The 56,130-nt window shown below is 63.0% G+C and carries 56 protein-coding genes, 1 tRNA gene and 4 pseudogenes (1 of these 61 only partly in view); 26 read left to right on the top strand and 35 right to left on the bottom strand.

Annotated features, from left to right (window positions below; all coding sequences use genetic code 11):
* Window positions 1-2, top strand: a 2-nt sliver of a protein-coding gene (locus ACHIRB_RS17335) for a LuxR C-terminal-related transcriptional regulator (protein WP_395124177.1). The gene continues 2,176 nt to the left of window position 1, outside the view; only 2 of the gene's 2,178 nt are visible here; its start codon lies off the left edge, out of view; the stop codon is cut by the window's left edge — 2 of its three bases fall inside, at window positions 1-2.
* Window positions 3-201: 199 nt separating this feature from the next.
* On the opposite strand, the gene ACHIRB_RS17330 is transcribed toward ACHIRB_RS17335, so the two are convergent.
* The 3 genes from ACHIRB_RS17330 to ACHIRB_RS17320 form a co-directional block, all read right to left on the bottom strand.
* Window positions 202-855 (bottom strand): M50 family metallopeptidase, encoded by a 654-nt coding sequence (locus ACHIRB_RS17330; protein WP_395124175.1) that lies wholly within the window; start codon window positions 853-855, stop codon window positions 202-204.
* A gap of 62 nt (window positions 856-917) precedes the next feature.
* Window positions 918-1,022: a methionine/alanine import family NSS transporter small subunit gene (locus ACHIRB_RS17325; RefSeq protein ID WP_199704733.1), complete on the bottom strand. Its 105-nt coding sequence runs from the start codon at window positions 1,020-1,022 to the stop codon at window positions 918-920.
* A complete protein-coding gene (locus ACHIRB_RS17320; protein WP_395124174.1) occupies window positions 1,019-2,587 on the bottom strand; it encodes a sodium-dependent transporter in 1,569 nt (522 codons plus the stop codon). Before ACHIRB_RS17320 ends, ACHIRB_RS17325 begins: the two co-directional genes overlap by 4 nt.
* A gap of 70 nt (window positions 2,588-2,657) precedes the next feature.
* Here ACHIRB_RS17320 and ACHIRB_RS17315 point away from each other — a divergent pair, with 70 nt between their 5' ends.
* Complete coding sequence (locus tag ACHIRB_RS17315) at window positions 2,658-3,305, top strand: DUF998 domain-containing protein (RefSeq protein ID WP_395114016.1); 648 nt, start codon at window positions 2,658-2,660, stop codon at window positions 3,303-3,305.
* Here ACHIRB_RS17315 and ACHIRB_RS17310 read toward each other — a convergent pair.
* The 7 genes from ACHIRB_RS17310 to ACHIRB_RS17280 form a co-directional block, all read right to left on the bottom strand.
* Window positions 3,271-3,438, bottom strand: coding sequence for a hypothetical protein (locus ACHIRB_RS17310; protein WP_395114015.1), 168 nt, complete (start codon window positions 3,436-3,438; stop codon window positions 3,271-3,273). The genes ACHIRB_RS17315 and ACHIRB_RS17310 overlap by 35 nt on opposite strands.
* A gap of 11 nt (window positions 3,439-3,449) precedes the next feature.
* The gene (gene lppU, locus ACHIRB_RS17305) at window positions 3,450-4,025 is read right to left on the bottom strand and encodes an LppU family putative lipoprotein (RefSeq protein WP_395124173.1); all 576 of its coding nucleotides are present in this window, start codon (window positions 4,023-4,025) and stop codon (window positions 3,450-3,452) included.
* Between the two features lie 91 nt (window positions 4,026-4,116).
* Entirely contained in the window at window positions 4,117-5,001 is an 885-nt protein-coding gene (locus ACHIRB_RS17300; protein ID WP_395124172.1) for a DUF8017 domain-containing protein, read from the bottom strand.
* A gap of 23 nt (window positions 5,002-5,024) precedes the next feature.
* Entirely contained in the window at window positions 5,025-6,209 is a 1,185-nt protein-coding gene (locus ACHIRB_RS17295) for a winged helix DNA-binding domain-containing protein (protein ID WP_395124171.1), read from the bottom strand.
* A gap of 31 nt (window positions 6,210-6,240) precedes the next feature.
* Entirely contained in the window at window positions 6,241-6,726 is a 486-nt protein-coding gene (locus tag ACHIRB_RS17290) for a hypothetical protein (RefSeq protein WP_395114011.1), read from the bottom strand.
* A gap of 258 nt (window positions 6,727-6,984) precedes the next feature.
* A complete protein-coding gene (locus ACHIRB_RS17285; RefSeq protein WP_395114010.1) occupies window positions 6,985-7,470 on the bottom strand; it encodes a hypothetical protein in 486 nt (161 codons plus the stop codon).
* 271 nt (window positions 7,471-7,741) lie between these two features.
* Window positions 7,742-7,930: a hypothetical protein gene (locus ACHIRB_RS17280; RefSeq protein ID WP_465254671.1), complete on the bottom strand. Its 189-nt coding sequence runs from the start codon at window positions 7,928-7,930 to the stop codon at window positions 7,742-7,744.
* Between the two features lie 98 nt (window positions 7,931-8,028).
* On the opposite strand from ACHIRB_RS17280, the gene ACHIRB_RS17275 reads away from it, so the two are divergent.
* Window positions 8,029-11,028 (top strand): Tn3 family transposase, encoded by a 3,000-nt coding sequence (locus ACHIRB_RS17275; protein ID WP_395124169.1) that lies wholly within the window; start codon window positions 8,029-8,031, stop codon window positions 11,026-11,028.
* A gap of 76 nt (window positions 11,029-11,104) precedes the next feature.
* Here the strand turns inward: ACHIRB_RS17275 and ACHIRB_RS17270 are convergent, their stop codons facing one another.
* Genes ACHIRB_RS17270 through ACHIRB_RS17260 form a run of 3 tightly spaced genes read right to left on the bottom strand, consistent with a single transcriptional unit; the run spans window position 11,105 to window position 16,631 of the window.
* Window positions 11,105-14,239 carry a type I restriction endonuclease subunit R gene (locus ACHIRB_RS17270; RefSeq protein WP_395124168.1) on the bottom strand — a complete coding sequence of 1,045 codons (3,135 nt, stop codon included), beginning with the start codon at window positions 14,237-14,239 and terminating at the stop codon, window positions 11,105-11,107.
* Window positions 14,239-14,889 carry a restriction endonuclease subunit S gene (locus tag ACHIRB_RS17265; protein ID WP_395127732.1) on the bottom strand — a complete coding sequence of 217 codons (651 nt, stop codon included), beginning with the start codon at window positions 14,887-14,889 and terminating at the stop codon, window positions 14,239-14,241. Before ACHIRB_RS17265 ends, ACHIRB_RS17270 begins: the two co-directional genes overlap by 1 nt.
* 44 nt (window positions 14,890-14,933) lie before the next feature.
* Window positions 14,934-16,631 carry a type I restriction-modification system subunit M gene (locus ACHIRB_RS17260; protein ID WP_395124166.1) on the bottom strand — a complete coding sequence of 566 codons (1,698 nt, stop codon included), beginning with the start codon at window positions 16,629-16,631 and terminating at the stop codon, window positions 14,934-14,936.
* Window positions 16,632-17,024: 393 nt separating this feature from the next.
* Here ACHIRB_RS17260 and ACHIRB_RS17255 point away from each other — a divergent pair, with 393 nt between their 5' ends.
* The 4 genes from ACHIRB_RS17255 (at window position 17,025) to ACHIRB_RS17240 (ending at window position 20,437) form a co-directional block, all read left to right on the top strand.
* Window positions 17,025-19,154 carry a DUF262 domain-containing protein gene (locus ACHIRB_RS17255; protein ID WP_395124165.1) on the top strand — a complete coding sequence of 710 codons (2,130 nt, stop codon included), beginning with the start codon at window positions 17,025-17,027 and terminating at the stop codon, window positions 19,152-19,154.
* Window positions 19,155-19,305: 151 nt separating this feature from the next.
* Window positions 19,306-19,905, top strand: coding sequence for a recombinase family protein (locus ACHIRB_RS17250; protein ID WP_395124164.1), 600 nt, complete (start codon window positions 19,306-19,308; stop codon window positions 19,903-19,905).
* Window positions 19,902-20,186, top strand: a complete 285-nt coding sequence (locus ACHIRB_RS17245) for a DUF6247 family protein (RefSeq protein WP_395124163.1) — start codon at window positions 19,902-19,904, stop codon at window positions 20,184-20,186. The genes ACHIRB_RS17250 and ACHIRB_RS17245 overlap by 4 nt, the downstream gene beginning before the upstream one ends.
* Window positions 20,183-20,437 (top strand): hypothetical protein, encoded by a 255-nt coding sequence (locus ACHIRB_RS17240; protein ID WP_395124162.1) that lies wholly within the window; start codon window positions 20,183-20,185, stop codon window positions 20,435-20,437. The genes ACHIRB_RS17245 and ACHIRB_RS17240 overlap by 4 nt, the downstream gene beginning before the upstream one ends.
* A 116-nt stretch (window positions 20,438-20,553) precedes the next feature.
* On the opposite strand, the gene ACHIRB_RS17235 is transcribed toward ACHIRB_RS17240, so the two are convergent.
* Window positions 20,554-21,147, bottom strand: coding sequence for an alpha/beta hydrolase (locus ACHIRB_RS17235; RefSeq protein WP_395124161.1), 594 nt, complete (start codon window positions 21,145-21,147; stop codon window positions 20,554-20,556).
* Between the two features lie 82 nt (window positions 21,148-21,229).
* Between ACHIRB_RS17235 and ACHIRB_RS17230 the strand changes: the two genes are divergently transcribed.
* Window positions 21,230-21,790 carry a DUF4282 domain-containing protein gene (locus tag ACHIRB_RS17230; RefSeq protein WP_395124160.1) on the top strand — a complete coding sequence of 187 codons (561 nt, stop codon included), beginning with the start codon at window positions 21,230-21,232 and terminating at the stop codon, window positions 21,788-21,790.
* Window position 21,791: 1 nt separating this feature from the next.
* Here the strand turns inward: ACHIRB_RS17230 and ACHIRB_RS17225 are convergent, their stop codons facing one another.
* Window positions 21,792-22,037 carry a MarR family winged helix-turn-helix transcriptional regulator gene (locus ACHIRB_RS17225; protein WP_395124159.1) on the bottom strand — a complete coding sequence of 82 codons (246 nt, stop codon included), beginning with the start codon at window positions 22,035-22,037 and terminating at the stop codon, window positions 21,792-21,794.
* On the opposite strand from ACHIRB_RS17225, the pseudogene ACHIRB_RS17220 reads away from it, so the two are divergent.
* Window positions 22,037-22,675: pseudogene (locus ACHIRB_RS17220) on the top strand (DUF72 domain-containing protein); the annotation flags it as partial. The gene ACHIRB_RS17225 and the pseudogene ACHIRB_RS17220 overlap by 1 nt on opposite strands.
* Here the strand turns inward: ACHIRB_RS17220 and ACHIRB_RS17215 are convergent.
* The gene (locus tag ACHIRB_RS17215; RefSeq protein ID WP_395114004.1) at window positions 22,655-23,242 is read right to left on the bottom strand and encodes a dTDP-4-dehydrorhamnose 3,5-epimerase family protein; all 588 of its coding nucleotides are present in this window, start codon (window positions 23,240-23,242) and stop codon (window positions 22,655-22,657) included. The pseudogene ACHIRB_RS17220 and the gene ACHIRB_RS17215 sit on opposite strands and share 21 nt — an antisense overlap.
* A gap of 6 nt (window positions 23,243-23,248) precedes the next feature.
* Complete coding sequence (rfbA, locus tag ACHIRB_RS17210; RefSeq protein WP_395114003.1) at window positions 23,249-24,124, bottom strand: glucose-1-phosphate thymidylyltransferase RfbA; 876 nt, start codon at window positions 24,122-24,124, stop codon at window positions 23,249-23,251.
* 88 nt (window positions 24,125-24,212) lie between these two features.
* Here rfbA and rfbB point away from each other — a divergent pair, with 88 nt between their 5' ends.
* Window positions 24,213-25,235 (top strand): dTDP-glucose 4,6-dehydratase, encoded by a 1,023-nt coding sequence (gene rfbB / locus ACHIRB_RS17205; protein ID WP_395124158.1) that lies wholly within the window; start codon window positions 24,213-24,215, stop codon window positions 25,233-25,235.
* A 66-nt stretch (window positions 25,236-25,301) separates the two neighbouring features.
* Here rfbB and ACHIRB_RS17200 read toward each other — a convergent pair whose 3' ends face one another.
* Window positions 25,302-27,452 (bottom strand): MMPL family transporter, encoded by a 2,151-nt coding sequence (locus ACHIRB_RS17200; protein ID WP_395124157.1) that lies wholly within the window; start codon window positions 27,450-27,452, stop codon window positions 25,302-25,304.
* A 129-nt stretch (window positions 27,453-27,581) separates the two neighbouring features.
* Between ACHIRB_RS17200 and ACHIRB_RS17195 the strand changes: the two genes are divergently transcribed.
* Window positions 27,582-28,175 carry a TetR/AcrR family transcriptional regulator gene (locus tag ACHIRB_RS17195; RefSeq protein WP_395124156.1) on the top strand — a complete coding sequence of 198 codons (594 nt, stop codon included), beginning with the start codon at window positions 27,582-27,584 and terminating at the stop codon, window positions 28,173-28,175.
* Window positions 28,176-28,358: 183 nt separating this feature from the next.
* A pseudogene (locus tag ACHIRB_RS17190) lies at window positions 28,359-28,406 on the top strand (hypothetical protein); the annotation flags it as partial.
* On the opposite strand, the pseudogene ACHIRB_RS17185 reads toward ACHIRB_RS17190, so the two are convergent.
* Together ACHIRB_RS17185 and ACHIRB_RS17180 are read right to left on the bottom strand one after the other, a co-directional pair.
* Window positions 28,389-29,543: pseudogene (locus ACHIRB_RS17185) on the bottom strand (DUF2142 domain-containing protein); the annotation flags it as partial. The pseudogenes ACHIRB_RS17190 and ACHIRB_RS17185 sit on opposite strands and share 18 nt — an antisense overlap.
* A 119-nt stretch (window positions 29,544-29,662) precedes the next feature.
* Window positions 29,663-30,613, bottom strand: a complete 951-nt coding sequence (locus ACHIRB_RS17180; RefSeq protein WP_395113999.1) for a glycosyltransferase — start codon at window positions 30,611-30,613, stop codon at window positions 29,663-29,665.
* A 91-nt stretch (window positions 30,614-30,704) separates the two neighbouring features.
* Between ACHIRB_RS17180 and ACHIRB_RS17175 the strand changes: the two genes are divergently transcribed.
* The 3 genes from ACHIRB_RS17175 to ACHIRB_RS17165 all read left to right on the top strand — a co-directional run bounded on the left by ACHIRB_RS17175 (window position 30,705) and on the right by ACHIRB_RS17165 (window position 34,671).
* Window positions 30,705-31,196, top strand: a complete 492-nt coding sequence (locus ACHIRB_RS17175) for a GtrA family protein (protein ID WP_395113998.1) — start codon at window positions 30,705-30,707, stop codon at window positions 31,194-31,196.
* A 105-nt stretch (window positions 31,197-31,301) separates the two neighbouring features.
* Window positions 31,302-33,200 (top strand): glycosyltransferase, encoded by a 1,899-nt coding sequence (locus tag ACHIRB_RS17170; RefSeq protein WP_395113997.1) that lies wholly within the window; start codon window positions 31,302-31,304, stop codon window positions 33,198-33,200.
* The gene (locus ACHIRB_RS17165) at window positions 33,175-34,671 is read left to right on the top strand and encodes a glycosyltransferase family 39 protein (RefSeq protein ID WP_395124155.1); all 1,497 of its coding nucleotides are present in this window, start codon (window positions 33,175-33,177) and stop codon (window positions 34,669-34,671) included. Before ACHIRB_RS17170 ends, ACHIRB_RS17165 begins: the two co-directional genes overlap by 26 nt.
* Before the next feature lie 13 nt (window positions 34,672-34,684).
* Here the strand turns inward: ACHIRB_RS17165 and ACHIRB_RS17160 are convergent, their stop codons facing one another.
* Window positions 34,685-35,272: a TetR/AcrR family transcriptional regulator gene (locus ACHIRB_RS17160; protein WP_395113995.1), complete on the bottom strand. Its 588-nt coding sequence runs from the start codon at window positions 35,270-35,272 to the stop codon at window positions 34,685-34,687.
* A gap of 21 nt (window positions 35,273-35,293) precedes the next feature.
* On the opposite strand from ACHIRB_RS17160, the gene ACHIRB_RS17155 reads away from it, so the two are divergent.
* A complete protein-coding gene (locus tag ACHIRB_RS17155; RefSeq protein ID WP_395113994.1) occupies window positions 35,294-35,659 on the top strand; it encodes a hypothetical protein in 366 nt (121 codons plus the stop codon).
* On the top strand, window positions 35,656-36,165 hold the full coding sequence (locus ACHIRB_RS17150; protein WP_395113993.1) for a hypothetical protein: 510 nt from the start codon (window positions 35,656-35,658) through the stop codon (window positions 36,163-36,165). The genes ACHIRB_RS17155 and ACHIRB_RS17150 overlap by 4 nt, the downstream gene beginning before the upstream one ends.
* Window positions 36,166-36,170: 5 nt before the next feature.
* Here the strand turns inward: ACHIRB_RS17150 and ACHIRB_RS17145 are convergent, their stop codons facing one another.
* The 9 genes from ACHIRB_RS17145 to ACHIRB_RS17105 form a co-directional block, all read right to left on the bottom strand.
* Window positions 36,171-38,321, bottom strand: coding sequence for a putative bifunctional diguanylate cyclase/phosphodiesterase (locus tag ACHIRB_RS17145; protein WP_395124154.1), 2,151 nt, complete (start codon window positions 38,319-38,321; stop codon window positions 36,171-36,173).
* Between the two features lie 89 nt (window positions 38,322-38,410).
* Complete coding sequence (locus ACHIRB_RS17140; protein WP_395113989.1) at window positions 38,411-39,268, bottom strand: SDR family oxidoreductase; 858 nt, start codon at window positions 39,266-39,268, stop codon at window positions 38,411-38,413.
* Window positions 39,269-39,320: 52 nt separating this feature from the next.
* Window positions 39,321-40,361 carry a ribosome small subunit-dependent GTPase A gene (rsgA, locus tag ACHIRB_RS17135; protein ID WP_395113988.1) on the bottom strand — a complete coding sequence of 347 codons (1,041 nt, stop codon included), beginning with the start codon at window positions 40,359-40,361 and terminating at the stop codon, window positions 39,321-39,323.
* Window positions 40,362-40,619: 258 nt separating this feature from the next.
* Window positions 40,620-41,615 (bottom strand): PIN domain-containing protein, encoded by a 996-nt coding sequence (locus ACHIRB_RS17130; RefSeq protein ID WP_395113987.1) that lies wholly within the window; start codon window positions 41,613-41,615, stop codon window positions 40,620-40,622.
* A 3-nt stretch (window positions 41,616-41,618) separates the two neighbouring features.
* Window positions 41,619-42,077: a helix-turn-helix domain-containing protein gene (locus tag ACHIRB_RS17125; protein ID WP_395113986.1), complete on the bottom strand. Its 459-nt coding sequence runs from the start codon at window positions 42,075-42,077 to the stop codon at window positions 41,619-41,621.
* 165 nt (window positions 42,078-42,242) lie between these two features.
* Entirely contained in the window at window positions 42,243-43,151 is a 909-nt protein-coding gene (gene glfT1 / locus ACHIRB_RS17120) for a galactofuranosyltransferase GlfT1 (RefSeq protein ID WP_395113985.1), read from the bottom strand.
* Complete coding sequence (gene wzt / locus ACHIRB_RS17115) at window positions 43,148-43,960, bottom strand: galactan export ABC transporter ATP-binding subunit Wzt/RfbE (RefSeq protein WP_199704761.1); 813 nt, start codon at window positions 43,958-43,960, stop codon at window positions 43,148-43,150. The genes glfT1 and wzt overlap by 4 nt, the downstream gene beginning before the upstream one ends.
* Window positions 43,961-43,970: 10 nt before the next feature.
* The gene (gene wzm, locus ACHIRB_RS17110) at window positions 43,971-44,837 is read right to left on the bottom strand and encodes a galactan export ABC transporter permease subunit Wzm/RfbD (RefSeq protein WP_465254670.1); all 867 of its coding nucleotides are present in this window, start codon (window positions 44,835-44,837) and stop codon (window positions 43,971-43,973) included.
* A 31-nt stretch (window positions 44,838-44,868) separates the two neighbouring features.
* Window positions 44,869-45,441, bottom strand: coding sequence for a bacterial proteasome activator family protein (locus tag ACHIRB_RS17105; protein ID WP_395113983.1), 573 nt, complete (start codon window positions 45,439-45,441; stop codon window positions 44,869-44,871).
* A gap of 156 nt (window positions 45,442-45,597) precedes the next feature.
* Here ACHIRB_RS17105 and ACHIRB_RS17100 point away from each other — a divergent pair, with 156 nt between their 5' ends.
* Complete coding sequence (locus ACHIRB_RS17100) at window positions 45,598-46,797, top strand: cysteine desulfurase-like protein (protein WP_395113982.1); 1,200 nt, start codon at window positions 45,598-45,600, stop codon at window positions 46,795-46,797.
* Here the strand turns inward: ACHIRB_RS17100 and ACHIRB_RS17095 are convergent, their stop codons facing one another.
* Window positions 46,798-47,778, bottom strand: a complete 981-nt coding sequence (locus tag ACHIRB_RS17095; protein ID WP_395113981.1) for an NAD(P)H-quinone oxidoreductase — start codon at window positions 47,776-47,778, stop codon at window positions 46,798-46,800.
* A 62-nt stretch (window positions 47,779-47,840) separates the two neighbouring features.
* Here ACHIRB_RS17095 and ACHIRB_RS17090 point away from each other — a divergent pair, with 62 nt between their 5' ends.
* Window positions 47,841-48,335 (top strand): MarR family winged helix-turn-helix transcriptional regulator, encoded by a 495-nt coding sequence (locus tag ACHIRB_RS17090; protein ID WP_395124153.1) that lies wholly within the window; start codon window positions 47,841-47,843, stop codon window positions 48,333-48,335.
* A 34-nt stretch (window positions 48,336-48,369) separates the two neighbouring features.
* A tRNA-Ser gene (locus ACHIRB_RS17085) sits at window positions 48,370-48,457 on the top strand.
* Window positions 48,458-48,529: 72 nt separating this feature from the next.
* Here the strand turns inward: ACHIRB_RS17085 and ACHIRB_RS17080 are convergent.
* Together ACHIRB_RS17080 and ACHIRB_RS17075 are read right to left on the bottom strand one after the other, a co-directional pair.
* Window positions 48,530-49,663 carry a tyrosine-type recombinase/integrase gene (locus tag ACHIRB_RS17080; RefSeq protein WP_395124152.1) on the bottom strand — a complete coding sequence of 378 codons (1,134 nt, stop codon included), beginning with the start codon at window positions 49,661-49,663 and terminating at the stop codon, window positions 48,530-48,532.
* Window positions 49,650-50,327, bottom strand: coding sequence for a helix-turn-helix domain-containing protein (locus ACHIRB_RS17075; protein ID WP_395124151.1), 678 nt, complete (start codon window positions 50,325-50,327; stop codon window positions 49,650-49,652). The genes ACHIRB_RS17080 and ACHIRB_RS17075 overlap by 14 nt, the downstream gene beginning before the upstream one ends.
* Before the next feature lie 85 nt (window positions 50,328-50,412).
* Between ACHIRB_RS17075 and ACHIRB_RS17070 the strand changes: the two genes are divergently transcribed.
* The 3 genes from ACHIRB_RS17070 (at window position 50,413) to ACHIRB_RS17060 (ending at window position 51,930) form a co-directional block, all read left to right on the top strand.
* Window positions 50,413-50,649, top strand: coding sequence for a DNA-binding protein (locus ACHIRB_RS17070; protein ID WP_395124150.1), 237 nt, complete (start codon window positions 50,413-50,415; stop codon window positions 50,647-50,649).
* Between the two features lie 517 nt (window positions 50,650-51,166).
* Window positions 51,167-51,394 (top strand): helix-turn-helix transcriptional regulator, encoded by a 228-nt coding sequence (locus ACHIRB_RS17065; RefSeq protein WP_395124149.1) that lies wholly within the window; start codon window positions 51,167-51,169, stop codon window positions 51,392-51,394.
* A 233-nt stretch (window positions 51,395-51,627) separates the two neighbouring features.
* Entirely contained in the window at window positions 51,628-51,930 is a 303-nt protein-coding gene (locus ACHIRB_RS17060) for an HNH endonuclease (protein WP_395124198.1), read from the top strand.
* 38 nt (window positions 51,931-51,968) lie between these two features.
* On the opposite strand, the gene ACHIRB_RS17055 is transcribed toward ACHIRB_RS17060, so the two are convergent.
* Window positions 51,969-52,202, bottom strand: a complete 234-nt coding sequence (locus ACHIRB_RS17055; RefSeq protein ID WP_395124148.1) for a helix-turn-helix domain-containing protein — start codon at window positions 52,200-52,202, stop codon at window positions 51,969-51,971.
* A gap of 659 nt (window positions 52,203-52,861) precedes the next feature.
* Between ACHIRB_RS17055 and ACHIRB_RS17050 the strand changes: the two genes are divergently transcribed.
* Entirely contained in the window at window positions 52,862-53,266 is a 405-nt protein-coding gene (locus tag ACHIRB_RS17050) for a DUF732 domain-containing protein (protein WP_395124147.1), read from the top strand.
* A 68-nt stretch (window positions 53,267-53,334) separates the two neighbouring features.
* On the opposite strand, the gene ACHIRB_RS17045 is transcribed toward ACHIRB_RS17050, so the two are convergent.
* The gene (locus ACHIRB_RS17045) at window positions 53,335-53,532 is read right to left on the bottom strand and encodes a DUF2510 domain-containing protein (protein WP_395124197.1); all 198 of its coding nucleotides are present in this window, start codon (window positions 53,530-53,532) and stop codon (window positions 53,335-53,337) included.
* A gap of 611 nt (window positions 53,533-54,143) precedes the next feature.
* Here ACHIRB_RS17045 and istA point away from each other — a divergent pair.
* Together istA and ACHIRB_RS17035 are read left to right on the top strand one after the other, a co-directional pair.
* Window positions 54,144-55,682, top strand: coding sequence for an IS21 family transposase (gene istA, locus ACHIRB_RS17040; RefSeq protein ID WP_395124146.1), 1,539 nt, complete (start codon window positions 54,144-54,146; stop codon window positions 55,680-55,682).
* 60 nt (window positions 55,683-55,742) lie between these two features.
* Window positions 55,743-56,072: pseudogene (locus ACHIRB_RS17035) on the top strand (ATP-binding protein); the annotation flags it as partial.
* Between the last annotated feature and the right edge of the window lie 58 nt (window positions 56,073-56,130).

Below are 56,130 nucleotides of genomic sequence, written 5' to 3'. Positions count from 1 at the left end.
GACATTGCCTCCGCTCCGCTCCGGGTGTTCGCGGCCCTTTCAGGCACAGCGTTCCCTCCTCGACTCGCTGCGCTCGCTCGTCAGTCCACGCCGTGCCGGGCCGCTCACGCGCTCGCTCGTCAGTCCACGCCGTGCCTGGCCGCTCACGCGCTCGCTCGTCAGTCCACGCCGTGCCGGGCCGCTCACGACCACCGAACCCCGCTATAGCCCCTGCATCTCCCACACGGCCAATCCGCAGAACGCCGTGACGCCGAACATCCCGAGAATCCAAAAGATTCGTGGAATGTGAGTGAGCCAACGGAGCTGATCGATATCCGTGCGGCCGGATCGATTTCGCGAGACCTCGACGAGCGTGCGGAAATTGCCGAGAACCAGCACCCACGCGCCGATCAAGAATAAGTGCTGACGTAGCTCGACGGGACTGTGCCGATCGAGATAGACCAGAATCACGCCGGCGAGGATGAGCATTGCGGCACCGAACAGGTTCCGGATGTAGAGCAGCATCGCGGCCACCACCGCGAGCGTCGCCCAGCCCAGGACTGCCAGTTGGCCGCCGGTCAGCAGAATTGCCGCAAGAACACCGACGAGGGGCGGTGCCAGATATCCCGCGGCAGTAGTCGCAATCATGCCTGGACCGCGCGGCTTTCCGCGCGACACCGTCAATCCCGACGTATCGGTGTGCAGTCGAATTCCCACCAGTTTGCGTCCGGTCAGGAGCGCCACGATCGCGTGCCCAGCCTCGTGAACCAGTGTCACGAGGTGCCGATTGAGCGACCACAAGGGAGGAAAGAGCACGAGCAGACCCGCGACGAAAATTGGCGCGTAGGCGCCGAGCTCGTCCCAGATGCGGTTCACCGGACCCAGTATCCGGATCCGACGCGGGCAATCCGCAGACCGGGACCTACGTCACACCTGGCTCAGTCCTGTCCGGGATGCCGCAGCAGGTTCAAGATCGCGAGTGCAAGTCCTCCCCACACCGTCACCATGGCAACGATCATCATGACTACTGCTGCGGTGCTCACGACTCGGCCTCCTTGTCACTGTTCGTTTCGTCGTCATAGCTGGGTTCCTCGATGGGCGTGTGGCGACTCCAGGGCAAGAACGACAAGCCGATCGCCACGACGATAAGGGCGACCACCATTCCCCAGCCGAAGATGTTGATGAAGGTCGACGGATATCCTTCATACGGCGCTTCGAGTTCGGACATGAAGTCTCGGAACAGGATGAAGGCCAATGCGGCAGGTGCCACACCGCCAACGAGGAACTGCCACCATCGTCCGAGGCGGATCGTTCCAAACTTGTTCATATGCGCCATCAGCACCGGGAGCTTGCGGAACACGAGAGTCAACGCAACCATGCTCGCGACAGCGGCCGCCAGGATTCCGAAGCTGTTGACGAAGTGGTCCATGGTGTCGAGCACATAGACACCCGTGGTCGTCGAGAACAGACCGATCGACAGCACCGCTGCGGGCAGTCCCACCCAGAGAGCAGCCGAAACGCGCGAGAGTCCGATCTTTTCCCGCACAGCGGACACAACCACCTCGAGCACGCTCACCAACGAGGTGAGTCCAGCCACTACCAGAGACGCAAAGAACAACACTCCAAGGAGGCCACCTCCCGGGGCTTCCGAGACGATCGTCGGGAAGGCCACGAATGCGAGCCCGAGTCCGGAAGTGGCAACCTCGTCGACCGGCACCGCAGCAGCAGTGGCCATGAAGCCGAGCGCTGCAAAGACTCCGATTCCGGCTAGCAGCTCGAAGCCCGAGTTGGAGAAGCCGACCACGGCTCCCGAGCCAGTCATATCGGTGCGACGTCTGACGTACGACGCATAGGTGATCATGATGCCGAAGCCGACCGACAGTGAGAAGAAGATCTGTCCGAACGCCGCTACCCATACGCCCGTTTCGGTCAACGCCGACCAGTTCGGACTGAACAGTGCATCGAGTCCGACACCCGCACCATCAAGGAACAGCGCCCGCACGACGAGCGCTGCGAAGACCAGCAGAAGCAGTGGCATGAAGATGATCGCCATCCGCCCGATGCCCTTCTGGACGCCGAGAACCATGATTCCCACGACGACAATCCACAGCAGCAGGAGCGGCCAGAACACCCCCGGCACCAGGTCCAGCGATGCCCCCGGTGTATCTGCAGCCTGCAGGAATTCACCGAAGAAGAAAGCGTTCGGATCGTCTCCCCACCGCTCTTCGATCGAGAAGAAGGTGTAACGGATCGCCCACGCGATGATCGCCGCGTAATAGATCGCGATCACTGCACAGATTCCGGTCATCCACCAGCCGATGGGTTCGGCGCCGCGAGCGATCCGCCGAAAAGACAACGGCGCCGATCCGCGGTAACGATGACCGACGGCGTAGTCGAGGAACAGGAACGGAATTCCGGCCGTCAGCAACGCAACGAGGTAGGGGATGATGAACGCCCCACCGCCGTTTTCGTACGCGACGTAGGGAAACCGCCAGATATTGCCGAGACCGACTGCCGAGCCGATGGCAGCGAGTATGAAGACTCGTCGCGTGCCGAACGAGTCCCGACCGTGTTTCGTCCCCGACTTGTCAACCGCCTGTGTGGACATACTTCGAGTCTGGCATCAAACTGATGCGGCCGGTGACGGTTCGTGTGATCGCGCCAGCGACAATGACCCCATGACCTTGTCTGTGCGAGAACGTATAGGTGCCGCAGCGTGGGTCCTCATCGCCGGCTACTTCGTCGCGGAAGCTGTCGTTCTCGCCGCTATGCCAACCGCCTACAACGCTGCCACAGGTTCCATCAGCAGTCTCGGGGAAATCCACTGCACAGGCGACATCTGTTCTCCGCTAAACGATCTGATGAATTGGTCGTTCGTTGTCACCGGAATTCTGGTCGCGGTCGGAGCGTTCGGCCTCAACACCCTGCTACCAGCGAGCACACTACGTAACTTCGTTCTCGCACTACTGGCCGTCACCGCAATAAGTTGCACCGCAACAGGTTTCGTCACGATCGACACCAACGAATCGCTGCATCAACTCGTCGCGATACCGACCTTCATCGCACGAAACGCTGCACTCGCTCTTCTGATCCTGCCCATCTACCGACGCTGGCCGACCATCGGCGTCCTCACCGCAACAGCCTGCGTGACCGGCACCCTCGGCATGCTGGCGATCCTCACCACCGACCTACCCTTCGGAGTCGTCGAGCGAATCGCCTTGTATCCGTTCAGTCTGTGGGCGGTTGTGGTCGGCGTTGCCGCATTCGTTAGGTCGACCAGCGCCCGACCCGTTACTCCGGTGCGACAGCCAACGGCACCAGAATGAGAGCAAGCACCCATGCTTGCGGCGACGTCACGTGCAACAGGATCAAGGCGGAGAAGATCGCGCTGATCAGTGCGAGAGCAGGCCAGCTCACCCGGTAGCGGTGGGCGGCGATCGAAAGTTGATTGCGCGACATGATGTTTGCTCCTACAGCCGCTCAGCGCAGACGACGGTCTTGCGAACCGGGTACGCGAAGCCTTGTCCTGCACCGCATTCGGCGGGATCGTCGGATCCGCTGATAATCCGGAGAAGCCGCACGTCACCCGGAGCTACTGCGGCACAGTCGACCTTGCCGACGATGTCACCAGCCGTCGAATAGCATTGTCCGACAACCCAGTCGACGTCCATGCACAGCGCACTGGTCTCGACTCCGCCACGCGTCGAGGCGTACCACTGATCGATATCGGCAGCACATTCGTCGTGCTTGGCGACTGTGGCCACAACCTTGAACCCGGCAGCGGGCGTGCCGCAGGGCGCAATCGCGATCACCGGGGCCGTATCGGATCCGGCGAGGCTCACACAGTCGCCCACTTCGGCGGTGAAGACGGGCTCGTCGGCCTTGGGGGTAGAGGTCCGTGTCGGCTTCGGTGCGTCAGGCGCCTTCTCGGATGCGGGTTCAGCGACCGCCCGTGGGGTGATGTTCGAACCGCAGCCGCTGAGCAGCGCTGCACCGACGGCGACACCCAACAGCAGGGCAGCGGCATTGCGACGTGTTTTCGGCATCTGAGCAATCTCCTACGGACGATCCGACCTGGTGTAACAACTGTCGGTTCGAACCGCGTCAGGAGCTAGACACCCTGGGGGTCGAAGGCGCTCACCCCGTCGGTTTGCGAATGCTGGAGAAGATCGTCTTCGCATCGTCGGCGGTCAGTTCGCCCGGTACTCCGCGATCGGCGACGATCACCATCAGGTCGGTGTCGGGCCCGTTCGGCACGGCGAATGTGAACACCGAGAATCTCGGCGGCGCACACGACTCGGTCGAGGTCAGTGATCCGGAGGTCTCGATGAAGACACCCGTGGACTGTCCGTCGCGAGATTGGAACGGAACTGCGGGCGACGACTTGATGTCGGGTGAGTTGTAGCCACTCGACGCTCTGCGGCCGACTTCAATCGCCGCAGCGGTCGGGTCAGGTTGGCCTGCTGTGATGAGAACCGACTTGGCTTTCACCCAGTTGCCGCAGTAGCCGTCGTCGTAGTCGGCAACGCCCTTGCCGATGACACCGTTGGTGCCACCGATCGTGCCTTGCGAGGCGACATCCCAGTCGGCGGGGACGTCGTAGGCAACCCCGCGGCTCGGAACGAACACGGACTGATAGCCGTCGATCACCGGAGCAGGTGCGGGCAGATCACCCTTGTGTGTGGTCTTCGGCGCAGCGCGAGTTGTGGCGGTCGCCGACTCCGCGGATACCTCGCCAGCGGTTGGCGTGCCGCTGTCCGAACTGCCGCGGGTGACGATCACCAGCACGAGGACCGCGGTCAGCAAGGCGACGACGGCAACTCCGGCCGCGATGAGCGCCGTGTTCCTCCGAGGCGGTGGGGGTGGAGGGAAGTACTGCGCTCGCGGAGGCATGCCGTTCGGGTACACGGTTGTCGGGTTGGTCGGAGGGCCCATGGGAGGTTCGTGAACCCAATCCGGCGGCGGACCCCACGCGTTCTCGGGCGTGCTCGACGATCTATCGTCCGCTGTGTCGCCGCTCATCGAAGCCCCCAAAATCGCCGTCGCTAGGCATGACCGCCGACGCTCACCGTACCGATTGTGAGTGTTGTCCGAGCTTCGAGCACCGCGCCGACGCGTTCGACCTGCTGTTCCAGTCGAGTGACTTGTCGCTTGGTCAACGTGTCGAGGGGCTCAACCGTCACAGCGAGTGTGTTGCCAGACCTCTTGTGATGCCACACGCCGCGGACTCGACCGTCGATCAGCAAGGTCGGAAAGTTGCCCGCCTGCCCGCGCGAGAGGGCCCGTGCGGCGGCCGCGCCGGGAAACACTCGCTCGCGCGGTCTACTGCCGATCACGTAGGAGTCGAAGTACGGGAGCAGGTGCAACTCGCCTCCGCCCGCTTCGGGAAAGGTGGTGTCCGCGGCGGAGGTCCACATGGCGACGCCGTCGATATCGATGGGTTCGAGTTCGTCGCGGACACTTCCGAAGAGCTCGGCCGCCCAAAGACGGGGAGCCGCGAGCCAGTGCGCGAAATCTGCAGGCGTGGCGGGGCCGTAGGAAAACAGATAGTGCTGCAACAGTTTTCGAGTGGCGGTGTGCTCGTCCATCGCTACAAGATCCGGCACGAGTCTGCGCGTACTCGAGTAGGTGACCTTGCGTCCACGATTGGCCCCGAAACACAGCACGCCGCGTTGTGCCGCCTCCCCGAGCGATTGCCGCCAACGCGGCCACCACCCGCCGAAGGCGGGCATAACCAGATCGCCTGCCCATGAACCGGTGCGCGCAACAACAGCGGCATCGAGCTCGTCGACCGTCAGGTCGTCGGTCGCTAGTGCGTCGGCGATTGCGGTGATGACGGCGAGGCTCTCCTCGCGCGACATGCGCATCGACTCCGGTACCGCTGCGACGAGGCGTGGGACGCCCGACATGGCAGCAATCCACATGGACAGGTCTTCGGTAGCCAGAAGATGGACGGTGCCGCGCGGCCCGAAGGTCTTGATCAGCTGTGGCGAGCAGGATGGATCGCCTGTTGTGAGAGCGCGTCGCACATCGGAGCGGGTGCCCGACTGCATCCGGAGTCCGACCGCCAACTCCCCTGCCGAAAGCACCTGCGCATGAGCACCACACATTGCTCGTGCCGCTGCGGCAGGGTCGTCGGTCGTCGGATTCAGCAACCGCTGCCGATCGAGCCGTCGGGTGAACACCTGCGACCACACGGTGTCGTCCGCCTTCCATCCGCTCGCCTTCACGACACCGATTCGACCATGGAGTCGGGAAGGTTTACGACGCCAACGCCGATTCCGCACCGTGCCAGCGCGGTGATGCGACCGCCCGCAACGCGGCCGACACGGCAACGACGGGCGGCAGCGTGATCCGTGACATCGGTGCAGTGAACCAGCGAACTGGGCCGGTCAGCAGATAGGTCGGCGGCAACGGAATGCGAGCGCCGGATGTGTGCACGATCAAGCCGTGGTCGCGGATCGTGGCCATCGCGTTGTGCGACACACCTGTCGTCGCGGCGAGAACGATGTGGCGCCGCGGGACAGTTGGCAGTTCGATGACCGGCCCGGCGAGCAGGTGGACCCGAAGGAACTTGTGGATATCCAGCGCGAGGTCGGCGGGCAACTCGATGCCGCACAGCGTCGGACCGGTCACGAGTTCGAGTCCGATCGCAGAGGATCGGACGGTCCAGCCGCATGCGCTGTACTCGACGGCCAGGGCGTCGAGGATGTTCGTGACCGTCGGGGTGGTGTGTGCGTCTCGCATGGTGCCTCCAGGGTGGGAACGTGTCCTCCGAATGGTGGAGTTTGCGAGGCATTCGGTCTGTCGCCGAGGTGACATGAGGAGTGTGTCCGAGCCGACACAACGAATTGGTAACTTTTCAGCTACCTCGACGGCCTGAGCGGCGAGGTCCTGCTGCCGCAGAAATGTGGTTTACGACACAAAACTGCCTCCCGCTGTAATCAGCGAGAGGCAGTGAGGGTCCAGCAGTAGTTGGGATCTCTCGATCGCGGGTCGGATAGCTCAGCAGGCGACGCGGGCGTTGCGGCGAGCCCAGCGGCTCGACTTCACCGAGCGGACAGCAGCTGCGACCGCAACGAGCGGCGGAACCCAGCGCGATTCCTCGGGGGATACGGCCCAGCGGGCAGAACCGGCGATCATCTGGGTGGGCGGCAACGCGATGGTGTCGCCGTCCATGTAGACGATGGCACCCAGTTCACGCAGCGCTGCGATGGCCAGTGCGGCCTTCGCTACGCCTGTGACGAGGTGGATCTGCCGGGTCTCGGACCCTGGAAGTTCGATAACGGGACCGAGGAGCATGTTCGCCTGCATGAATGCGTGAACGCCGTCGGTGTACTCGGCTGGGATCTCGATGCCGCAAACGTTGGCATCGGTGATGAGCGAGATTCCGTTGGCGGTCGTCGTTACCATCCATCCACGCTTGGTGTACTCGTCTGCAGATGCAGCCAGGGCGCTTGGGGAGACGGATGTTCCGGCGGTGGTGCGCACTCTTTTCTCCTTCGTGAAACTTGCTTGCTCGGTGCTTCAGAAGGGGTATCGGAGGCCGCGCACAAAAAGTTACTGAGAATTTCGTGAGAGGGGCCCAAAAACTTCTCGGCGAGCCCGCGGGGGCTCTAAAGCGGGCTTTTCTGGGCTTTCGAACCCCTCGGAATCGGCGAAAAGGGCGATCGCATGCTTCTCGCAGCTGGTCTGCGCAGCCGAAATGTCCCTCTGCGCGAGTCGGAGCAACTATCCGGCAACTGTAAAAGGTGTCCCAAATCTAGTTATCTTCGAGCCCGTCTGCCCACGCAGAGATCGTCTCGACCCACTCGGTGCCTGCCTCGGGAATCAGGCTGTTGTGGCCGACGCCGTCGATGATGTGGAGCTGCTTCGGCTCGGGTGCCGCGGCGAACAACAGATGCGCGTGCGACACGGGCACGATTTCGTCGAGTGTTCCGTGCACCATCAAGACCTCCCAGTAGTAATCGCGGAAAAACCAACGCTAAGCGCCGCCCTGATGGTTCGGTGGGTGGTGATGGGACTCGGGCGAGTGTCTGGCGGTGATCGGTGGCGACGAGGACGTACTCGGACGCGGAGTTGGAGCAGCTGCGTGGCTTCCCGGATTCGATCGGACCGGACGAGCTGATCCGGTACTTCACGCTCACCGCTGGCGATGTCGCGTTCGTGAACTCGCATCGCACTCCGCCGAACCGAATCGGTGTCGCGGTCCAGCTGTGTTCGCTCCCGTGGCTCGGGTTCGTTCCCGATCGGGTGGACCGGGTGCCGGACGCGGGGGCGCGGCGGCTGGCGGAACGACTCGGGATTCCGGTCGCAGCCCTGGCGGAGTACGGCGGCCGCGAACAAACACGCACCGACCACCTGCGAGAGGTCGCCGAGTTTCTAGGCTGGCGTTCCGCTGGCGATCTCGACTTCAAGGAGCTGGACCAGTTTCTGTTGGCCCGGGCGATCGAGCATGATTCGCCGGGTTTGCTGTTCCGGCTCGCTTCCGAGCATCTGCGCAGTTCCCGTGTGATTCGGCCGGGTCCGGTCTGGCTGACCGAGCGGGTCGCCGCCGCCAGACAGGCAGCGCAGATCGAGACCTACACCCGGCTGGAGCACCTACTCACGCCGCGGCGCAGGAGTGGACTCGACGGTCTGCTCGACGTCGACACCGAACTCGGTTCGACGCGGCTGCATTGGCTGTCGAACGGTGCCACCACGGCATCACCGGAGGCCATCAAATCCGAGATCGCCAAACTCCGGTTTCTGCGGGACCTGGGTGTCGACCACCTGGACGTGTCGGTGCTGCCGGTCGAACGACGGCGGTACCTGGCCGGTATCGGACGACGGTCCACTGCCCAGATGCTGAGCCGACGAGATCCCGAACGGCGGTATCCGATCCTGCTGACCCTGATCGCGCAGTCCGGAGTCGAAGTGCTCGACGAGGTGGTGCAGTTGTTCGATCAGGCCGTGTCGGGTCGGGAGTCGCACGCACGCAACAAGCTTGCCGACCGGCTCGCCGAACGCGCCGTCGCGGCCGAAGATCGCCTGGCCCTGCTGGACGCGATGCTCCCGGTTCTGCTGGACTCCACGGTTCCGGACGCCGAGGTCGGTACGATTCTGCGCGGACTCGGGATGCAGCGTATGAGGGCTGCGCACTCTGGTGCGCCGACCCGGCTTCCACGCGACCGTGGACATCTTGCTGTGCTCGACGATTCGTTCTCGTATCTGCGCCGGTTCGTGCCAGATGTGTTGGATGCCATCGACTTCCGTGGGACCGACGCAGCCGCCGATCTGATCACGGCTACCGCCCAGTTGAGAGGGCTGTACGTCGCCGGTGCCCGCAATGTGCCACCGAACGCGCCGGTGTCGTTCGTTCCGGCACGGTGGCGCGGGTACCTCGACGATGCCGTGGCGGCGCAGGACGCGACGGCCTACCGGCACTACTGGGAGCTGTGCGTGTTGTACGGCCTTCGTGACGGTCTGCGCAGCGGCGACGTGTTCGTGCCGGGATCGCGGCGCTACGCCGACCCAACCTCCTACTTGATCAGCGGCGACCAGTGGCAACTTCAACGCCAGGAATACTGCCGTCTCGTCGGCAAGACACCCGACGGCCGGGACGCGATCGAGCACGCCCGCCACGAACTCCGCGACGCGGTCGCGGCCTTGGAAGAAGTCCTCGCCGCCGGGGACGGCGCGGTCCGCCTCGACGACAAGGGTGAGCTGGTGATCGGTCCGTTGACCGCGGAAACGGTGCCCGACGAGGCCGACGCACTGCGCGACGACCTGGTCGCGATGCTGCCGCGAATCCCGTTGGCATCGTTGCTGATCGAGGTGGACCGCCGGACAGGTTTCACCGATCTGCTGGTGCACGCAGGTGGCAAGCAAGCCCGTTCACCCGAGCTGAAACGCAATCTGATCGCGTGCCTGATCGGGTTCGCGACCAACATGGGGCTCACCGCGATGGCGCACGCCTCGGGGATCTCCTACGACGTGCTGGCGTGGACCTCGGAATGGTATCTGCGTGAACCGACCCTGCGGGCCGGCAACGCCGTCATCGTCGACTACCACCACGGTCTGCCGATGAGCCAGCGGTTCGGGTCGGGAACCCTGTCGTCGTCGGATGGGCAGCGGTTCCCGATGCGCGGCAAGTCGCTGACCGCCCGGCACCTGTCGCGGTACTTCGTCGACGAAGGCATCTCGACCTACACCCACGTCTCCGACCAGCACTCCACCTACGGCACGAAGATCATCGTCGCGACGGACCGCGAAGCCCACTATGTGCTGGACGAAATACTCGGCAATGCAACCGATCTGCCGATCACAGAACACGCCGTCGACACCGGCGGCGTCACCCTGGTCAACTTCGCGCTGTTCGATCTGGTCGGGTTGACACTGTCCCCGCGCATCCGCAACCTCGGCCGGATCGTGCCCTACCGGCTCGGGCCACGCCGCGACTATCTCGCCGACTACCCTCACGCCGGGCCGTTGCTGACCGCCATCGCCGGCGACGAACTGATCGTCGCGGAGTGGGACAACATGCTGCGTCTGGCCGCGTCGTTCAAGTACGGGCACACGACCCCGTCGCTGCTGGTCGGCAAGCTGTCGGCCAGTTCACGCCAGAACCGCCTCGCCGCCGCGTTGAAAGAGTGGGGAGCGATCCGCCGCACGATCTTTGCCTGTCGGTACCTATCGGACGAAACCTATCGCCGCAAGATCGGGCGACAGCTGAACAAGGGCGAATCGATGCACGCGCTCCGTCGCGACCTGCACTTCGCCGGACTCGGAAAGATGACGAGGCACCACCACGAGCAACAGACCGAGCAAGCGTGGTGTCTCACGGTGGTCACCAACGCGATCATCTGCTGGATGACCGAATACCTCGGCCTCGCCGTGGATGCGCGCGGTGCTGCCGGACAACCGATCGACGACGCGGTACTCGCGCACATTTCACCAGCCCACAGCGAACCCGTGCACTTCTTCGGATCGATCCCGATCGATGTCGACAAGGAACTCGCTCAACTGGACGCCACCGGTTACCGGCCGCTGCGGAACCTCGACACATGACCCGCTCTTCGTGTCCGTTGAGAGAACCACAAACGGACACCCGTTACGAGAGGAGCCGGACGATCTCTGACTGCCGTTACCCGCGGGTCCGCTGATCGATCGCGGCCTCGTAGAAGGCGTCCGCGAGGGCGGTCATGACGGCGCTGATCCCGGGTCCGTCGCTGAAGAAATAGTCGGCCATGGTGTTGTGCGCGTCCTGGTTGTCGATGACCGCCTCGGTGACCGCGGTCTGGAAGTCCTGCGATTCGATGAACTGCTTCTTCGAGTTCACCGTGGTCTGTGTGACCAGGTCCGGGTAGGCGAGGAGCCGCTGAACCAGGCCTTGGACGAACTCCCGGACCTGGGACTGGGTGAACGCGTCGGCACCGAAGAGGTCGTTCATCTTGTCGATGACGACCTGGAGTGCGACGTACTTCGGGTCCTTCCGAGTGCCGGTGCCGGCGCCGCTGATGCCCTTGAGCTGACCGTCGCCGGTGAGTGAGATGTCGACCGCGGCCGCCTTGTTGTGTTTGACCCCAACCAGGACCACGTCGGAGAGGTCGACCTCGGCGGCCCAGGAGGAATCGGCGATGACCTTGTCCAGCAGCCGCAGGAAGATCGACAGCATCTCCATGTAAGGGTCGCCGTAGTCGACGATCTGGCTCATGAAGTCGTAGAGCCGGACGTAGGTGGAGACGTCCTTACGGAACAGGTCGAGGGTGTTGAGGCTGACTTTGTCGTCCGACTCGATCGCCGCCGCGTAGCGACGGGCGAAGTCGTTCTTGGCCGGGCTGATCGCGGCCGACAGCGCGTTGTTGCCTTTGCGGGTGACCCACAGTTCGGCGACGTACCGCACCTGCTCGGGGGTATAGATCCCGGCCTGGGCGAGCTTGGTGGCGAGGTGGACGACGACGTATGGGTCGGTCTCGGTCTCTAGGGTGGCACCGGTGAAGTACGGCTCGAACGCGGCGCGAATGTCTTCGGGTTTGTTTACGAAGTCGACGACGAATGTCGTACGTTTCTGCTCCCCGCTTGCGGTGCGGTGGGTGCGGTTGAGGCGCGACAGCGTCTGCACGGTGGTGACGCCTGAAAGCTTTTTGTCGACGTACATCGCCGACAGCAGAGGCTGGTCGAACCCGGTCTGGAATTTGTTGGCGACCAGCATGACCTTGTACGTCGCACCCTTGAATGCGGCAGCCAGATCGGAGCCGGAACCAGGGTTCAGGTTGGCCTCAGTGAACTCGTCGTCCTTGCTCGGCTGCGGACCCCACTCCGTCGACCACTGCTCGTCTTCGTCCATCGTCACCGCCCCGGAGAACGCAACCAATGTCCGGTAGTTGTACGCCGCGTCGACCGCGGCCCGCTTGGCGATATAGGAGTCGATCGCCTTCTTGTACTTCACCGCTGCCTTGCGGGAATCGGTTACGACCATTGCCTTCGCCTTACCGTCTAGCAAGTGGGCGACGTTGGTGTGGAAGTGCTCGACGATGATCTGCACTTTCTGGCTGATGTTGGTCGGGTGCAGTTTCACCCACCGCATCAACCCCTTACGTGCCGCGGCTTCCTCCACCTCGTCGCCGTTGCCGCTGCCGGCGTTGCCAGCGATCTTCAACGCGGTGTCGTAGGTTTGGTAGCCCTTGAGCACGTCGAGGATGTAGCCCTCCTCGATCGCCTGGCGCATCGAGTAGAGGTGGAACGAGGTCGGCTTCCCATCCGGGCCCTTGCGGCCGAACAACTCCAGGGTCTTGTTCTTCGGTGTCGCGGTGAACGCGAGATAGGAGATGTTCTGCAACTCGGCCCGCTCGGTCATCTCCGCAGCCAAGATCGACGCGACGTCGACCTCACCGCCGTCCTCGATCTCCTCGACCTCCTCTGCGGTCAGGACGGCCTTGAGCTTTGCGGAGATCTGGCCGGACTGCGAGGAATGGGCCTCGTCGGCGATCACCGCGAACCGCCGCCCTTTCAACGACGCATCCTTGCGGATCTCGTCGAGAGCGAACGGGAAGGTCTGCACCGTCACCGCGATGATCAGCTCACCGTTCTTGAGCGCGGTTGCCAGCAGCCCGGATTTCGACTTCGCGCCCGCCTTGCGGACGTCCTCCGGGCTGATCGTGGCCACGATCTTCCCGGACCCGTCGATCTGCCGGATCGCGTCCTGCAGCTGCCCGTCGAGCACGGTGCGGTCCACGACCACGATCACCGAGTCGAACACCTTCTTATTGTCGACGTGTAGCCGGGCTAGTCGGTGCGCGGTCCAGGCGATGGTGTTCGTCTTCCCCGACCCTGCCGAGTGCTCGATCAGATAGCGCTGACCGACCCCTTCCTCGCGGACCGCGGCGACGATGTTCGTCACGGCCTCCCACTGGTGGAACCGGGGGAACAGCATGCTAGTCCGCGTCATCGAGGTCCCGGTGGCGACGTCCCACTCCTGCCTGGTTTCGATGATCATCAGCCGGCCGATGATGTCCAGCCAGGCGTCCTTGTCCCAGACCTGTTCCCACAGATAAGCCGTCGCCGACCGCCCGTTCTCGGCTGGCGGGTTCCCCGCACCACCGTCGTGGCCGGTGTTGAACGGCAGGAAGTGGGTCTTCTCACCCTCAAGGCGGGTGGTCATCGCGGCCAGGTCGTTGGAGACCGCGAAGTGGACCAGCGCCCGGTGCCCGAACGACAGCAGTGGCTCCGGGCGACCGTTGGTGATCGGATGCCGGGTCTTGCGGTACTGGTTGATCGCCTCGTCGAGGGATTGGGTGAAGTCGGTCTTGAGCTCGACGGTGGCGACCGGGAGCCCGTTGACGAAGAAGACCAGGTCGATGCTGCGCCGGTCGGCGGTGGAGAAATGCACCTGCCGCATCACCCGCACCCGCATCGCCGCGTACTGCGCTGTGGTGGTCTCGTTCAGGCTAGTTTCGGGGCGGAACTGCGCCATCTTCAACCGGCCACCGCCGATGTAGGGCACCCCGTTGCGCAGGATGTTCAGCGTTCCGCCGCCGTGTTCGAGAGGCTTGTCGAGCGCCGCGGTCAGCACGTCAAGGAACTTCGCCCACGATCCCGCCGCCTTCAACGCCTTCTCATACACCGCCTGCTGGGTTTCCTCCAGCCACGCGAACAGATCGTCGGGGATCAGTGCCCGCTCCCGGTTGTAGCCGGTGTCTTTCGCCGAGTACAGCCACCCATGGGACGCCAGGTGTGCGCAGATCTCGGCCTCCAAAACGATCTCGTTGTGATCGGCCATCACGCCGACTCCAGGACGTAGGTCTGGCCCGTCACCGCTGCTGTGATCAGCGCGGATCGCCGTTCACGAGCGAGCTCGATGAACCGCTGCTGCTCTTCTATGAGTGTGTCGATGCGGGCGGTCTCGCGGTCGAGGTGGTCGGCGATCGCGCGCTGCTCCTCAAGAGATGGCAGTGGCATCGGAATCCGTGCGAGCTTCTCCGCGGTGAGGTGTGGCATCGAGACCACGTTGCAGTAGGCGCGAATGAAGCCGCTGGCTCGTAGCGCGATCAGGTAGAACGCGATGAACCGGCCGTCGAAGTCCCCGGTCGGTCGCAGTCGGTTGATCGAGTTCTGGAACCCCCAGCCGGGCAGGTCCTCGTCGACATACGCGGCGCGGCCGAACCCGCCTTGTCCGCCCTCGACAACGACAACGTCGCCTGCCCGGATGCTCAACTTCTCCAGCTCTTCGTCGCCGAACCACATCTCGTTCACGTCGTCGAGCACCAGCACACCATCAGGCTGGACATTGGCAGCGCGCAGGTACGGGGCGCACACGTCACTGCCGGAGTCCTTGCTCTGCAGCATCTTGCCGAGCGTGACGGTCGCTGCGTTCTTGACCTGGCCCACCAGCCACCCGCCCGGCAACGCGACCCAAAGCGGCCCTGTCACTGCTCCACCTCTCGAAGGAGGTCGAGGATCTTGGCGACCTGCTTCTAGAGGTCGTCGTCGATCTCGGCGAGAGGGCGTGGCGGAACGTACTCATAGAAGTGACGGGTGAAGGGGATTTCGTAGCCGACCTTGACCTTGGCCCAGTCGATCCAGGCATCGGACATGTGCGGCTTCACCTCGGCATCGAAGTACGCCTGGACTACCTCGTCCTTGCCCGAGGCGGCGGCGGTCGAGCCGCCGTAGGTGAACGGGACGTTCTCGGTGTCGCGCCTCTTCGGGTCCGGCTTGGGCTTTCCCTTGCGGTCCACGAGCGGCTTCCCATCCTGGTCAAGCAGTGGACGCTCGACAGTGATGGTCCAGTAGCCGAACTCGTCGTTGCGCAGCACCTTGGTGTAGTGGGGGTCGGCGTCGGTGAAGGCAGCGTACAACTTCACTACCTCGGCGCGGTCGTCTCGGCTGAGTTCACGGTTCTTGGCGCCGAGGTTCTTACGCATCTTGGTCCAGAATGAGGTTCCGTCGATGAGCTGGACGAGGCCTTTGCGGTCGGGGTGTTTGGTGTTGTCGAGGATCCAGATGTAGGTGGGGATGCCGGTGTTGAAGAACATGTTGGTCGGTAGCGCGACGATGGCATCGACCAGGTCGTTCTCCAGCAGCCACTTGCGGATGTTGGACGGGTCGGATTCTGCGGCGCCCGTGAAGAGCGGCGAGCCGTTCATGACGATCCCGACCCGGCCGCCGCCGTCCTCGGGTGCGCGCATCTTGTGGGCCAGGTGGAGCAGGAAGAGCATCTGCCCGTCCGAGGTCGATGGGAGGCCAGGTGCGAACCGGCCGTAGGGGCCGGCTTCGTCGCGCTCTTTCGTGACCGCCTTGGCGTATTGCTTCCAGTCGACGCCGTATGGCGGGTTGGACATGCAGAAGTCGAAGTGGCGGCCCTTGAAGGCGTCATCGGTGAGGGTGTTGCCGAAAGCGATGTTGGTTGCGTCGTGGCCCTTCGCGAGTAAGTCGGACTTGCAGATCGCGTACGACTGCGGGTTGTATTCCTGCCCGTACAGGCTCAGTTTCGCGTCGGGGTTCTGTCCGAGCAGGTGCTCCTCGGCCACGGTGAGCATGCCTCCGGTGCCCGCAGTGGGGTCGTACAGCGTGCGGACGATGCCAGCCTCGGTCAGGTCGGCGTCCTTTTCCGCGAAGAGCAGGTCGACCAGCAGCCGGATCGCGTCCCGCGGGGTGTAGTGGTCGCCGGAGGTCTCGTTCGCGGCCTCGTTGAACTTGCGGATGATGTACTCGAACGCGTCGCCCATGTCGGCGTTGGAGACGGCGACCGGATGCAGGTCGACAGCCTTGAAGGAGGTGACTACCTCTCGCAGCAGTTCCGCCCTCTCCAAGGCGAGGATCTCCTTCTTGAAGTCGAAGTACTCGAACACGTCGACATCAGGGGAGAACCGGTCGATGTAGTCGGCCAGGTTGTCCGCCAACCCGTCCGCGTCGGCGAGGAGGTTGCCGAAGGAGTAGTTCGAGGTGTTGTAGAACGGGCACCCGGTGGCCTTCTTGACTGCGATCTTGAGCCGGTTGGGATTGTCAAACTTCGCGGCCAGCTCGCGCACCGTCTCCCGGTCGGGCTCGAGGATGCAGTCGAGGCGGCGCAGGATCGTGAGCGGAAGGATCACATTGCCGTACTGGTTGGGGCGGTAGGGCCCTCGAAGTTGATCAGCGATCGACCAGATGAAGCTACCGAGCGTACTCACACGGCTCCTTTTCATTGCTCACTCACAACCACCGCCTGCCATCAGGCTAGAGGGGGTCTTGGCGTACACAGTCGTGAAATGTCCATAAGAAGCTTGGGAAGTTGCCGGGCACGTGCCGCACGACGAGTCATGTTCGTTTGGGGACCGGCAATCGGACACAGCTCCTCGTGCTTCGCGAGACAGATCAGTACCATCCGGTGAGGGAATCCTAAACGGACACTTGGCGGTTGATCCAGCGTCGCAACGGGGTGAATCGCCAGCTCTCTGGACATCTTGCGGTACGACATTGTGGCGGATTGGCAGACTGGACCAAGGGGTATGGTCGAGGCGATATTCGTTCACTGAGTTGCAAAGAGACGAAGCTCGAAAGCGCAGATTGTTCGGGGAGGAATTGTGGAAGCGCATCCGCGCCGGCTCAAGACGGTTTTTCGCAGCGATGTACGCCTACGGATTCCGCTGTTCCAACGCCCCTACGTGTGGGACGAAGACGAACAGTGGGCGCCGCTGTGGGAGGACGTAGAGGCGACCTTCGACCGGCGCAACGAAGAAGACACCTCTCCGCACTTTCTCGGCGCGATCGTCTTGGAACAGAAGCGCGGTGCCCTGGGGAGTCTTGAAGTTCGTGAGGTCATTGACGGGCAGCAACGCCTGACCACGCTGCAAGTACTCATCGCCGCTGTCCGTGATACGTACGCAGCTTCTGACGTCAAGACTCGGCTGTCGAGTCGCCTCGGGAAAACACTCGTGAACGACTCCGACTACGTCGACAGTCCGGAAGAGGAGTTCAAGCTCTGGCCAACGAATCACGACCGCATCTCCTATACAGACGTCATGCGCGGTCGGTATCGCGACAGCAATCACGATCCCGCATTACCACGGATAGCCACTGCGTACGTGTTCTTCAGGGAACAGATCGACGCCCTGATCGCCAAGTGTGCAGATCAGCCTGCTGAGACTGTTTTGGATGGCCTCGCCGAGGTCATGCTCGAGCACCTCGAAGTCGTGGTCATCGATCTTGGCGTAGATGACAACGCCCAGGTTATTTTCGAAACCCTCAACGCACGCGGAACCCCATTACGCGCGTCGGATCTCATCAAAAACGCGCTGTTCCGCACGCTGCAAGAAAAAGGTCGATCTGTCGAATCGCTCTACCAAAAGCATTGGGAACCGTTGGAGAAGCCGCATTGGCAGCGGGACGTGCGACTCGGTCGCCTCACCCGGCCCCGCCTGGACGTGTACGTCGGATTCTTCCTCACTGTGTTCCTACAACGAGAAGTCCAGTCACATCAACTGTTCCCGCTCGCGCGCACCTACTTCCGCACTGACCCCACTCGAGCAGAGAACTTCCTTACTCAGCTCGACCGGTATGCGCGGATTTACGACGAACTGGAAGCCCGAACGGTCGGCGACGCGCGTGAACAGCAGATTCTGACTCGTCTTGAGATCGTCGACACCCAAACCATTACGCCGCTCCTTCTATGGCTATTCGCGCACACGACCTGGCACGACCGCCTACTCTCCCTCGAACTACTCGAAGGATTCCTCATCCGGCGCGCGATCTGCCGATTGACCCCGAAAAACTACAACCGCTTGTTTCTTGAGCTTCTTCGACGACTGTCCGGCCAAGATGGGCCAGCCAACACAGTCATCGAGGAGTTCCTGGTACAGCAGCACTCCGAGTCCGGTCTCTGGCCAAGCGACGAGGACCTCATCGACTCACTGCGCCGACTCCCCCTCTATCGACTCCTAAAGCGCGACCGACTCCAGCGGCTCCTCCTAGCCTTCGAGCAGCATCTGACGACCGATCGCACTGAACCCATGAGGGCCAGCTCCAAGCTGTCGGTCGAACACCTCATGCCACAGAGCTGGACCGAAAACTGGCCGCTGCCGACCGATCCAACCGCCGCAGACACCGAAGAAGAATGCCGTGATGCGCTGATTCACACCATCGGAAACCTCACGTTGGTAACGAGTAAACTGAACTCCACCTTGTCGAATGGATCCTGGGCGAGTAAACGGGCACACCTTCTCGCGCATTCTGCCTTAACACTAAACCGATCGCTCCCACCGACCTGGACGACGGCCGACATCGAAGCTAGGTCGAAGTACCTCGGAAACGCGGCCATTACGATGTGGCCACGTCCAGCAAACACCAGACTTGCCGATCGAACAATCAACGACCTTGAGCGAGAACTCACTCCCGACCGGGAGCGCGCACTCGCTGCAACAAACGACCGGGCGACAAGTCCTGACAGGCGTAGGACAAGCCGCCGCGATATTGGACAACATATTGTCAACGCGTTCGCCGATCTTGATGATGGCGACTTCCTCACCATCAACCAGATTCGAAACGTTCCCTCCCCCCAATACCCAATAAATGACCTACCGTCTGCTGGAGCGATAAACGCACGCCTGTTTCCGAGTAGCGGCCGTGCTACCACGGTTCCGGGTGTCCGAGCCACGATTTCCGACGGGCGTAGAGGGGCCCGCAGAACCGCGGCAGAAGCATTTCCTCCGGCCTGACTGTCGTGTCGCTTGTCGACCGGCTAACGGACACGCGACAGCCTCGGCCACCAGCACCCGGCGACGTGCAGGAACGGCGAATCGACAGCGTCTCAATAGGGTGGTCCACAAAGATTCTCACAGAACCCTGGCTATCCGTTACAGTCGAACCATGGCCGTCACGCTAGTCGGCTACTGCCGATGCTCCACCGATTCCCAAGACCTGACCGCGCAGCGGGAGCGGCTTCGAGAGCTCGGTGTCGCCGAGGACCGGATCTATCTCGACCACGGACTCACCGGCACCAACCGCGCACGGCCCGGCCTCGACCAAGCTGTCGCCGCACTACGCGAAGGCGACACCCTCGTCGTCCCGAAACTCGACCGGCTCGCCCGCTCGGTACCCGACGCCCGAGCCATCGGGGACGACCTCGCGCGGCGCGGAATCAGACTCTCCCTCGGTGGCCAGGTCTACGACCCCACCGACCCGATGGGCAAGATGTTCTTCAACATTCTCGCCACCTTCGCCGAATTCGAGGTCGACCTGCTCCGCATGCGGACCCGCGAAGGCATGGCCGTCGCCCGAGCCAAAGGCCGGCTCAAAGGACGGAAACCGAAGCTGTCCACCAAGCAGTGTGCGGAGCTCCGCCGCATGCACAGCACGGGCGACTACACCATCACCGACCTCGCCGAACTGTTCCGGATCTCCCGGCCGACCGTCTACCGCACCATCAACCGCGACAGAAGCGCGACTGAGAAGGAGAAGGTATCGTGACCGCGGAACCCCTGCCGCTGCAACCGGATCCGGACGATCCCGCCCAAATCCTCGCAGTGCTGCCGAACCGGTGGCACAGCCAGTTCCTCGCCGAGTACCGGTCCGGGCTCGACGCCGCCCGCGAGGTCGGGCGATGGCCCCAGTTGCGTGCCCTGCTGCACCGATGGCGACTGCGCGCGACCGCGTACGCCGATCCCGGATTCGACGCTGCAGCAGAGGCCGCACGCAACCCCCACCCCGAGGACCTTGTCCCGTTACCGGGGTGGACCGACAGGCAGTGAGCTACCGGCCGAGACTGATCGGACGCGCGCAGCACCAGTTCGCCGACCTGATCGACAACAACACCGCCTACGACGCCTTCATGGAGCGGATCATCCGGCTCGTCGACGCCCCATGGGATGCCTGGCCGGTCTATCCCGACGGCGAACCGGACTACCGAGAAACCCAGTTCGGCGAGCACGGACTGCTGTCCTTCCGCGTCGACGACACCGCCGAACTTCTGATCATCTTCAACATCCTCTGGATCGGATAACGCTCTCGGCAGGTTTGGGAGGTCTCCGTCGGCGCTACCACGTTCGGGCCGTTCGAGGTATGGACCGCGAACGCATGTGCGGATCAGGCTCGTTACCGTTGGATTTTCCGCGATTACTACCGCGACCCCATCAACAGCGGCGAGCGCAGAGTCCGTATTCGTCGCAAGCTGGGATAGGCGTCGGGGACGAACCGTGTCGGAATGAAGCCGTAGTGGACCTTCGCGACATCGCGCACGCTCGTGAATGTCGACGTGAGAATCAGGCCGGCCGGAGGATGCGCCGTCGCCAACTCGATCATCACCGCGCCGCCGAGCGATTCGCCGAGGTAGAGAACCCTGTTCGGGTCGACCCCATCCTGATCGAGCAGGGCTGTCCTGGCAGCGCGTGCGTCGAAGTAGGTGCCTTTTTCGGTCGGACGGCCCGAGCTGTGCCCGTAGCCGCGATAGTCGAAAAGCATGACGTCGAACCCTGCGGCGACCAGCAATGCAGCGGGCAGGATCCAGTCGCCGATGTTCGCGCCGTTGCCGTGTGCGAACAGGATGTGCCCGCGCGACGGGGTGATCGGCGTCGGCAGCCACCAGCCGTTGACGGTGACGCCGTCCTCGGTGACAAAGCGCAAGTCCGTGTACGCCAGGTCGACATCCGCCGGCGTCGTGAGAATCACTCGCGACGGGAAGTAGAGGAGGGCCTCGAGAAGTCGATTGAGCATGATGGCAGTCAAGTTACCTGCACATGCCGGGCGACTCGCCGGGACATTCGCGAATCCCGCTCTGGCAAGGGAAGATCGAAGTATGAGTGAGGAGTCGCGACAGTACGAGGACGTCGATCTGGCCACGTGGGAAGTCGACTCCGACGAGTACTGGGAACCAGATGCTCCTGAGCCCGAGCCGAAGGCGACGACGTGGCCGAGCCGAGTCGTAGCGTTCGGTCATTGGGCGTCGTCGGTTGCGCGTGGACTGCTCGACATCCGTTTCACGCGGGTTGCGACGCGGGATCTGCTGCCTGCGGTGTACGCCCTCGGATTGGTGCTTGCCGTTGCCATCCCGATCGCGCTGACGGTGCTGGTGTTCCAGTGGTCGATCTTCGCGGGAGTGCTGTTCCTCCTCGTCGTCGCCCCTGTGATGGGCGTGACCATCGCCGCGACGATCCGGCTGTGTCTGGAACTCGTGCTGAGCCTGATCGAGTTGGCAGGCATGGTCGACGACATTTCGACAATGGGCGCCGAGCTGCAGAACTCACTCGGCGACCTGTCCGGTCCGGTACATCAGATGGCGTCGAGTGTTCGCGCTGTGCAGTTCTGGCGATTCAAGGAACGAAGGCAGTCGGCGAAGGTTCGCGAGATGCGGCGTTAGATCAGACCAACGTTGTCGCGAGCACGGCTCGGTGCGTCTTGCGGGCGTCGGCGTGCAGGGCGCGGCCGGTAGCGGTGAGGCAGACGAAGATCGATCGACGATCGCTTGTACACATGCTTCGTTCGACGAGGTGATCGCGTTCGAGCCGGGCAACCGTGCGTGACAGCGCACTCTGGCTCAGATAGATGTCCTGGGATAGATCACTCATCCGGTAGCTGCCGCTTGCTTCGTCGACGAGGCGGTCCAACCCCCGACGACTTCGTCTTCGCGGTCAAAGCTCCGCGCTTCATCACACACATGAAGAGGTTGGTCGACGTCGAAGAGCCGTTGGCCAACTTCTTCGCGTCGGGGATCTTGGCGCTCGGCTCGAAACTCGGTCCGGTGCTGTGGCAGCTTCCGCCGAATCTGACGTTCGACGCAAAGGTCCTCGCCGCCTTCGCCCAACGACTGCCACGCACGACAAACGAAGCCGCCGAATTTGCCGAAGGCCACGGCGACAAGGTCGATGGCCGCGCCTGGACGAGCACCGACGCCGACCGACCCTTTCGTCACGCTGTCGAAATACGCAACCCGAGTTTCGCTGTACCGGAGGCCGCGGACATATTGCGCGAGAACGGGATTGCGCTCGTGATCGCCGACAGCGCAGGCAAGTTCCCCGCTCCCGAGGAACTGACCGCCGACTTCGTCTCCGCCCGACTGCACGGCGACGAGGAGCTCTACGTCAGTGGCTACACCGACGACGCGCTTGACCGCTGGGCCGAGAAGCTCCGCAGCTGGACGACCGACCGCGACGCGTTCGTCTACTTCGACAACGACGCAAAGGTGCGCTCCCCACACGATGCGATGGGTCTGCGGGCTCGGCTGTCACGCCCCGAAGGTGGGTAGCAGTCCGTCGGCTCGAGCCTGCGCGAAGCTCCGAGCGACGGAGTCCTTCGCAGACAGGGAGTAGTCGAGTGGCTCGCCGTTGCGGCCGACCGTCGGCCAGTCGATTCGCAGATCCGGATCGAGTGGGCTGACGTCGTGATCCAGTTCGGGGCTGTATTCGAGCGAGCACAGGTAGATGACCGTCGAGTTGTCCTCCAACGACAGGATGGCGTGCCCGAGTCCCGCGGACAGGTAGACCGCGCGCCGATCGACGTCGTCGATGAGCACCGAATCCCACTGCCCGAACGTCGGCGAACCGACCCGCAGGTCGACGACCACATCGAGAAAGGCACCTCGTGCGCAGGTCACGTACTTCGCCTGACCCGGCGGGTTGTCCGTGTAGTGAATGCCACGCAGTACGCCGGCCGCCGACACGGAACAGTTCGCCTGCGCGAGCACGACGGGCGCACCGACCGCTGCGGTGAATTCCGTGGCCTTGTACCACTCGAGGAAGACGCCACGGTCGTCGCCGAACTGCTTCGGCGTCAACTCCCAGGCACCGGAAATCGAAAGTTCACGTATCTGCATCTACAGTCACCAATCCCGGCCGCGTTCGAGCAAGTTCAGTAGGTACCGTCCGTAACCCGACTTGACCGACGTCTCGCCACGCTCACGCAGTTGGTCGTCGGTGATGAAGCCGCGCCGCCACGCAACCTCTTCCGGCGCACCGATCTTGAGACCCTGGCGTTCCTCGATCGTGCGCACGTAGTTGCTCGCGTCGAGCAGCGAATCGAAGGTTCCGGTGTCCAACCACGCTGTTCCACGCGGCAGAACCTCGACACCGAGCCTGCCGGCTTCGAGGTATGCCTTGTTGACGTCGGTGATTTCGTACTCACCCCGCGCGCTCGGCTGCAGGTCCCGCGCAATCGCGACGACGTCGTTGTCGTAGAAATAGAGGCCTGGAATAGCAAAGTTCGATGCCGGCTGCACCGGCTTTTCTTCGATCGAGATCGCCCGACCGTCCTTGTCGAAATCGATGACGCCGTATGCCGAGGGATCCGATACCCAGTAGGCGAAGACGGCGCCACCGTCGACATCGTTGAACCGATTCAGCCGGGTGCCCATGCCCTGGCCGTAGAAAATGTTGTCGCCGAGGATAAGCGCGACCTTGTCGTCGCCGACGTGATCGGCACCGAGAACGAACGCCTGCGCAAGACCGTTGGGTTCTCGCTGCTCGGTGTAGGTCAACGAGATGCCGAATTGCGCGCCGTCGCCGAGCAACCGCTGAAAGGCTTCGGCGTCGCCGGGGGTCGTGATGATGAGGATGTCGCGGATACCAGCGAGCATCAGTGTCGACAGCGGGTAGTAGATCATCGGTTTGTCGTAGACCGGAACCAACTGTTTGCTGACGCCGATCGTGATCGGATGCAGGCGTGATCCTGTACCGCCCGCGAGGATGATTCCACGCATAGTTTCCTAAGTCTCAGTGTTCCTCGCACCCGGCGCAAGTTCATCGGGATTACGCTCGGCCAAGATCGAATCGCGTATCGTCGCAGAAATGCACTTGCTGGTCACCGGAGGCGCGGGTTTCATCGGGTCGAACTTCGTGCACACGACGGTCACGGAGCGCCCGGATGTCACTGTCACCGTGCTCGATTCGCTCACCTACGCAGGCAACAGTGCCTCGCTCGATCCGGTGCTAGACAAGATCGACTTCGTCCACGGCGATATTGCCGACCTGGATCTTGTCGACGAATTGGTGAGCAGCGTCGATGCGGTTGTGCATTTCGCTGCCGAGTCGCACAACGACAATTCGATCGCCGATCCGTGGCCATTCCTGCAGACCAACATCGTCGGGACCTACTCGTTGTTGCAGGCAGTTCGCCGCTACGACGTTCGCTATCACCATATTTCGACCGACGAAGTGTACGGCGATCTGGAACTCGATGATCCGCAACGTTTTTCGGAGTCGACGGCATACAACCCGTCGAGTCCGTACTCGGCGACCAAAGCGTCGAGCGACATGCTGGTCCGGGCGTGGACGCGATCGTTCGGCGTGCGGTCGACAATCTCGAACTGCTCCAACAACTACGGCCCGTATCAGCACGTCGAAAAGTTCATTCCACGCCAGATCACGAACCTCATCGATGGCGTGCGACCCCGCCTGTACGGCGCTGGCAAAAATGTGCGCGACTGGATTCATGTCGACGACCACAACAGTGCGGTGTGGGCAATTCTCGAACGAGGCGAGATCGGGCAGACCTACCTGATCGGCGCGGACGGCGAACTCGACAATCGGTCTGTCGTCGAGATGATTCTCGAAGCGTTCGGTCGCGAACCCGACGATTTCGATTTCGTGTCGGATCGGGCAGGTCACGATCTGCGGTATGCGATCGACTCGTCGTTGCTTCGGTCCGAATTGGGCTGGTCACCGAAGTTCGGCGACTTCCGGTCCGGTCTCGACTCGACGGTCGAGTGGTACAAGGCGAACGAAGACTGGTGGCGGCCGCGGAAAGCGGCGACCGAGCAGGCCTATGTGGACCAGGGCGAAGTCGAACAGGGCGACGCCGCCCAGACCTGACGAGTGGGCTTCCACTGCGGGAATCTTCGAGGTGAATCCCGCGCTGAAAGCCCACTCGGCGAGGGTCTAGGCGTTGACCGATTCCCGCTCTTCCGACACTCCGACCCGATCGTGGATCTTGCGTAGTGGCGCGGGCGCCCACCATGCCGATCTGCCGAGTACTCGCATCGCTGCCGGAACGAGGACGCCCCGGATCAGCGTCGCATCGATGAGAACGGCAAGGCCGGCGCCGATTCCGAACATCTGGATGAAGCTGACCGACGAGGTTCCGAACGAGAAGAAGCTCACCGCGAGGATCACTGCGGCCATCGAGACGATGCGGCCGGTGCGTGACAGACCGTCGGCGACGGCGTCTTCGTCCGATGCACCGTTGTCGTGCATTTCCTTGATGCGGCTCATGACGAAGACCTCGTAGTCCATCGACAAGCCGAAGGTGATGCAGAACATCAGCACCAGCATCGACGTGTCGAGCGGCAGCGGGGTGAAGCCGAGCAATCCCGACAGCCAGCCTTCCTGGAAGATCAGCACCAGCACGCCGATCGTCGCGGACAGACCGATCACGTTGAGTACGAGGGCTCGAAGTGGTTGCAGCACACTGCCGGTGAAGAGGAACAGCAGTACGAAGGTCGACAGCACTATCAACCCGATCGCAAGTGGCAGCCGCGACGCGATTGCGTCCTGACTGTCGATGATCTCTGCTGTCTCGCCACCGACGAGCACGTCGGCGCCTGCGGTATCGGACCGTACAGCGGTGACCAGTTCCTTCGCCGCATCCGAGCGCGGATCGATGTCGGTGACGATCGACAACCGTTGCGCATCCCCGGCTGCGAAGCGAGCGTCCATCGGCGATGTGGCGACGAGACCACCGTCGACGAAGGTGCCTGCGCTTGTGTCGACCCGCTCGACGTCGTCGAGTTGTGAGAGGCGACCGGCAAGACCTTGCAGATCCACGACGGGTCCAGTGCTCACCACGTCGATTGCGGAGGTGTCGTCGGCGGTGAACTTGTCGCGCAATGCATCACCCGCCTCCCGGCTCGATGCAGAGGTCGGCAGCACGCGGTCGTCCGGAGTGCCGAATTCGACTTGCAGCAACGGTGCTGCGAGCAGGGCCATAAGCGCGACGACTGGTAGCGCGGTGACGAGCGGCCGCCGCATCACCAGTCGGGCGAGCGTGCCCCAGAACGGGACGACAGTGCTCGGCAGATGCTTTGCCCATGGCAGCTTGCCCGCATTCACCCGAGGGCCCAGCACCGTCAGCATCGCGGGCAGAACGATCAGCCCGCCGAGCATCGCGATGACGATTACGCCGATCCCCGCGTAGGCGAACGACCGCAGAAAGTACATCGGGAAGACGGTCAGCACTGCGAGGGCAGCTGCTACGGCTGTCGAGCTGAACAGGATTGTGCGGCCTGCAGTTTCGATGGTTCGGACAACGGCGGCGTCGACGTTGCCTGACTTCGCGTACTCCTCACGGAAGCGACTGACCATCAGTAGGGCGTAGTCGATGGCGAGGCCGAGTCCGAGGCTGGTCGTGAGGTTGATCGCGTAGATGGACACATCCGTCGTGGACCCGAGTATCGCGAGTTCGGCGAACGTCCCGAAGATTGCGAACACCCCGATGGCAAGGGGCAGCAGGGCGGCGACGATGCTGCCGAACGCAAGTCCGAGCAGCACGAGCATCAGCGGAATGGCGATCATCTCCGCTCGGATGAGATCGGTGCCGATCTGCTTGCCGACGTCGTGCATCACGCCTTCTTTGCCGCCGATCGAGATGTCGAACCCGTCGACCGAACCGGAGAAGTTGTCGATGATGCTTTTCGCGGATTCGTCTGCGGGAGCTTTCAGTGTCACAGCGACAATCGCCATCGTCGCGTCGTCCGATCGCATGGTCGGTGCGTTGGTCTGCCAGTAGGAGATGACGCCGGCGACCGCCGGATCTGCTGCCAGCCGGTCGGTGAGCTGTGTGCCTGCGGCGCGGGTGTCGTCGACGTTGCGGTGTGCATCCGCGACGAGGATCAGGTCGGCGCCGCCGGGGAAGTTGTCGGCGAGTTGTACGGCTGCGCGGCTGGATTCCGACGCTGGGTCGTCGAAGCCCTCCGACTGCAGGTTGCCGAACGCTGTCGAGCCGAGCACTGCAGCGCCGATCAGCGCGAACAGTGTCACGGCGAGGATTGCTCGTGCGTGTGATGTGACGAAGTGGCCGAAACGAGTCAGCATCGCGGACTCCAATCTTTACGGGTGTTAACTTGTCGGGTGTTAACTTGCCACGCGATGTGTACACCTGTCAACATCTAGTTTGTGTCGCCGTCGACGAAGCCCCAGCGCAGCAGCTACCACCATGGGGATTTGAAGAATGCGTTGACCCGAGCCGCGGAAGAACTTGCGGCGTCGGACGGGCCGGAGCAGATCACCGTGCGCGCGGTCGCGAAGAGTGTCGGCGTCACCCCGACCGCTGCGTACCGGCATTTTGCGGACCGCGACGAACTGCTCGACGCCGTCAAACAACGCGCGATGGTGGAACTGGCGACCTCGATCGGCGGACGCCTGGCGACTATCGATCCCGACGACTCGAGTCCCGCCGCAGCCCTCGCGCGGTTACGTGCATCGGGGGAGGGCTACATCAATTTCGCCATCGCGGAGCCCGGATTGTTTCGGACCGCGTTCTCGCGCGGCGGGCAGATAACCGAACCGCCGAGCGATCCACACACCGGGTACGAGCCGTATCAAATGTTGGTGAGCATCGTCGAGGGCCTGGTTCGGGCAGGATTGGTAGCCGAATCGGATCGGGCAATCGTCGAATCCACCGCGTGGTCGACCGTGCACGGTCTGTCGCTTCTGCTGATCGACGGTCCGCTACGGCTGCTGCCCGAACCTGCGAAGCACCAATTGATCACCGAGACAGTAGATTTCGTCTGTTCCAGATTCGTCAGGCCGAGCTGACTAACCCCACACGAAGGTGTAGTACCTGGTCACGGCCGCGGCAAGCGACACAACCGTTGCCGCGATGATCGCGATTGCCGGTCCGCGCATGTGCAGACCGCCGGACTCGTCGGTCAGCCGTAGGCGGAACCAGCGCAGCGCGACGGCGAAGGAGATGACGGCAAGCGGAACGAAGTACCGGCCCTGCACGCCGTCGATGATGAAATACCCGACCGGAGTGAACGACAGGTACAGCGTCACGTAGATCATTGCGACAGTTGCCAGCAGCGCCAGCAGAACCAATACGGTCCGGCGCTGCGTCGCTACCATCCGCTCTGCAACACCGAGGCTGATCACGATCGCGAGCAGGCACGCGACGATCGTCGTCGCGGGGACGTTGATGTAAGCGAAGCCGAGTTCACCGAAGAACTCCGCAAACCACTCGTGGTCGCGGCGCATGACGCTCTGACCGAAGACGCTCGCGAAATGAATCGGGTCCGAAAGGATGCCCTTCAACTGCTCGCTCGGCACCACCGAGTACCACTGCTTTTCCGGCCGCATGCGGCCCATACCCTCGGTCGTCGGTGCCGAAATTTTCGTCCAGATCAGAAACACAACGCCGCCGACCGCAGCGAATCCCCATGGCAACCAACGCAACCGGCCGGCTAGACCGAGTCGTTCAGGGGGAACGACCACCACGAGCATCGCAAGGAGAATGTAGGTCGGCTTGCACAGCGGCAGCGTGAGAACCGACACCAGCAGCGCAGCGCGCTCGACCTTGCTCAGGTCGTCGCCGACGAACAGCGCCTTGACGATCAGCACCGAGACCAGCATCGCCAACGCGTTGGTCAGGGTGTCTGCGGTGACCGTGCCGGCCTGGAACACCGCGATCGGCAGCAGCGCGACCGTGAACGCGAGCCATTGCACCCGGCGTTCCCGCAACGCGCGTAGTGCGAATGCGACGATCAGCAGATACGCAACCAGACCTGCGAGTCGCGTGAGCAGGATTGTCGTTCCGACGTCGGCGTCGAACACCTCCGCCGTCCAGATGCCGACCGCGGCAGGGAGGTACGGGACAGGGGAGTAGGCAGCCGTGTTCGTGAACCAGATCGTGTTCTGCTCATCGGAAATCGCGGCCGATTCCAGTTCCGAGTAGCGACCCGGCTCGAAAACCATGGGCCCTGGCTCGGCGGGATTCTCGGTGTAGTCGCGGAGTGCGTAGCCCATCAGATCGTCGATGCTCTTCGGCACGTCGCCGCCGTAGGCGACACCGCGCGAGTCCTCGATCTCCTGGGGAAGAATCCCACCGTGTGCGACCTGGTCGGCGCGACCGAACTGGGTGATCTCGTCGTGGCCCCAGAACGGCGGTGTGACGACGGCGAACGTCACGCCGAAAATGGCCGCGAGGATCGCGAACACGACAGACGCGGTGCCGAAACGCTGGATGGTCGTCGAGGCTCGGTCGAACTTGGACTCCTGCCCGGAATCCTGCTCAGGAGGAGCCGTCGTCACCGCCGCGGACCTTCCGACACGGCCGAATAGCGGAGGTAGACCAGGCGGGCGGTCTCGTGCCGCGATCGGCGGATGCCGTCGAGGATCAGTCCGGCGGTCCAGGCGAGGCAGCCGAGCATCACAAGGGTGAACGCGAGAAACAGCGTCGGGAACCGTGGCACAAGCCCGGTCTCGTAGAACTCGATGATGATCGGCACAGAGAGAATGATCGAGATCAGGAGGCTGAGCGTGCCGAACAGACCGTAGAACGCGACCGGCCGTTCGTGTCGTGCGAGCCCGACGATCAGCGAGAGAATTTTGAAGCCGTCGTGGTAGGTCCGCAGTTTGGATTCGCTGCCTGCCGGACGGTCACGGAAGTCGACCTCGACCGACGTCTGCGGCACGCGTAGGTGCAGCGAGTGGACGGTCAGTTCGGTTTCGATCTCGAATTCACGCGACACCGCTGGGAAGCTCTTGACGAAGCGGCGCGAGAAGACGCGGAAACCGCTGAGCATGTCCGCGACGTTCTCGCCGAACACCTTGCCGACGACGCCGTTGAGAATTTTGTTACCAGTCTCGTGCCCGGCTCGGTAGGCGGTGTCGGTGCTCGCGACCTGCTTGCGGACACCGAGGACGTGGTCGAAAGGACCGTCGAGCAGGGCTTGGATCATCTCAGGCGCCGCAGCGGCCTCGTAGGTGTCGTCGCCGTCGATCATCAGGTAGACGTCGGCTTCGATGTCGGCAAAGGCGCGACGAACGACGTTGCCTTTACCCTTGGCCAATTCGCGGCGCACGATCGCGCCCGCTTCGGCCGCACGTTCCGCGGTGGCGTCGGTGCTGAGGTTGTCGTAGACGTAGACGACGATGCCGGGGACTGCTGCCTTGAGATCGGCCACCACTTTCGCGACCGCTGCCTCCTCGTTGTGGCACGGGACGACTGCGGCAATGCGAAGGTCGGCGGAATCCACCCCTGGTAGTCCTCTGCTCATGGTTTCTGTGCGGTCCCTATGAAGGAACAGTGTGCACGGGCAGGTTACAGGGAGTCGGTACCCTCGCCGTGTGACGACCCCTACCGATTCGCTGCTGCAGAAGGTCAAGAAGGGTCTGCGCCAGGGGAGTGCGTTTCTCGTCGTCGGTGGCATCGGTTTTCTCGTCGACGCGGGTACCTACAACCTCCTTGTGTTCTGGGGTGGCGAAGGTCCGCTGTTCGACGCGCCGCTGCAGGCGAAGATCATCGCGATCGCTGTTGCGACGGTCGTCACCTACTTCGGCAACAAGTGGTGGACTTTCTCGCACAAGAAGACGGACAATCCGCTACGCGAGTATGTGCTGTATGCGCTGTTCAACGTGGTTGCGATCGGTCTGCAGCTTGGGTGCCTCGGGTTCTCGCGGTACGTGCTCGACCTGTCGAGTCCGCTCTCGGACAACATCTCGGGAACGCTGATCGGTCAGATCGTCGCGGTCGTGTTCAGGTACTGGGCCTACGACAAATTCGTCTTCGTCGGAGACGGCGGCAAAGGTAGCGACAAGAGCGAAAATCGCCGACCGTAACGGCCGCCACGTCGGGCCTTCGCGCTGGCGAGGAATCGCTGACTGGTTGGTATCCTCACGTCAGCCGCGACCCGCGCCCTCGGGTTGCCCGACGCAGAGGACTTCATGGATCAGCCGGCAGCACAGGCAGTGACGAGCGAACCCGATTCGGGGGCGGCCCCTGCCAGCCTGCTTGTGGACCATCAGGCTCCGGAGCGTCTTGTCGTACAGCGTGGAATCTTCGTCGGACCCTGGCCGACCATCAACGACGAGCTCTACGCGGTCGTCAAGGGTGGTTCGCAGCGGGAACGCCTTTCCATACAGCTCAACAAGGGTGCCGAGGCGAATCTCAATACCTACTTCGGTCGGTTCGCGGCGAGCTATTGGCAGCGCTGGACGACGGTCACCGAGGTCCAGGTTTCGGCGACGCTGAACGTTGCGCGGCGGGCGCGGATCAAACTGCTCGCCTCCGACATCGCAGGGCATCGGCGCATCGTCGACAGCATCGAGGTCACGGAATCGGGCAGCTTCACGATGACCGCGCCGCTCGACAAGTTCGTCGACGGTGGCGCGATGTGGCTGGAATTCGCTGCGATCGGCGGTGACGTCGAAATTTCCGATCTCGCCTGGACCGTCGATGCGCCCGACCACGTCCGTCCGGTCGCGATCGCGATCTGCACCTTCAACCGTGCCGACGACTGCGCTCAGACGATCGCCGCGCTCGCATCCGACGACACCGTCGTCGCCGCGATCGATGCCGTGTTCGTTGTCGATCAGGGCACCGACCTCGTGCAGGATCACCAGCTCTACACCGAGACCGCTGCCAAGCTCGGCGACAAACTTCGCTACCTGCGTCAGCCGAATCTGGGTGGGGCAGGAGGATTTACGCGCGGTCTGTACGAGGTGTCGGCGGTCAACGAGCACGCCGACGTCATCCTGATGGACGACGACATCCTGTGCGAGCCCGAAACTGTGTTGCGGCTCAACGCTTTTGCGAACCTGACCGTCGAGCCGACCCTCGTCGGCGCGCAGATGCTGTTCCTGCTCAACCCCGATTACCTGAATGTCGGCGCTGAGGAAGTGCATCTGCACAAGCTGATGCACGGACAGAAGGTGCCGAAGGCGCTGCGCAACGTCAGCATGCTCAACAAGCGGCAGGAGCGCAGGGTCGACGCGGGCTACAACGCCTGGTGGACCTGCCTCATCCCCGCCGAAGTCGTCGCCAGGATCGGTCTTCCGATCCCGATCTTCTTCCAGTGGGACGACGTCGAATACGGCATCCGCGCTCGCGAAGCCGGCTTCGTCACCGTCACTCTGCCCAATGCCGCGGTGTGGCACGCGGACTTCTACTGGAAGGACTTCGACGACTGGGCGCGCTACTTCAGCACGCGCAACTCGTTGATCGTGGGTGCCCTGCATACCGAACTCGACGCAAAAGCGTTGTCGCGTCAGTTCTTCCGCTCGATCTCGGAACATCTGGTCGCGATGCAGTACGGCCTCGTCTACACGACGCTCAAGGGCATCGAAGACTTCCTCGACGGACCGAAGGCCCTGGCCGACGGCGGCATCGAAGCGATGGCCGCGATCCGCAAGGGCCGCGCCGACTACCCGGAGACGATCAAGCATCCGGCGGCGACGGCACCCGTGCAGTCGTCGCATCTGCACACACGTCGTGCGTCGGGAGAGCCGAGTCACGCCAAGCTGATTCTGGTCAAGCGTGCGATCGACCAATGGTTCGGCCGTACGCAGCACGGCATCATCGGGGTGACACGTGAAGACGCTCACTGGTGGCACATCTCGCTGTTCGATCACGTCGTCGTGACCGATGCGTCGCAGTCCGGGGTTCGAGTTCGCCAGCGGGACAAGGCAAAAGCGCGTGACCTGCTGCGCCGGACCCGCAAGGTACTGCGTCGTCTGCGGCAGGAACTGCCCGCCGTGCAGAAGGACTATCGAGATGCGCTTCCGACGTTGACCAGCCGCGAAAACTGGGAACGGTTGTATGCGGCGAAGCCTCCCACGAGCTGATTCGACGTTCGTCGGGCCGGTTGCGGCCTTTGTGTTCGCCCTGGCTTTGGGCGTGCTCGGCTCGTGGCGTCCGTCGTATTGGTACGACGAGGCCGCGACCGTCTACGTCTCGTCGCGTCCACTGCCTGACCTGCGGCGCATTCTCGAACACCAGGATGCGGTGCACGGGCTCTACGACGTCGGTATGCACTTCTGGTTCCGGCTGTTCGGGAACTCGGAGCTCAGCGCCCGGTTTCCCAGTGCGCTCGCAGTCGGGATAGCCGCGGCCGGTGTCGTGGTGCTCGGTCGCCTACTGGTGAACGATCGGGTCGGGCTGTTGGCCGGCTTCGTGTTCGCGATACTCCCGCGGGTCACCTGGGCTGCCATGGAGGCAAGGTCGTATGCGCTGACCGCTGCCGCTGCGGTGTGGTTGACGGTTGTTCTTGTTCTCGCGCTGCGCGGCACACGGTGGTTCTGGTGGGCAGGTTATGCCGCTGGGCTTGCGGTGACGATCGTGCTGTTCGTCGACACGGCGACCCTGGTCGGTGCTCAGCTGCTGACCGTTGCGATCCTGTGGCGGAAGTCGTTGCTGCGGTGGCTTTCCGCCGCTGCAGTCGGCGGGTTGCTGGCCCTGCCTGCAGTCGTATTCATTCGCGGGCAATCGGGGCAAGTCGACTGGATTCCACCGCTCGATCGCCACGTCGTGCGGTCGGTGCTCGAGTATCAGTGGTTCGTAGGGGCGCCGGTTTTTGCGGTCGGAGTCGTGGTCATTCTTGCACTGGGCGCACGACGCATGGACAGGTCGTTGCTGGCTGTTGCCGTCCCGTGGGCGGTTGTTCCCACGGTTGCGCTGCTGCTGTTCTCGTTGCTCGCCGAGCCGATCTATCTCGATCGCTATCTGACCTTCACGACCCCTGCGGTCGCGTTGCTGGTCGGGGGAGCGATCGCGACGTTCTCGGCTCGGGTCTGGGTCGCACCAGCGTTGGCAGCGGTCATGCTCGCGGCGGCCGTTCCCGCATATCTCGCGCAACGGGGATCGTTTTCGAAGCCGAGCGAGATGGACTTCAGCGCCGTCGCCGACTTCTTCGAAACACACGGTGCGCCCGGCGACTGCGTCCTGTTCACAAACGACTCCGCTTGGAATCCGACCTCGGCACGTGTGGCGATGAACATCCGACCGACCGCGTTCGATGGTTTACGCGATGTGGGGGCAGGCCGTTCCGCGGTCGCCGAAGGTTGGCTGTCGGACGAGAACCTGACCATTCCCGCCGCGGATCTCACTGGCTGTCAGGTGCTCTGGTTCGTTGCCGACGCCGACCGCGAAAAGCCGCGAACGATTCGTCACACCTCCAACGAAGTATGGAACCTCCCGACCTACCGATTCGACACCTCGCCCGAGTATCGGCAACTGGCAGAGCGTGGGTTCACGATCGAGGAAAGGTCACCGATCCATACGTCCCAGGTCGTTCGGCTGGAGCGGCGCGACAACTGAGGGACGGAGCCGTCTATATGTTCGCCAGCAGAGTTCGCGCTGCGTCGGCGATGTCGTCCTCGAGCCACTCCGGGAGCGGATCGGTCCGACCGTGGCGCCGCACGGCCGAGTAGGGCAGGTCGACGATCGCCCGCGCGACAGCGTCGAGGTTACGCGGATCGTCGGCTCCCGTGAGGGCCTGGGCGATCCGGCGGACCTCGGCAAACATCGGTGCGTTCATGGCGGCGAGCGTGGTCGCGAAGGCGTCGTCCGGCGGGCCGTCGATCAAGTCGCTCGGCCTCGTATTCAGGAGTAGGCGCGCATCCTGCGGTTCTTCGCGCGCGAACACGATCGCGCTCCGGGCGAGGGCCACACCCGCCTCGAGCGGATCCGGTAGTTGCGCCGCAGATTTCGCGCGGGTTTGGAAGCGCTCGAGTGCGCGGAGCCAGGCCGCGGTGAGGATGCCGTCGCGGTTGCCGAACCGGTGGTAGAGCGTGCCTGCCGGTGCGCCGCTACGTGCGGCGATCGCGGCGACGCTTGCCGAGCGCGGGCCATCTGCCAGCACCAATGCGCGCGCTGCGTCGAGGATCACGTCGGTGCTGTGCTTGCGGGGTGGAGCCATGATCTAGTACAGTCCTTCTATATGGAACGTTTGCCTTATATCGATGAGCATGCCACAGAGATCGACTCCGATCGGGCACATACCTGGGACGCGTTGCTCAGTGTCGTCTGCAAAGACCCCGCAGCCCCGACCCCACCCGCAGGCTTCCGGGTCGACGAAGCGGATGCGCCCAACCGCCTTGTGTTGAGGGGTCGACACCCCTTCTCGATCTACGAATTGGCGTTCACTCTCGACGACAGCGGACCGTCCCGGACCCGGCTGACCGCCTACACCCATGCGGCGTTTCCCGGTATCCACGGCAAGATTTACCGTGCCCTCGTCATCGGCAGTGGCGGCCACAGGATCGTCGTCGGACGAATGCTGCGAAAGATCGCGGCAGCGGCATGATCACCGACTTGATCCCCGGACTGGTGTGGGGAGCGACGCCCGGCGAACGGGCGCTCCCACTGCCCTGCGACGACCTGCTGCCGGACGCAGGCACAACTGCCGACCGCGCGATCTCGGTCGACGCCCCACCTGCTGTCGTGTTCGCCTGGCTGTGCCAGCTGCGGGTCGCGCCGTACAGCTACGACCTGTTCGACAACTTCGGCAGACGCAGCCCGCGAACCCGGGACCCCGAGCTTGTCGACCTCCAGCTCGGCCAGCGGTTCATGAGCCTGTTCGATCTGGTGTCCTTTGTCGCAGACGAGCACATCACGCTGCGAACGAATCGTGTCGTCACCACCTACTCGGTGCGCCGCGCGGGTCCAGGTTCGCGGTTGCACGTGCGCGTTCTCTTCGAGGGGCCAGCTGTACTCGCACGAGCGCTCGCACTCGGTGATCTGGTGATGATGCGCAAACAACTGCTCGTCCTGAAAGAACTCGCCGAGCACGAAGCCGCCCATGTTGGGTGAAACCGTCAGTCGCCCAACGTGAACCGTGCCGCCGCGTCTGCAGACATCGGCTTCGCGAACCGCCAACCCTGGCCGAACCGATAGCCGAGCGACGTCAGCAGAGTCAGCTGCTCGTCGCTCTCGATACCCTCGGCAATAGCACTGACCCCGAGCGCCTTCGTCATCGTCACGAACATCTCGAGAAGCGTCACCGCGCGGTCGGTCGGTAGGTCGGATACGAAAGTGCGGTCGATCTTGATGCCGTCGAGCAGACCCGTCGCCGAAAGATCGCTGAGTCGAGCCATATTCGAGTAACCGATGCCGTAGTCGTCGATCAACGCCCTGATACCGGCGTCGCGCAAAGCACCGATCACGGCCCGGGAACGTCCGGAATCGTCCATCAGTGCTGTTTCGGTCAGTTCGAGCACAACACACGACGGCGTCAGCCCAGCGCGCGCCGCAGCGTCGACGATCCTGTTCGGCAGCGTTCTGTCACGCAGTTGGCGAGCAGCGACGTTCACGCCGACGGTCAGCAGTTCGCCACCTTTGGCCCGCGGCGTTGCGGTCGCCGCGTCGATCTGCGAATTCCAGGTCGCGGCGGCGCGGAGAGAACGATCGAGCACGAGGTCGAACAACTCGTCGATCAGCGGCGAATTCTCTGCCAGTGCAATGAATTCGTCGGGACCGACCGGACCGAGCTGAGTGTCGTTCCACCGAGCCAACGCTTCGAATCCGGTGATCCGAGACGCTGTGAGGTCGACGATCGGTTGGAACTCCACGTCGAGACTGCCGGACGTTACCGCCTTGCGAAGTCGGGTCGATACCTTGAGGCGGCGGCTCGCGCGGTCCGCATCGGCGCGATAGAAGCGATGCGCTGCTCGACCCGACCGCTTGGCCGCGTACATCGCGCTGTCCGCGCGGGTCAGCAACGTGGCGATCGACACGCCGTCGCCCGGTGCCACAGCGATGCCGACGCTCGCCGTCACGCTGATGTGGAGTCGAATCGGCTGGCCGGCCACATCGAAGTTGATTCGCATCGGACGCGAGATCGCGTCGATGATCGATGACGCGACAGCCGCAGCCTGGTCGACGTCGGCGGTCCGCAGTCCGACGACCAACTCGTCGCCGCCGAGGCGTCCGATGATCGACCGCGCGGGCGCAGTCTTGCGAATGCGTGTACCGACGCGGTGCAGCACTCGATCACCCATCGCATGACCGTGCGAATCGTTGATGTCCTTGAAATCGTCGAGGTCGATCAGGAGCAGTGCGAGTGGTTCGCCGTCCGAGAGCAGTTCGGCCAAACTGTCCTCTGTGTGCGAGCGGCTGCCGAGGCCTGTGACGATGTCGGTTTCCGCCAGCAAGCGCAAGGCCTTCTCGCTGATCACCTGAGCGGTGACGTCGATACTCACCCCGAGACTGCCGGTCAGTTCGCCCTCGTCGGAATACAGCGGTTGATAGTGCGTATCCCATACCCGCTCTTTGGCCTCGACGCGGAATCGAAACTTTTCTCCGGAGATCGCGCGGCGATAGATTCGGGCGAGATCCTCTCGACCTGGCCGGAGGTCGAAAACATTGCGGCCGACAAGATCGTCGGACTCGACACCCATCCGGGCAAGGCCACCACCGGTAGCGACGCGAATTATCCCGTCGAGATCGAGTGAGAACACGACCAGTGGCGCCGAACCGAGGATTTCGCTGATCTGGTCACCCGACATCCAGTGTTTTTCCGAAGCGACCGGACTGGCGGGCGGCGTCGCTTCGACACGGGTGTCGTGCTCGGCGGGTTCACGAATGAATGCGACGATCCACTCCGGTGCTGCCCCGGAATCGACGTCGTCACCCGGCGTCGCCGTGATCGTGACTTCGATCGGCACACTCGCTCCGTCGCCGCGGCGGCCAAGCGTACGGAACGTGAATGCGCGTTCGAACGGCAGCTGACTGCTCGCCCGAAACCGTGCGACGGACGCTCTGTGTGGTCCCCGCAGGTTCGCGGGGACCACGACGTCGATCATCTTCAACCCGATGACGTCGCTGCGACTGCTTGCGAAGATGCGCTCGGCAATCGGATTGAATTCGACGATGGTGCCGTCAGCAGTCGCGATGATGACGCCGTCGCTCGCAACTCGCGCGATGGCACGCCAGATCACCGCCAACTGTTTATCGACGTGAAGAGCCACTCGAACCTCTCGCCCCACCTGCGCCCGCCATCCGCGGTGTCGTTAGCGGAATGGTAGCGACATCACGGGGTTCGGTAGCGGATGTTCGCCTACTCGTCGAGAAAGATGTCTGTCACGAGGTCGACGGTCGGGTCGCCCGCACGGTACTTCTCGAGATCGGTGACTCCCGCGGCGGCGAGGACCTCGTCGTCGATGTAGAAGTTGCCGGTGGCTTCCGTTGCGGGAGAGGTCAATACGACGTAGGCAGCGTCGGCGTAGATGTCCGGGGTCCGCGAGGCGTTGACGACAGCGTCGCCGCCGAGCAGGTTGCGGACCGCTGCCGTCGCGATCGTGGTCCGGGGCCACAGCGAGTTGACGCCGATACCGTCGCCCTTCAATTCTTCGGCAAGTCCGAGTGTTGTCAGGCTCATCCCGTACTTGGCCATCGTGTACGCGAGGTGGCCACCCGCCCACTTCGGGTTGAGGTTCAGCGGCGGCGACAAGGTCAGAATGTGCGGGTTGCGACCGGCCTTGGCAGATTCGCGCAACGACGGGATCGAGAGCTTCGACAGCAGGAACGTGCCGCGGACGTTGATGTCCTGCATCAGGTCGTACTTCTTCATCGCGACGGCATCGGTCTTCGACAGGTCGATCGCGCTCGCGTTGTTGACGACGATGTCGATGCCGCCGAACTTCTCGATCGTCTGGGCGACGGCGGCCGCGACGGATTCGTCGTTGCGGACGTCGCCGACAAACGCCAGAACCTTGCCGCCGGCAGCCTCCAGTTCGGCAGCAGCTGTGTGGATTGTGCCGGGCAGCTTCGGGTTCGGGGTGTCGGTCTTGGCGATCAACGTGATGTTCGCGCCCTCGGCGGCCGCGCGCAGCGCGATGGCAAGACCGATGCCGCGGCTGCCGCCGGACATGATCATGGTCTTGCCTGCGAGCGGCTTGTCTACCGATGTCGTCATTGCGCCTCTTCTCCCTGAACGGAAATAGTCTTCCGGCAACGGTAGACCGACGTTACTTCCGCGTGCGATACACCTCCCGTAATGCGCGCGACTGCGCCTTGACCGTGCGGGTGCGTTCCTGGCGTAGTCGAGCGTCGGTTCGCGACGCGACCCATTCGTTCTCGCGGAGCAGTTTGCGGTAGCTGTCGAGTCTGCGTTCGGCCAATTCACCGGATTCGACTGCTGCCAGTACTGCGCAGTCCGGTTCGTGCAGGTGTCCGCAATCGTCGAATCGGCAATCCTCCGCAAGCTCTTCGAGATCACTGAATGTTGTCGAAATGCCATGTGCGGCATCCCAAAGCCCGATACCGCGCAGTCCCGGCGTGTCGATCAAGGTGCCGCCGGACGGCAGCGGAAACAGTTCGCGATGGACCGTCGTGTGCCTGCCCTTGCCGTCGACGCCGCGTACCGCGTTGGTTGCCAGTCGTTCCTCGCCGAGCAGCGTGTTGGCCAGTGTTGATTTGCCTGCTCCCGACGGTCCGATCAACACGACTGTCCCGTCGAGCATTGCGGTGAGGACGTCGATGCCCTCGCCGTTCGTCGAGCTGACGGCAAGGACCGTAGCGCCGGGGGCTATGGCTCGAACGTCGTCCAGGCTCTGCGAAATATCCTCGGCCGCATCGGCTTTCGTCAATACGACGACGGGTTGGGCACCGCTTTCCCAGGCGAGCGCGAGCATCCGCTCGATGCGCCCGAGGTCGACGTCGCCGTCGAGTGCGGTCACGATGAGCACGGTGTCGACGTTCGCGGCGAGTACTTGCGCCTCGGAGCGGGTCGACGCCGACGACCGTTGGATCGCGCTGCGCCGATCGAGGATATGGATGACCGTCGGAAAGCCGCCGCGATCGTCGACCGCTACCCAATCGCCGGTGCATACCGGCTCTATCGTTCGAGCGCGGATAGGTCCGTCGGGCGTGACGACATCACATTCGCCACGGTCGACGCGGACAACCCGAGCAGGGCTGAACTGGTTTTCGGCGGCGAGGAGGTTGTCGAATTGCGTCGCTACGGAATCGTTCCAGCCGTAAGCGTCGAGAAGGTGGTGCTGTTGCATTTTGGGTTGAACTTTCGTCGAGGAGGAGACCCTCGACGCGCGTAGGCGGAGGGTCAGGAGAGGTGGATTGTGCGCAGCACGACAACCGATACGACAGCCACGAACATCAACCTCCCTCTCCCACTCGAATCGCTTGAACATCCAAAATCGCAGACTTGCTGCCGCGCCGCAAGCTATTTATTTGCGCGGCAGGTAAGGCGATGTGCTGAGGACAGCAACGAAGTCACGGTGAAGGGCTAGCTACAAGCTGGCTCACCATCAGTCGGTCCGACGGATCGGGTTCGCACTGTTCGGCCAGCTTTCGCTGAGACCGTAAGCACGCCAGAGATTGTCGTCACTGGCTCGGGTAAGGGCGAGAACGAGATAGTCGTCGTAGACCACGTCACCGAAGGCGCGCATCGAGTGCCCGCTGTCCGGAACGAACTTCACGTAGGCAATATCGTCGCGTTCGACGTGATCGTGCACTCCGGACGCCAGTGTGTACCCGGTCAGGCGTGTTTCGATGTCATCGAAGTTGCCCCAAGCTTGCGGGTCGACTGTCAGCCTGGCCAACGCCACTGCGTTCTCCTCGCGACTGAAAAGCGCCAAACGCCAGTAGTGCGCCGTTCCCCATGGCGTTGCGAACGGCGGGTTCTGGTCGAAAAAGGTGTCGAAACTGTTGTCTTCGACTATTTCCAAGGGTGGCGGCGCAGACCGAATGCGGTCGGTCAGCACCCCTGCGAATTTCGGTGTGACCGGCCGTAGCGAGTCGGCGAGTTGCAGAAGCGATCGCGGCGGGCGCGTGTTGCGTTGCAGTAGGCGATCGATCGCCTCGAATACGCGATGCTCGTCCAAATCGAGCTGGTCGAGAAGAAACTCGTCCGGGTGCACCGCATTTATGTCGTAGGGTTCGAGCGCCCGATCCGGGAAGTCTTTCAAGTTCGCCGTCACGATCAACGCAGCACCGGCTCGTACCGCGCCTGCGAGAACGTGGCGGTCCTTGCGGTGATTCTTCATCGAGCCGATCAAGTCTCGGTAACCCTCGGTTTCGCTCTCCGCGAGAGGGAACGCCTTGCGCATCTGGCGAATTCGATACGCAGCGTTGGCAGGAGAGACTCCGAACTTCTTCACGAGGTTACGTTCGACCTCGTCGAGTAGTTCTGCTGTCCAGATCGGCTGGAACAGCTCTTCCTCAGCGAGAGTAAGTAGAAGATCGTTCAGTGTTTGCGGCAGCATGACACACGCGTCGATGACGACACGGAAATTTGTCGGCATGAATCAGCGCGTGGCAACGAAGCCGACGTCGGTGCCGTCCGGGGCGCTGTGACCGAGGTCGGCGAGCGCGGCGTTGCGGTCCTTGCGTAACCGCTGCTGATATTTCAACACCTCGGCCAGTTCGACTCGGCGGTGACGTCCGGGAGTTGTGTATGGGATCTGCCCACCTTCGAGCAGCCGTACCAAAGTCGGGCGGCTCACAGACAAGATTTCAGCTGCTTCTTGAGTTGTCAGCACCGTACGCCGAGGTTCCACGGTCACGGCCGAACCCGATGCGAGTGCCCGCACAACGGTCAGCAGGACCGAACGCACTTCGTCAGGAAGAGGGGCAACCGCGCCAGATGGCCCCGTGAGTTCTGTCTTGCTTTCGTCGACGAGCAGGCTGAGTAGGGCGTTGATCGCGCCGGTGCGCTCGACATCTCCCGGGTCGGGAAGCAGGGTGTTTTCCATCAGCGCGGCCATCACCCCACGATAATTCGAAAAAAACGAACACGCAACAGCGTGCAGATCGGTGCGTTCGACGTCGCCGCTGGCCATGATGCCAAGTTGCCGAGACGGGCGGTTTCGACCATGGTCAGCTCGATGTGTCGGCAACGGAGCTCGGTCCTTCATCGGCGCAAACGAGGCTTACTGTGCAGGCCGCCGGAATTGCTCTTTGCGACCCAGCTTGCGCAGCCGCAGCCATTCCCGCAGACCAGCGGGGTCGCGTTCGGTGACGAGGAAGAACCAGCCGAAACGGATCCATTCCTGCGGCAACAGTCGTCGCATTCCTGGCTGCGACATGAGATATCCACGGTTGCGGTAGGTGAAGTACCGCTTCGTCGCGTCGTCCGGGTACTGCGTATGCATCCGCCCGCCGAGGATCGGCTTGAATTCCGCGGCACCGTTCGGGTGCAGGTAGGCGGTCTGCAGGCAGGTCCCGAACGGGAGTCCCGACCGCACGAGTCGCCTGTGCACCTCGACTTCGTCGCCACGCACGAACAACCGAAGATCGGGAACGCCGACCGCATCGATCGCGTCGGCCGACAACAATGCGCCGTTGAACAGCGACGCGATACCGGGCAGCAGATCTTCGTCACCCAACTCCGACCGAAGCCGTCGCCATACGACTCCGCGGCGCAAAGGGAACGCGAGGCGGTCGGGCTCGTCGATGTCGCAGACGACGGGCGACACCTCGGCAAGCCCGTTCCGCAGCGCGCAGTCCAGCAGGATCTGCAGCACGTCGGGACCTTCTGGCCGACCGTCGTCGTCGGCGAGCCAGACCCAATCGGCACCGATCGACAGGGCGTAGAGGATGCCGAGTGCGAAACCGCCTGCGCCACCGAGATTGTGCGCGGACCCGAGGTAGGTGACGCTCGCGGGCTGATCTTCGACTAGCGTGCGGACCTCGGACTCGTTGCCGTTGTCGACGACGACGATGTGGTCGACCGGCCGCGATTGCGAGGTCAGCACAGCCAACGACTCTGCCAGCAGTGCCCGTCGTCGATGGGTTACGACGACAGCAACGATCCGGGGTGTGTTGCCGGGTTCTGTCATCCCTGCTCGCCGCGCTTTTTCTCCGCTTCGAGTTCCTGCAGCGTGCGTGCCACGTGTTCGCCGGCTTCGGGTCCCTCGTAGGCTGTGACGACGTCCTGGATCCCGCCGCGTTCGCGAATCTGGCCGTGGTCGATCCACATCGCGGTGTCGCAGAGTTGGGCGAGGAACTCGTTGGAATGGCTTGCGAACACCAGGATTCCGGAGCGCTCGACAAGTTTTTGCAACCGGATGCGAGCCTTCTTCATAAACTCCGCGTCGACAGCGCCGATCCCCTCGTCGAGGAGCAGAATCTCGGGGTCGATGCTGGTCACGACGCCCATCGCGAGCCGGACCCGCATACCCGTCGAGTACGTCCGCAACGGCATTTCGAGGTAGTCGCCGAGTTCGGTGAAGTCGGCGATCTCTTCGATCTTGGCGAGCATCTGTTTGCGCGTCTGCCCGAGGAACAGGCCACGGATGATGATGTTCTCGTAGCCGGAGATTTCGGGATCCATGCCGACCCCGAGGTCGAACACCGGTGCAACGCGGCCGCGGATCTGCGCGCTGCCACGTGACGGTTCGTAGATGCCCGAAAGTAACCGGAGCAACGTCGATTTGCCCGCACCGTTGTGTCCGACGAGACCGACGCGGTCGCCCTCCTTCAGCGAAAGGTTGATGTCGCGCAATGCTTCGACGACAACAACTTTCGACGGATTGCGGCCGATCGCGCCGCCCGCTTTGCCGAGAAACGCCTTTTTGAGCGAACGCGACTTGGCGTCGAAGATGGGAAATTCGACCCAAGCTTGGTGAGTTTCGATACCTACCGACACGACGTATCCCCTAAACCCAGTAGGGCACGCGGGCCCGGTATTTGCGCATGGCCAGCAGGGCCAACGTCCAGCCGAGCACTGTGAAAGCCAGCACGATGTACCAGTGGTAGGCCTCTTGCTCCTCGCCGATGAGTGGCGCGCGAATGATGTCGAGGTAGTGGAACAGCGGGTTCAGCTCAGCCAACTTCACCCGCTCGGCCGCCTGGCCGCCCTGCTGCTCCAGCGCTTTCGTCGTCCACATGATCGGGGTCAGGACGAAGGCGAGCAGCACGAAGCTGCCGAGAATCGGCGCGATATCGCGGTATCGGGTACTGAAGATGCCGAAGACGATCGACCCCCACAACGCGTTCAACATCAGCAATATCAGTGCGGGAATCGCCGCGAACGACGTCCAGGTCAGATCCCGCCACACGCCGAAAGCCACCAACATCACCACGTAGATCAGCATGTTGTGCGCAAGCAGCAGGATCTGCCGCCAGACCAACCGATAGACGTGCACGCTCAACGCCGACGGCAGCTGCTTGATCAACCCCTCGTTGGCGACGAACACTTCGGAACCCTCGAGGATGCTCGCACTGATCAACTGCCAGACGATCAACCCGACGGTGACGTAGGGCAAGAACTCGTCGAGCGGGATGTCTAGCAGGGCCGAATAGAGGATTCCCATGGCCGCCGCCTGCACACCGGTGGCGATGGTGATCCAAAACGGACCGAGTACGGAACGCCGGTACCGCTGCTTGATGTCCTGCCAACCGAGCGACAACCAAAGCTCACGCTGGCTGAACCCGTCACTCAGGTCCTTGAAGGCGCGCCGAAATGTTTGTGAGTCCGAGACGGGCAAAACCTCGTCATCGGTATCCGGAGCTGCAGTCGACACGATTGCCGAGCCTACCGGGGTCGGGTGGGGGTCAGAGATATTGCCCGGTCCCGCCCGGTGCCGAGGGGCCTGGCCCACCACGCGGATCGGCCGAGTGCAGGCCGGGAGGCAGTGCACCCTGACGCATCTGCTCCAGCTGCGCGCGTGCTGCCATCTGCTGTGCGAACAGTGCGGTCTGGATGCCGTGGAACAGTCCTTCGAGCCAACCGACCAGCTGCGCCTGCGCGATCCGCAGCTCTGCGTCGGACGGCACCGACTCCTCGCTGAACGGCAGAGTCAGCCGTTCGAGCTCGTCGCGTAGTTCGGGGGCGAGGCCCTCTTCCAGCTCGCTGATCGACGATCGGTGGATCTCCTTGAGCCGATTTCGGCTGGCGTCGTCGAGCGGAGCCGCACGAACCTCCTCGAGCAACTGCTTGATCATCGTGCCGATTCGCATCACCTTGGCAGGCTGCTCGACCATCCCGGCGAGTGACTCGTGCTCGCTGCCTTCGGTGCCGGTCTTCGGCGCGGTCGCTCCGGCCGCGGCTGCTTCCTCGGGAGAAACGGCGACAGGTAGACCGTCGGGTCCGATAACGACCACTTGTTCGTTGTCCGCGTGCGTCATGACCCCATCTTGTCGGTTGCGCACGAATTGCGCCAAGAGGCTCGAGCTCTATCCTGGACTGGGTCGTTGCGGGGGTCGATGTGATGAAGGCTGGGCTTACATGATGAGAGGGATCTGCGTCACTGCTTCGACGACGGACCATTTAGAGTGGCGGGCATGACATACGACGTCGCACGGGTTCGGGGGCTCATCCCCTCCCTGGGCGACGGGTGGATCCATCTTGATCCACAGGCGGGGATGCAGGTGCCCGATGCTGTATTCCGCGCTGTATCAACAGGTTTCAGGACTTCGTCGTTTTCGCACATCGGTCAGCACAGTGCGTCGCAACGCAGCGCGGGGATATTGGAGCGTGCCAGACAGGCTGTCGCCGACCTGGTTGGTGGCGACCCGGCCGGCGTCGTACTCGGACCCGACCGTGCGCTGCTGCTTGCGTGGCTGGCGGAGTCGCTGAGTTCGCGTCTCGGGCTCGGAACCGGCATCGTGCTCTCCCGTCTGGACGACGAAGCGAATGTCGCACCGTGGTTGCGGATCGCCAATCGCTACGGCGCTCACGTGCGCTGGGCAGAAGTGGAGATCGAAACCTGCGAGCTCCCCGCCTGGCAGTTCGAGGAGTTGATCGGGCCGACCGCACGGCTGGTTGCGCTCACTGCGGCCTCGCCGATCGTCGGGTCGGCGCCGGATGTTCGGGTTGCCGCCGATCGGGTGCACGAGGTCGGCGGGCTGCTCGTCGTCGACGCCATCGGAGCAGCTCCGTACGCGCACATCGACATCGACGAACTCGGTGCCGACATCATCGCCGTCAGTGGCACGTCGTGGGGCGGTCCGCAGGTCGGTGCGCTCGCGTTCCGCGACCCAGCTTTTCTCGACCGCATTCCTGCCATGTCGCTCAACCCGTACGCCAAGGGTGCCGAGCGGCTCGAGGTCGGCGGTCACCAGTACTCCATGCTTGCCGGACTCACCACGTCGATCGACTACCTCGCCGGTCTCGACGAAGCAGCCACCGGAACCCGGCGAGAACGGTTGGAGACGTCGATCAGCTCGCTGCAGGCGTATCAGGACGAGCTGTTCGAGCACCTCATGGCGACGCTGGGCGATCTGCCGAAGGTCACCCTCATCGGGCGCGCGACCACCCGCATTCCGACCGTCAGCTTCACCGTGGCAGGCACCCAATCGGAAAAGGTCGCAGCCAAACTGGCCGGCCATCGGATCGGCACGCTCAGCGGCAGCCACGGCGGGAGTCGGCTGCTCGACGCACTCGGCGTCAACGACGAAGGCGGCGCAGTGACCGTCGGTCTGGCGCCGTACACGACCAAGTACGAAATCGATCAGCTGGGCCGCGCACTGTCGAGCCTGTGATCATCTGATTCGCAGCACCACTTTGCCGACACTGTCCGGCGAATCGAGCAGGTCGTGAGCTGCGGCGACGTCGGCAATCGGGAGTTCTGTGTGGACCACAGGCGAGACGGTTCCGTCCGCGATCAACGGCCACAGATGTTCGACGACCTCGGAGACGATCTCCGCCTTGCCTGATCGGCCGGTCTCGGGACGCCCGCGCAAACTCGCGGCTGTCACCGACGCACGCTTCATCAACAGCTTGCCGAGTTCCAACTCGCCCTTCATGCCGCCCTGCATACCGATAACGACGAGCTGACCGTCCGCAGCCAGCGCATCGACGTTGCGGGACAGGTACTTCGCGCCCATGTTGTCGAGGATGATGTCGGCGCCGCCATGTTCCTGCACAGCAGCGACGAAATCGTCGTCGTGATAGTTGACCAGGATCGAGGCACCGAGGTCCTTGCAGCGGTCCAGCTTGTACTGCGAGCCTGCGGTGACGGCAACGGTCGCGCCGCGAGCGACGGCAACCTGGATCGCGTGGGTGCCGATCCCGCTGCCGCCGCCGTGGACCAGCAGCAACTGGCCCGAATGCAGTCCGGCGCCCATCACGACGTTCGACCAGACCGTGCAGGCAACCTCCGGCAGCGACGCTGCGGCGTAGAGGTCGAGGCTCTCCGGTACCGGCAGCACCTGCGTCGCGGGGACGACGACCTCCTCGGCGTATCCGCCACCTGCCAGCAGCGCACACACCCGATCGCCGACCTTCCAGCCGGTGACGCCGTCGCCGACTTCGGAGATCACGCCGGAGCATTCCAGTCCGAGAACGTCACTCGCGCCGGGCGGCGGCGGGTAGAAGCCCTGCCGCTGCAAGAGGTCCGCACGATTGACTGCGGTTGCCACGACGTCGATCAGCACCTGCCCGTGGCCCGGATGGAGGTCGGGTCCGTCGGCCCATTCCATGACCTCGGGTCCGCCGAAACCGTTCAACCTGATCGCGTACATGTGCCGACGGTAGCGCAGGCGAGTCGGCCGATAGCGCTGAGCTGTGCGAATAGAATGCCTGTGTGCAGGATGACCAAACCGGCCAGTCGGGGCTGGAACCGAGATGGCTCACCGCTGTCGAACAACAGGCGTGGCGCGCCTACATCGACGGCCAGCAAAGGCTCACAGACCAGCTCAACCGCGACTTGGAGGACAGCCACGACCTCTCGCTCGCCGAGTACCGAATTCTCGTCATGCTTTCCGAAGCGCCGGACCACGAACTGCGAATGAGCGAACTCGCCGACGGCGTGCTGTCCTCACGCAGCCGCCTGACTCATCAGATTCGCCGTATGGAAACCCAGGGCATGGTGCGCCGCAGCACCTGCGTCGACGACGGTCGGGGAGTTCTCGCCCAACTGACCGACGAGGGTCGCCGCAGACACGAACAGGCAGCGCCGACGCACGTCGAAGGTGTGCGGCGGAGTTTCGTCGATCTGCTGACGCCCGAGCAGCTGCAGACCATCGGCGACGCCTTCCGAAAGGTCAGCGCCGCCATCGCCGAGACGCAATCCGAATAGGACTGCGCCGGGATCAGCGGCTAGTATCTGCGACGGAAGCGTGGCAGAGCGGCCGAATGCACTCGCCTTGAAAGCGAGCGTCGTGAGAACGACCGGGGGTTCAAATCCCTCCGCTTCCGCCAAGGTCGACAGCCCGCTATCTGCGCTTACGTGCAGCTAGTGGGCCCTTTTATGCTTGGGTAATCGAGATCGCACTATGTCGCTGCCCACATTTTGCCCACACTCGCTTCCGATCGAGCGTGATCGAGTGCGATACCTACGGCGTCAAGATCGTCATCGAACAGGTCCGCGTAGGTGTCCAGAGTCATCGCTGCCGAGGAGTGCCCGAGCATTCTTTGCAACGCCTTCACGTTCACTCCGGCCGAAACGGCAAGGCTTGCCGCAGTGTGGCGCAGGTCGTGGGGAGTCACTCGGGGAATGCCTGACTTCTCGACTGCCTTCGTGAACCAGCCGGTGAAACTCACCGAACGTCGAAGGTGCTCGCCGTCGCGGCCGGGGAACACAAGATCGTCGCGAGCCCTTCCCTCGCACTCGCGCGCCAGCTCGACAACGAGGAAGTCTGGAATCGGTACCGATCGGCTCACGTGACTCTTTGGCGTCCCGATGTGCATCTCCATATTGACCTGTACAGCGTTTTCGGTGACCACGAGCCGCTTCCGCAAGAGGTCAAGGTGCTTCACTCGAAGGCCGATTGCTTCGCCCCACCGCAAGCCGCAGTACGCGAGTAGATGTACAAGCGTCTGCCGATCGCCGGACGCACCCGCGAGCGCTCCGACCTGCTCGTGGGTGAGGTAGATGCGTTCCTTGCGCTGTTTACGCGGCAAGTTCTCGACCCCCCGCGATGGGTTCTTCGCGAGTCGCTTCGACTTCACGGCGCTGTCGAGTACGCCAGCAAGAACGCCGTATGCGCGGATGACGACGGTTGCGCCCTTGCCCTTGACTTTCACCCCGTCGATCGTCTTGTCTCGACCGAGATCGGCAATCCATCGTTCGACCGCATCAAGGTCGACATCTGCCAGGCGTTCCTTGCCCCAGCGCGGTTCGACGTGAATACGCCACGCAGTCTCAAGTGACTTGTACGCAGATGGTTTGAGGTCGGACTCTTTGCGTTCCAACCACGTCGGCCCGATTTCGCCGACCGTGATGTAGCCGAGCTTCGGCGGCACGTACTCGCCGCGCATCTTCTCGACTTCCACCGTCGCGGCGAACTCCTGCGCCTGCCGCTTGCTCGTGAATCCGCGCTTATCGGTCTGCTTGCGGTCTGGCGTGCGGTATCTCACGCGATACCGCTTCCCGCGTGCAGTGTCGTAGCTGCTAATCGTTGCCAATGCGCAACTCGATTCTCAACTCATCCTTCAATTGCCGGCTTATTCGGCCACGATGTTGTGCATTTGCTTCAGGCCCTGCTCGCTCGTCGCGTTCTTGCGAGAAGGTCTGGCCCCACAGCGAACTAGACACGATAGCGAGGAGTGGTCGGGTGATGTGAAGCGACTTCTGAACACGTTCCTCGGCAATGCCGGATTGCGCGAGAATCAGGTTGATTGCTGAAATGTCGGCTGATTCGAGCCGTTCGAGCGTTTTGAGGTCGAGTTCCTCGTCGAGCCCCGGCAGTTTGACGTGGACCGCGCCGATTAAACGTCGCAGTTCGGGCGGTTCAAGGCGTATCTCTGCCCCCCGAAACCAGAGTGACAAGTGATCAGCGGGGAGATCGACCGAATCGTTGATACTTAGAGGGAGCTGCGAGTCGACGAGTTCTGCCATAGTGACGGGACCACAGCCGAGGTCGCTCAGCGCCAGCGCGAGCGCGATGGTGGTTTCAAGGTTTGGAGAGACTCGGCCAGCTTCAAAGTCTGCGACTCGAGTGTTTGACCATCTCAGTCCGCGGAGCTTCGATGCGATCGCGACTTCGTCCAGTGTCAACCCCGCCCGGGTTCTCAGCTTGCGGGCATTAAAGCCGATCGCCTCAGCAAGGGTTCGGGTATCACTGGACATCAGCTCAGGGTACTGCAAATCACGACACTTGACCGCGATTCAGCAGCCATCTAGGGTTTCCTCAAGATTCTGGAAAGGATGAATCATGACAGGCCGAAGCCCTGATCTGCGGATGGAGCTAGGAAGTCCCCGTGAGGTCGCCGACTACCTGCACGTCACCGTCGCTTCCCTCGCTCAGTTGCGATACGTCGGCCGAGGCCCCCGTTTCGTCAAGGCGGGGGCGAAGGTTCTATATCGGTGGTCAGACGTCTTCGACTATGTCAGCAGCAATCTGTACGAGCGGACGGACGTGAAGGTCGATCCCGCAGTTCTGCGCGGCTGATTCACAAGAGAAAATGGGCTGAGATGTGTGACCCGACCCGCGCTCGTAGACGGCAGTCCGTACCGCGTCATATAGAGGGCGCACTCTTCGATTCACAAGGCAGCCGGACGGGTCGACGAACGCACTCCTCGGGCTACCCTCGCGGTCCGCGAGATGAGTCGACCGGTTGGTCGATTTGTGACTCGCGATGTGGTTGCAGCGTCATGGGTAGATCATTTCGACCGTCGTGATCGTAACGCGCCGACGGATGGGTGGCTGAACCCGCCCTGTTGCAGAACACACGGGCTGCAGCCGTGCCGGGCACATTTTTGAGGGGACTTGCGATACGTCTCTGATCTCGCAACTCGGGGGCAAGACCTTCGGCATCACGGCGCGGTCCCTATCGACACCCCCGATGTTGAGACTTTGTGAACGCTCTCCTGCGCTACTGACCTTTGTTTTGCGCTCTGTCCCGGGAGAAAGAACGACAGGACCTCATCCCTGTCGGCAACGGTCGCCCTCGGCCGGTGGAGACAACATGGACGAGCAGACAAGGGATCATCCGGTACTGACGCGCCAGCAGTTCTTGGCGGAATACAACTTTCCCGACAGCACTGAGCGAAAGAGGCGTTCCAGCGGCAACTTTGCGCCGCACTTCAGTATCGGCAGGCGCATCTACTACCGCAGAAAATCGGTAGAGGCGTGGATTGCCTCGCGTGAGACGGGATCGAACGCTTGCAGCCACTCCGGCGGTGGTGCGGCGTGAGCGAAGAAAAGAGAACCCGCCCCGTAGTGAGCGAGGCGGGTCAGAAGGTCTTCCGGACCAGTAACAAGAGTACAGGTACCAGCAACGCACGAGCCGAGTACAACCGCCTGTATTGGGCTCGGAATCCGCATCTTCGGTGGCTGCACGGATACTTGCAGCGGTGCGCCGGGTACGGGCTCACGCCCGTCGTTGAACCGTTCACGAAAGAGGAACTTCTCGACTGCTGGGGCGATATGTGTGCCGACTGCGGTACACCCGAGTGGAATCAGCTCGACCACCGGATACCTGTGGCTGCCGGAGGCGCGCATTCGCTCGCAAACTGCTGCCCGATCTGCGAGTCGTGCAATCGCGCCAAATATTTGGTGTCCGATCGTAGGCGTATCGCCGACTTCCGTGCAGATCGCGGGTGTGGGCACACCGTTAGCGGCAATAGTGCTGCGGGCGGCACAGGGAAGACTTCTACGTCCGATGGGAGCGACCGACAAATAGCGAATAGAGCTCGCGGTAGCGCTAAGGCGAGCCTGAACTCTCGTTAGCGCCCAACGCCGCAGTTTGAGCATGCTCGTTCATCTCGCTATTGCTCTAGACGGTCGAGGATGTCCGACATCGTGATACCGAGGGCACCCGCGATATGTCGTAGTTCAATCACATCAAGCCGACGCTCACCCGACTCGTACTTGCTGACGAAGGACTGGGCGACGTCGAGTCGCTCGGCCACCGCTACCTGAGTCAGTCCGGCTTCGCGCCGCACCTGCCGCAGTACCAGGCAAAGCTCCCGGTATTGGCGGCTGTAGAGCGACTTTTGCACCCGGCAAGCGCATCTTGCGGGTATGGATATCCCAACTTCGGATATTTTTGTACGTAATTGCCGAGTCCTGGCATCGACATTTAGCGGTCAGGCCGCGAAGTGTGCGGGGCGCGTCACGCAATGCTCGGCGAGCGCGATCGTGCGAACGACCTGGGACCCCCGACCTCCGATGGCAGAACCCGCCCAGCCAGTCGTGCAGCGCTCTCGATCCTGCCACCGGCACCAATATCCTAATGTCGGATATTTCTTCGTCTAGCGGGTACGCGTTCCCAGCAGACGGCGCAGGAAGGAAAGACATGAATCAGGAAATCGGCGGACACCAGCCAAACCACGACCGCGGGCAACCCCGCGCGTCGGCTTCCGACTTAGTTCCGGAGCCCCATAGGCGGACCGTCAAGCAACGGGCCGTTGACGCCCTCCTGCTGATTCTGCTCGTGGTCCTTGTCTGCGCGACTATCACTACTCCGGTCGAGGTGGCAAAAGGGTTAGCGGACTTCTTGGCGATCGTGGCGCTCGTCCTTGTCGCGGTCGCGGCGCTCGGTGTGGGATGGGTGTTGTTCAGGCGATCTCGGGACTTCGCGGCCACGCATCCGGAGGGGACAACTGTCGGTGCGGCCGGACACCGAACTCGTGTAATTCTGGTCCCGTCTGCGGTAATCGTGCTGGCCATCATCTTGTCAGTGCCAACCTTCTTGAAAGACTCGGCAGAGCCGCTGGTGTCGGACGACGACCGGCTGAGGCAGGCCGCGCAGGACTTGATTGATAGCGGCGGGATGCCGACCACGACACCTCCCACGCCTACAGAGAATCGCTACCTAACGAAGCTTCGTTCGTACCCGGATATTGCTCGAGTCCTGGGCTTGACCGAGAACTACTACGTCGATGCTCTCACTCGTGGGCAGTACATTTGCGCTCGCTTTGACGATGGCCGAATCAAGAGCAGCGTCATTCGGGACATGGTCACCGGGACAACGAGGGACGACATCGACGTTGCCGACGCGAACCTCATCATTCGCGCGGCCACCGCAACTCTGTGCCCAGAGCACGAGGCCGAAGGAAGATGACTCGCGACTCTATGGGCCTGAGCTGTCAGGCGCGGGTTCGAGCCGGACTGCCGAAAGTCGGCCCTTGATCACGCCTCTGGCTGTCGGTGATCGGTCCATGTCGTGCTGTCCCACCAGCGCTTGCCGCCGCTTCCCTGGGGTTCGGGGTACCAGCCGGGCGGCGGACCTTGGGAGATCGGGGCGGCCTGCGCTAGGTGGACCGGTTCTGGTCTCGTTGACCTGGATTCCGGGCCCCGCGCTTGTTGACGACTCGGCGAATTGACCACGGCTGCGAACTTGCGTGCATCGCCTTCGGCCCTGATCGGCACCTCATCTACAACCACCGATCCGTCTGCTAGTTCGACCGTCAGAAAGATGGTGCTCTGATCTTTGCGGCCTGCGGCTCCGATGAGCGCACCGGTTCCACCGAACAGCAGCGCACCTCCGACGACCCGGGTCGAGTCAGCCGAGAACGAGCGATACCCGCGCTCTCAATGGTGACCGACGCGCCCGCGACCGGCCACGACTGGTCCTCGTAATGGAAGGACTCCCCAATCAGACGGAACTTGCCGAAAGCTCGTCCAGCGGCGCGGTCGGCCGCCAGCTCCCGGGCTTCCTGGTAACTGTCGCGCACGGTTTCGACAAGACCGGGGCGGCGAATCTCTTCGGGTGTCCCAGGCGCACCGTAGTCGTGGACTGGTGGCGCTGAGTGTCAGCAGTCACGTAATTCCCCACCTTTGAGGGGTTGTCCGTCACGTAATTCCTCACCCGCCGTCACGTAATTCCCCACCCCTTGGGGCGTGTCCGGTCCGGGGTTCGGGTGCTGCTCAGGTTCGCTCCGTTCAGTGCCCCATCGAGGGCCTGGAAGGGGCCTGAGGTGGCAAGGAGAACGTGGAAAGTGACCGACTTCGTAGAGATGTTCCGACACTGGAACGCGGGCCGATCCCAAGTGCAGATCTACCAGGCACTCGACATCGACCGAAAGACCATTCGCAAATACCTGTCCCCAGCATTGGCTGAGGGTCTGCAACCAGCACCCGAGGAGCCGTTCGACGAGGCGGTGTGGCGGGCGCGAATCGAACGCTGGTTTCCCGAACTCGGCGACCCGGCTGCGCGGGCACTGACCTGGCAGCTGATCGCGGTGCATCGCGATTGGATCGAGAAGCAGCTGGCGGTGCCGGTCACGGTTGCCACGATCGCGCAACGGCTCCGCGACGACCATCGGGTCGAGGTGTCGGAATCGACGGTACGACGTTATATCGCAACCACTTTCGCCGAACAATCCGTCCAGGACAAGGTCACCGTCCCGCGCGGTGCGGTCGAGCCGGGCAGCGAAGCCCAGATCGACTACGGCAAACTCGGCATGTGGTTCGACCCCGTCTCGGGCCGCCGGGTCGCGGTGTGGGTGTTCGCGATGATCCTGTCGTGCTCACGCAAGCTCTTCGTGCAACCAGTGCTGAAACTGGACCAAACATCCTGGAACGCGTCCCATGTCGCGGCGTTCGACTTCTTCGGCGGTGTCCCGGATCGGTTGGTGTGCGACAACCTCAAGACCGGTGTCGACCGACCTGATCTCTACGACCCGCAGATCAACCGCGCTTACGCCGAGCTCGCCGCGTTCTACGGCACCCTCGTCGACCCGGCCCGGGCTCGCAAACCGAAGGACAAACCGCGGGTCGAACGCCCGATGCCCTACATTCGGGACTCCTTTTGGTCGGGCCGCGAATTCACCTCGCTGCAGCACATGCAGAGCGAGGCATTGCGTTGGGCCACCGATGTTTACGGCCTGCATAAGCACCGCGGCCTCGACGGTGCGACACCGATAGCGGTGTTCGACGCGGTCGAGCGCGATGCGCTGAATGCGTTGCCGGCGCGGCCGTTCGAAACGGTGCTCTACACGATCGGCACTGTCGCCCCGGACTGTCACGTCAAATCCGGCAAAGCGTTGTACTCGGTGCCGTGGCGGTTGATGGGGCAGAAGGTCAGTGTCCGCACCGCCGGTGAGGTGGTGCAGATCTTCCACGACGACACCGTCGCCGCCACCCATGTTCGGCATCTGTCGGGGCGTTCGACCACTCTCGAGCACTATCCGCCGCACAAGGTCGCCCACACCTTGCGGAGCGTGTCGTGGTGCCGCACTCATGCCGAGCAGATCGGACCCGGCGCGGTCGCGATCATCGCAGAGTTGTCCCAGGTCAACGCCGTCCATCGGTTACGGGCGATCCAGGCGATCATCCGGTTGCGCGACAGCTACGACGACACTCGCCTCGACGCCGCGTGCGCTCGCGCACTCGAGGTCGGTGATCCGCACTACCGCACCGTCAAAGGCATCCTCGTCGCAGGCACCGAACGCGGCGACCAACCCGCCTGCCCAGCTCCCGCGCCGCCGGCGATGCTGCGCGGCCCCGCCGCGTTCGGCACCGAACTCAGCGCGTGACGCGCACCGATCGAATCCGATCATGTTCTGCGACAACGAATCAACGAAACGGATACTGTCATGACCATTCACGACCCCAGTCTGCGGACTGCGCTCAAGACCCTCAAACTCACCGGCATGCTCGATACCCTCGACGCGCGCCTCGCTCAAACCCGGGACGGGAAACTCGGCCATCTGGAGTTTCTGCAGGTGCTATGCGAGGACGAGGTCGCCCGCCGCGAAACCGCGGCGCTGGCGCGGCGGGTGCGCCGGGCACGGTTCGAGCATCAATCCACCTTCGAGGACTTCGACTTCACCGTCAGCCCGAAACTTCCCTCGGCGATGCTGCGTGATCTCGCCGCCTTGCGTTGGCTCGACGCGGGCGAGTCGGTGATTCTCTATGGACCCGTTGTTATCCAGGTGTGAAAACACGCTCTCATCAACGTCTATGACGAAAGATGTCAGAGTC

Source organism: Antrihabitans spumae (genome assembly GCF_043944905.1).
Lineage (GTDB): Bacteria > Actinomycetota > Actinomycetes > Mycobacteriales > Mycobacteriaceae > Antrihabitans > Antrihabitans spumae.
The sequence above is the reverse complement of the archived record's forward strand: the minus strand, read 5'-3'. Positions and strand labels throughout refer to the sequence as shown.

Coding starts and splice junctions, on each gene's coding strand:
- ACHIRB_RS17310 (WP_395114015.1), bottom strand. CDS start 3,438: ATGTCGCGCAATCAACTTTCGATCGCCGCCCACCGCTACCGGGTGAGC.
- ACHIRB_RS17125 (WP_395113986.1), bottom strand. CDS start 42,077: ATGGCCGCGCTGATGGAAAACACCCTGCTTCCCGACCCGGGAGATGTC.
- ACHIRB_RS17070 (WP_395124150.1), top strand. CDS start 50,413: ATGACAGGCCGAAGCCCTGATCTGCGGATGGAGCTAGGAAGTCCCCGT.
- ACHIRB_RS17200 (WP_395124157.1), bottom strand. CDS start 27,452: ATGCTGACTCGTTTCGGCCACTTCGTCACATCACACGCACGAGCAATC.
- ACHIRB_RS17250 (WP_395124164.1), top strand. CDS start 19,306: ATGGCCGTCACGCTAGTCGGCTACTGCCGATGCTCCACCGATTCCCAA.
- ACHIRB_RS17270 (WP_395124168.1), bottom strand. CDS start 14,239: ATGGCCGATCACAACGAGATCGTTTTGGAGGCCGAGATCTGCGCACAC.
- ACHIRB_RS17170 (WP_395113997.1), top strand. CDS start 31,302: ATGGATCAGCCGGCAGCACAGGCAGTGACGAGCGAACCCGATTCGGGG.
- ACHIRB_RS17100 (WP_395113982.1), top strand. CDS start 45,598: ATGACATACGACGTCGCACGGGTTCGGGGGCTCATCCCCTCCCTGGGC.
- ACHIRB_RS17160 (WP_395113995.1), bottom strand. CDS start 35,272: ATGGCTCCACCCCGCAAGCACAGCACCGACGTGATCCTCGACGCAGCG.
- ACHIRB_RS17315 (WP_395114016.1), top strand. CDS start 2,658: ATGACCTTGTCTGTGCGAGAACGTATAGGTGCCGCAGCGTGGGTCCTC.
- ACHIRB_RS17165 (WP_395124155.1), top strand. CDS start 33,175: ATGCGGCGAAGCCTCCCACGAGCTGATTCGACGTTCGTCGGGCCGGTT.
- lppU (WP_395124173.1), bottom strand. CDS start 4,025: ATGCCGAAAACACGTCGCAATGCCGCTGCCCTGCTGTTGGGTGTCGCC.
- ACHIRB_RS17140 (WP_395113989.1), bottom strand. CDS start 39,268: ATGACGACATCGGTAGACAAGCCGCTCGCAGGCAAGACCATGATCATG.
- ACHIRB_RS17130 (WP_395113987.1), bottom strand. CDS start 41,615: ATGCCGACAAATTTCCGTGTCGTCATCGACGCGTGTGTCATGCTGCCG.
- ACHIRB_RS17215 (WP_395114004.1), bottom strand. CDS start 23,242: ATGCAGATACGTGAACTTTCGATTTCCGGTGCCTGGGAGTTGACGCCG.
- ACHIRB_RS17065 (WP_395124149.1), top strand. CDS start 51,167: ATGGACGAGCAGACAAGGGATCATCCGGTACTGACGCGCCAGCAGTTC.
- ACHIRB_RS17155 (WP_395113994.1), top strand. CDS start 35,294: ATGGAACGTTTGCCTTATATCGATGAGCATGCCACAGAGATCGACTCC.
- ACHIRB_RS17320 (WP_395124174.1), bottom strand. CDS start 2,587: ATGTCCACACAGGCGGTTGACAAGTCGGGGACGAAACACGGTCGGGAC.
- ACHIRB_RS17230 (WP_395124160.1), top strand. CDS start 21,230: ATGAGTGAGGAGTCGCGACAGTACGAGGACGTCGATCTGGCCACGTGG.
- ACHIRB_RS17300 (WP_395124172.1), bottom strand. CDS start 5,001: ATGAGCGGCGACACAGCGGACGATAGATCGTCGAGCACGCCCGAGAAC.
- ACHIRB_RS17150 (WP_395113993.1), top strand. CDS start 35,656: ATGATCACCGACTTGATCCCCGGACTGGTGTGGGGAGCGACGCCCGGC.
- ACHIRB_RS17060 (WP_395124198.1), top strand. CDS start 51,628: ATGTGTGCCGACTGCGGTACACCCGAGTGGAATCAGCTCGACCACCGG.
- glfT1 (WP_395113985.1), bottom strand. CDS start 43,151: ATGACAGAACCCGGCAACACACCCCGGATCGTTGCTGTCGTCGTAACC.
- ACHIRB_RS17095 (WP_395113981.1), bottom strand. CDS start 47,778: ATGTACGCGATCAGGTTGAACGGTTTCGGCGGACCCGAGGTCATGGAA.
- ACHIRB_RS17105 (WP_395113983.1), bottom strand. CDS start 45,441: ATGACGCACGCGGACAACGAACAAGTGGTCGTTATCGGACCCGACGGT.
- ACHIRB_RS17235 (WP_395124161.1), bottom strand. CDS start 21,147: ATGCTCAATCGACTTCTCGAGGCCCTCCTCTACTTCCCGTCGCGAGTG.
- rsgA (WP_395113988.1), bottom strand. CDS start 40,361: ATGCAACAGCACCACCTTCTCGACGCTTACGGCTGGAACGATTCCGTA.
- ACHIRB_RS17290 (WP_395114011.1), bottom strand. CDS start 6,726: ATGCGAGACGCACACACCACCCCGACGGTCACGAACATCCTCGACGCC.
- ACHIRB_RS17075 (WP_395124151.1), bottom strand. CDS start 50,327: ATGTCCAGTGATACCCGAACCCTTGCTGAGGCGATCGGCTTTAATGCC.
- rfbB (WP_395124158.1), top strand. CDS start 24,213: ATGCACTTGCTGGTCACCGGAGGCGCGGGTTTCATCGGGTCGAACTTC.
- rfbA (WP_395114003.1), bottom strand. CDS start 24,124: ATGCGTGGAATCATCCTCGCGGGCGGTACAGGATCACGCCTGCATCCG.